This is a genomic window from uncultured Thiothrix sp., assembly GCF_937873765.1.
GTDB lineage: Bacteria > Pseudomonadota > Gammaproteobacteria > Thiotrichales > Thiotrichaceae > Thiolinea.
Window position 1 is genome coordinate 1 of record NZ_CALMZC010000062.1, and the last position, 57671, is coordinate 57671.

The following is a 57671-nucleotide window of genomic DNA, read 5'->3' on the forward strand; positions in this document are numbered from 1 at the left end:
TCAGGTGGCGAGGTTCTGGAATAGTCCGATTCGTGCTTTTGGGCAAAAACACCCATTATGCTGAACAACACCCAGAAGCCAGCCTGATTTTCAGTGCCATCGACTAAAAACGTACCCAAGGGGAGTAAAGCAGGACGAACGTCACAAAATACCAGCAGGACGGCAAAATGTCAGGATTCAGGAAAATGCGGACGATGTGCTATAGTCATAAGTGCGGTACAGGCTGAGGAGCCGATGACCGCCCAGGGTGATGCGGAAGCGTCCCACATGCAAGGGTGTCTTCGGACACCCTATATTATTCCGGCAACCCGGAATTTGTAGCAATTAGGCTGCTTCACTCTCGTCCAAATCTTCCACCACCGGCAACAAGGGTAATTCTTCCTGTTGCGATGCCTTTGTGAAACGGAAATCAATCGCTACCACCGAACGTTGTTCCCTGATTGCTACCCAGGATACCCGCAAGTCGGTATGCGAGTTAATCTGCTCAACGGATGGAACCAGAATACGTGCCTTGAAGTTGGCAAAACGCATATAAGAATCTGACAACTCAAGCATTTCCTTGAAATCTACCAGCGTCACACGGATAGAAGACCGCAGTTTCACGTACTGCTTAAGATACTCATAAACCCGGATAGCATACGTACTGGTCAGATGTGATATGTAGCGCAGGTCATAACTGGTAAAACGCTCATTCAACAGCGTCAAAAATGGCAGTATCTCCGGGGAAAAATTCACCGTAACCCGACCATTACCCCTGTCATACGTCGCCTTACTAACCCAACGAACCTTCTCAACCCTACCATCTTCAAACCGGGTCTTTACTTCCCGGTTCCACAGCCGTTCTGTTGCATCCTCTAAGGCTTCATAAGCATGGCGAGTCTCAAGCGTATAGGCAGCCGCAAAAGCAGCCGCAGTCACCGCCTTGATGCGCGAAAAAGGCTTCCTTGAGTCAATTTGGGCAATACAAAACAAGATCAGACGTTGCTCATTCAAACTCAACGTATAACCCGCTTTCACCAGTTCATTGGATTTGGTAACTTTCCAGTTGGTAATATCATCCACGTGCTGCAATCCTTCACTAGCTGCTACAACTACAAACATTTGTAGCAGTAGCAGAAGGATAGCACAAAAATCCGTGGATAACTCTGTTGGTATCTTGTTGATAAAATGTGGATTGTCAGAATCTGTAGCACGAACAGCCGGAATCTGTAGCACGAACTCGGAATCTGTAGCATTGAACCCGGAATCTGTAGCACGAACAGCCGGAATCTGTAGCAGATAACCATTGTAACCTAATGATAACAAAAAAGAAATCCAATCCTAAAATCTTAAAAAAAGAAAACAAGATAAATATTTAAAAACAAGTCATAGTAGACACACAAAAATCTGTGGATAACCAAGCACTTCAAGGTAAAAAGACCCAACCCTTCGCACCTAAAGGTGCTACGCCCTGTCCTACGGACAGCCTACAAGGAATTCCCTTTGGTCATACGCTCTTTGTCTTGGGGCGTTGCCCCAAACCCCAAGGTATTTATACCAGGATGATGATGTATTTCTTCTCCTGACTGACGATTTGGGGAAATTAAAGGGCGATATGGACATTATTTCGCAGTAGTGATAGCGGGATGGTTTTACATTGGTTGGATTTTTAGCCAGTAAAGGTGTTCTAGTCAGGAATTGGGTGACTGGTTCCGGTTTCGTGCTACAAATTCCGGGTTGGGATTCGAGTTTTTCATGTAAAACTTCCCCGCTTAACCCTTTGAAGGTTGTTTTTTCGGTTATTAGGTCTAAGATACTGCTAAAGCCAATGGTATGCACCTCTATAGGTTGTTATATAGGTTGTATTTACGGCTCTAAATGAAAACCTGACTACACGAGGACATCCATGGGAAAAATCCTGACGGTGGCGATCCACAAAGGGGGGACAGGAAAAACCACCCTTGTATCACACCTTGCCCTGTATGCACGAAGCAAGAAGCTATCTGTCCTGATCATCGACATGGATGCCCAAGGTAATATCAGTGCTTTCTTCAATGTTGAGTCACCTACAGCCGGAGCATCAGCCCTGTTCTTAGAAGGGCAGGAAGCACCCATGCATAGCATTGATGGTGAAGACTTCAAACTGATACCCGCTGACAACGGATTATTGGGGATTGAACGCCTGCCTTTTGAGAGTGTGCAGCTATATCGGCAACGCTTGCGCAGCTTCGCTGCCACTTTTGATCTGGTGATCCTGGACACCCCTCCATCCATGGGATTCTCCATGCTGGCCCCGTTAATTGCGTCTGATTTTGCTGTAGCTCCTGTTATCCCTGATGCGTACAGCATCCGTGGGGTCAAGTCCCTGTACGCCAAAATCAAGGCAGTGCGCAGCAAACACAACCCGTCCCTGAAATTTCTCGGACTGGTGCTGAACCGCTGGAACAGCCGGAATTCACAACAGGTGGAAATGGTGAAGAAATTCCAGGAACTGCTGCCGGGACAGTTGATTGCCAAACCACTTGCAGACCGTTCTGCCATTGCCAATGCGGCCTATGATAGTAAAGCCGTATGGGATAAACCCAATGGTGGTGCTGCACGGGTAGCCGCAGTCGAGATGCTGGAAGTCATGGCGGAAATTATGGAAAAAATGGGCATGAGGAACAAAGGATGAGAGATGATGATTTCGGGTTAGGTTCCCTAGCCGCAGAACTGGAAGCAGATACTACTGTCATTGCCGAGTTGCTATTGCACCAGATTTCCCCCGACCCAGAACAACCCCGCAAGTCGATTGATCCCGAAAAGTTGCAGCAACTGGCGGATTCCATCAAGGCACAAGGTGTCATTCAACCGATTGTGGTACGTAATGGGAATGCGTTTGACAGCTACATTATTGTAGCCGGTGAACGTCGCTGGCGGGCGGCACAGATTGCTGGTCTGAATACCATTCCTGCTGTAGTACGCGAATTTGAACAAACTGCCCTAGCAGCAGCCCAGATCATTGAGAACATTGACCGGGAAGGCTTCACTCTGTTGGATGAAGTACGGGCAGTCATGAAAATGTGTGAGCTTTGTGGATCAGCCAAATCTGCCGGGGAGGCACTGGGAAAACCCAAGGCGTGGATCTCGCAGCGGGTCAAAATTGGCACTGTTGGTGGGATCATCGAAACCTTCATTGAAGAGGGTGACAGCACCGATGTAATGGGTACTTACCAGCTCGCCCGTTTCACGGAAAAGCACCTGGAAGAGGGCAAACAATTCATTGAAAACTGGATCCAGCACCCGGAATCACGGGGCAGTTTGCGGGAGAAAGTAGCCGAGTTGTTTTTCCAGATGGACAGACCAAAGCCAGCCAGTGCTAACCAGGACGAAACCCCCGTATCTGCTACAAATTCCGGGTCAATGGAGGCCGTTACACCTGTTCAGACCGAACCAAAACCTGCTGTTTCTTCTGTTGTAGATCCGGTTGAACATAAACCTGTCCCTGCAAGTGTGCAACAGGACGGAAGCAAACCCAAAGCTGCCCCAAAGGCAGAACATAAGCCGGAAAATGTAGTCAATTTCCGGGTGGGAGACGAAGAGATTTTCCTGCAAACACCAATCCGCACGATTGTCCTAAACAAAGCGATGTTAAAGGTCATCCATGATCAACTGTAGGTTGTCAGAGGAGGATTTCAGGCGGGCAGTTGCCACCCTGAAACGTTTTAGGGAACGTCCCCAACAAGCAGCATGGCGGGTACTGGTTGCAGGGGAAACGCTGGAGACAGCAGCCTCTGTACTGGATATTTCCAAAGAGGCCGTCAGGAAATCCGTTGGTAGGGTTGCCACTGCATGGCAGCACCTAAACCTCTCGGAACTGGATGCCGCCCGTGAAGCCGCTATTGGTCTGATGCGGGAAATCATGCCGGGACAAGGTATCCCGGAGGGTTGGGAACCTGTGGTTGTTTACCTGCCACGCAGCATGGCAAAAAGTATCCGTGAACTGGAAGTCCAGCAACTGGCTGCGGTACAAAAGAATAATAACAGCAATCCTGCAAACACCCAGACAGCACACCATTAATGCCGGACGCATATCCAAATCTGCTGCTGACAGGCAAACATGGGCTGTATTCACTGCGTCTGGTGGCAGGTCGTCCCGCACAGGTTGTGGCAGGAAAGCAGCACAAAGGTCTGCTGTTTGAAGCAGGACAGACCTTCTGTTATGTGCTGGCAGGCGGTGGGCAAGCCAGTGCCTGGGTGGTACGCAACCGGGCAGGTCAGCATTCATTACCGGGGCTGGAAAAGCCGGTGGTACTGTTGCTGGAGGCTGCCGGGAAACTGCGGGTACAACGCTTGTTGAAGACCTTCAAATTGCTCAAGGATAACCACACCAACCTCACCACCATCCCTCTGGAAACCTTCATCCTGTGGGATGCCCTATTGGCAGGCAAACGCTATCAACCGGACTGGATATTGGCAAAGCTACCCGCTGCTGATGGGGGCTGATTGGGCTTCGTGCTACAGATTCCGGCTATCGCTGGCGGGTTGATGGCAGCCCCAATGCCTGCAAGACAACACCCACCAGATCATCCCGGTCATGCACGATCCTGTCACAGGCCATCTCAATCATGGCATTGACAATGGCGGTGGCGGATTCACCGGCTTTACGGAAATCGGTGCGGATACCGATGATGGTTTGCCCTGCTGATTTGCGGCTGAAGAAGTAACCTATCTCCCAAGCTGTGCCATCGTCCACCTGCGTCCCATCCAGCAAGGCCACCACGATATGGGCATTGTCCAGACCGTCCTTGCAGCGCCGGAATATCTCCTGCCGGGCAGCACTGCCCAACGTGGCTATCTCTTCGCTCGTGATTAGTTCATAAGGCCAGATGACATCCAAAGCCATGTCCCGTTGTGCCGCTGACTGCAACAGCAATGCCTTGGTCTGGGTGTGCCAGATGCGTTCTGCTTCTGTGAACAATGGCCCGGCGAGGTAAATGCAGGTCATGCAGGTGTACATCCTTGGTGATTTGGAGAGCGGCCTACTATAGCAGCTCGGATGGGTTTCCGTTCACGGTGAGTGACCATTGGTAGCAGCAAAAGAACAGGGTAGTCTGGCGATTGTGGCGCAACCAGACCAGGCATTTTAGGGTACATATCCCCCGTTGCGTGACGGGGAATGGATGGCAGATAAGGGGTTGGCTTGTATCGGCCAACAGGACATGGGTTGGGATTTATTCGGGAAGGAGGGTGATATGCACTGGCGTGGACGCATCGTGCTGTTGTTGGTGGTGATGGGGTGTGTGCTGGCAACCATCGTGGTAGCAAAGATGAAAACCCCGCTGCTGATCTGGAACACCACCAGCAGTTTGCCGAAAGGTTTTTACAAGGTTGAACCCGGTTATACCTACGGTGACATTGTGGCATTCGACATCCCGGCACATTTCCGTCCGCTGGTGCAGGAACGCGGCTGGATCCCGTTGTATGACCGATTATTGAAACGGATTGTGGGCAGGGCAGGGGATACCATTTGCATCCACCAGACAGACATTACCCTAAACGGTGAATGGTTTGATAAAACCAGTCTAAGCGACTCGAAAGGCAGACCCATGCCGCAACTGGATGGTTGCCATACTGTGCAAACTGGACACCTTTGGGTGATGCTGAAAGACAACCCGTTGTCGCTGGATTCGCGCTATTTTGGGGAGGTGGATGAGGCGACAGTTTACGGCAAGGCAAGCCTTGTCTGGGGCTATCAACACTGAGAATGGTGCAGCGTTTGTTGCACCCCATTTTGCAAGTATCCTGCATTGCTGCTGCAAAACCTTTTGCAATCCTGCTGCAACCGTTCTGCGGTTTCTGCCCTGAACGGATACACAAGCATCCCTTCCCACGTTGCTTTACCTGCCTGCCCGCTAAACCCATCCTGTATCAGGGCTACCCAGCACAGCAAGAGCCTGTCCACCCAGACGGCTTGCGGTTGCCTTGGGTATTCCTTGTCCCATCATCCTGGTGGTAAATACCTTGGGGTCTGGGGTGACACCCCAGCTAAATCATGTAGTAGTAGAAAAGATACCGCTCGTCAGCGGTTAGCTTGTGGGGAAATGTGTAGTGCAAGATAAAGGTGTTGTAGCAGGTACTTTTCAAGTCCCTGAAAACCCACACTAAATGATTCTACAACGGTGTGTAGGTTTGTAGCTTGCTGATAACAACTTATTGTATTTAAAGCAATAACCATTCTACAGGATGTCATGATGGGTAAAAAGGACACTTACGACGACCTCCCACTTCGGGTTGACCTGCGGGCGAAAAAGAAGGGAGAACCTGCCGTTTCCTTGCGCCGTGGTAGTGCGAAGCCTAAACGTCTTTCCAACCTGAAACCCTCGCGCATTGGACCCATTCGTGGTGTCTCAGCCCCTGCAACCCGTACCCCTGAACGCCTGGGATCCCGCCGGGTGGTGGTCAAAGCAAGAGTCATCAAAATGACCGCTTACGGGGTTGGTGCTGCCAAACTTCACCTGCGTTACCTTGACCGTGAAGGGACAGGTCAGGGTACAGAACGTGAGGGCTTTTTTGACCGCGAAGGGGAGGGGATCCAGCGTCAGGAAGTGGATGCTATTCGTGAAGGTGAGCCGCACCAGTTCCGTTTGATTGTTTCACCGGAAGATGCGGAACGTCTGGATCTGAAAGATTACACCCGCAAGCTGATGGGACAGGTGGAGTCAGACCTTGGACGCAAGCTGGACTGGAAGGCCATTAACCACTACAACACCGATAACCCCCACACCCATATTGTGATCCACGGTCTTGACCAAGAAGGTGGGGAAGTTTTCATTGACCGTGAGTACATCTCTAACGGTATCCGCCATCGTGCCGCCGAGCTGGCAACCCAGGAACTTGGCCACCGGCTGGAACACGAAATCCGTGACTCCATCCAGAAAGAAATCAAGGCGAAGTCATTCACCCGCGCCGACCGTGAACTGATCCAGCAATCCCAGGATAACCGCATTACCTTTGATATTGCCGGGGATACCCCGGCTGCCCGGTTGCAACGCTCGCGGTTATTGGGACGTTTGCAGGAACTGGAGCGTTTTGGCTATGCAGAAAAGGTTGCCGGGCAACAATGGCGTTTGGCAGACAACCTGCCGGACAAACTGAAACAACTGGGACAATACGATGAGGCGATGACCCGGCTAAAACGTGCAGAACAGCAGTTAGGGCATCCCGCCAGTGGCTACCGCCTGCATGACCCGGCTACCGTCACGCCGCTGGAAGGGGTAGTTCTTGACCGTGGCCTTAGTGATGAAATGTCCGAGCGAGGCTACCTTATTTTGGGAAGCCGTGATGGGATCTTGCATCAAGTTCCTGTCAGTAACCTCTCACAAGAGGAAACCAAGGTCGGTCAGGTCATCCGGGTGCAGGTACTGGAGGAAAAGTCCGTCAAGGCTGCTGACTGGAATATTGCCGGTTACGCGGCGGCACATGACGGGATTTACCATGCAGAATCCCATGCGACCTGGGCGATAGAGGCCGGGAAGATTACCCCCACACAGCAAGAGAGTTACCTCCACGCTCACCAGCTTCGTTTGAACACGCTCTCCAATCTGGGTGTGGTGAAGTCCATTGAGGGTAATCGCTGGCAAATCCCGGAAGACCTGCCTGACCAGGTGCAAGCATTGGCACAGAAAGACAGCCGTACTACCCGCGCTGCGTTCGTTGCCCAGCACCAACTCCCTATAGATACCCAAGTCACTTACCGTGGTCGTACTTGGCTAGATGAGCATTATCACGAGCTGATAGAAGACGGTAGGCCGCAAGGTGTCGCCATCAAGTTGCGCAATACCGCTGCGTTACGAGCGCAATGGTTAGCGGGGCAGGGGCTGGAAGCCGGGACACAGGCTTCCCGTTCGGCACTGGACGAGATGGAACGCCAGACACTGGTGGCACAGATCAAGCAAAAGACAGGGCTACCTTTCCGCCCGTTGGCAGCCGGTGAATCCATGCAAGGTAAGGTGTTGGGGGTGGTCGATGTCCCATCCAACCGCCGCTATGCAGTGGTAGCCAACAGTAAGGAATTTTCCATGGTTCCGTGGAAACAGGAACCCCTGCCACCCAAAGGCATGAACATGGCTATTGGCATCAACCCGCAGGGTAGGGCGTGGAGTAAACAGATTCAGAAGGGGATCGCACGATGAGTCAAATGCGTGGCACAACCATCTTGTGGGGACAGTTCATCGTGGCCTTCATCGGAGCCATGATTGCCTTGCAAACCGCGACCCAGTTTGTGGCACATAAACTGGGGTATCAGGAGGCATTGGGGGAGCCTGTCTACCATGTGTTCGGGACACCGTGTTACTGGCCATGGAAATATTGGGCATGGCTGTACCAGTACGACTATTACGCCAAGACCGTTTTCTTTCAGGGTTCCCTGATCATTTATGGCGGGGTGTTTGCCATTTTCATGGTGATTGTGTTCATGTCAGTGAACCGGGCCAAACGTAACCAACACCCGGATGCTTACGGTACAGCCCGTTGGGCAACACTGAAAGACATGAAGAAGGCCGGTGTGCTGGTGGACGAGGGGATCGTGCTGGCGCAAACACATGACCGTGAGCGCACCTTGTTGCGGCACAATGGCCCGGAACACTGTTTTGTGTTTGCACCTACCCGCAGCGGTAAAGGGGTGGGGATTGTTATCCCGACCTTGCTAAGCTGGCGGGCATCGGTGCTGGTCTATGACATGAAGCGTGAGAACTGGGACATTACCGCAGGTTGGCGCAAACAGTTTTCCCATGTTCTGCGGTTTGAACCAACCGCTTCTTTTTCGGTGCGTTTCAATCCGTTGTTGGAAGTACGCAAAGGGGAAAATGAAGTCCGTGATGTGCAAAACATTGCCGACATCCTGGTGGATCCCGATGGCAGTAAGGATCGCATGGATCATTGGGAAAAGACCGGGCATTCCCTGCTAGTCGGGGCTATCTTGCACGTCCTTTATGCGGAACCAGACAAAACCCTGACGGGGGTAGCCAAGTTCCTGAGTGACCCTGACCGGACATTCTTCAAGACCCTGAACCACATGCTCCAATGCAAGCATCTGGGCGACCGGGTACATCCCGTGGTGGCTTCTGCCGCCCGTGAGTTGCTGAACAAGAGTGAGAATGAGCTGTCCGGTGTCCTGTCCACGGCGATGAGTTTCCTGGGGCTATACCGTGACCCGATCATTTCCCGCAACACTGCCGTCAGCGACTTTACGATTGTTGACCTGATGAACGCCAAAAACCCGGTCAGCCTGTATATCGTTGTCCCGCCCAGTGATGCTGACCGTACCCGTCCGCTGATACGCCTGATGCTCAACCAGATAGGCCGCCGCCTGACGGAAAGCATGGGGCAGGATGGCAAGCCACACCGTCATGACTTGCTGATGTTGTTGGATGAGTTCCCGACCTTGGGACGCTTGACGTTTTTTGAAAGTGAGCTGGCCTACATGGCAGGTTACGGTATCCGCGCCTTGCTGATTGCGCAGTCCCTCAACCAGATTGAAAAAGCCTACGGGCCGAACAACTCCATTCTCGACAACAGTCATATCCGGGTTACTTACGGCACACTGGATGACCGCACCGCCAAACGTATTTCGGAAATGCTGGGGACGGCGACCGAAAATCGGCGGCAAACCAACTATGCAGGCCACCGGCTTGCGCCCTGGTTGGGACACGTCATGGTCAGTGAGCAGGAATCCCCGCGTGCCTTGCTGACACCGGGCGAAGTGCTACAGTTTCCGGCTACTGAAGCCTTGGTGATGGTGGGCGGAAACCCACCTTACCGGGGATTGAAGGTCAGGTACTACGAAGACAGGCGCTTCATGGGCAGGGCAAGGTTGCCACGCCCTGATGCCGCCGAATGGCAGGGAAAAGAACTCAAGGGGCTGGGGCTTCCCAGCGCTTGGTTACAACTGCCAGCCCCGACAGTGGAGCCAGAGCAGCCGTCAGGTGCTAATAGCAATGCTGCATCAGCGGGGATCGCGGGTGGTGTACTGCTGGAGGGTGAAATCCAGCATAACCCGGAATGGGGAATTTCTGTTGATGACAGGCAACCGCCAGAAAAATCAACACCCAAGCTGGAAATGGATGATGGGCATCAGGATGCGGAAAAACGCAAAATGCGTGAACTGGAGCAGCAACGCACGGAGCGTAACCGGCAACTGGGGAGGCAGCGGGCTATCGAACAGTCACGCCAGCCGAGTGGGGGAGGGATGCCGTTATGAGTAAGTCAGTCCCTTATGCGGCTTTGAATATCAGGATACAGAACGATACCAAGAAACGGCTGGAAGCCTATGCTGCTGCCAAGGGGCAGTCACAGGGCAGTATTGTGGAGGCTGCCTTGCGTGAATACCTAGATGATTCCAGTCAGGCAACCCTGATCTTGCGGGAGCTGGGCAGGTTACGGCGTGGGGTAGGGCGGATGGAGCGCAACCTGGATGTGATGGATGCGGGGTTAGCGGGTTTTGTACAGATGTGGCTAGCTTACAACCCACCTTTACCCCAAGCTCAGAAAGAAGCGGCGCAGGCCATGGCAGCAGAGCGGTTTGACCAGTTCATTACCTTTATCCAGCACCAGATCAGGCAACACAAGACTTTCATTGCCCAAGTTGCTGAAGACGATCTGCTAAAGAATGAGGACATCCGTGCTTTGTTGGATATGGAAGGGGAGGGCAAAGTATGAGTGACTCTGCCAAACGCCGTCTGGATATGCTCAAGTTTGCTTTGGAGCCGATTGCTCCTTGGCTAGAGAAAGACACCATTACTGAGGTCATGCTCAACCCAGACGGTAAGGTGTGGGTGAATGAGCAGGGTTTGGGTATGTACAAGACCGGGATTGTCCTCAATAGCGAAGCGGCCAACCGGATTATCCGCCTGATTGCTACCGAGGCCGGAATGGAAATCACCCCGGACAAGCCAAGCCTTGCCGCTAAACTTCCGCATTGGGGGGCAAGGGTGCAGGCATCCATCCCGCCTTACAGTGTGGATGGGCCGACGTTTAATTTTCGTTTGCCTGCACGACGCATCTACACGCTGGACGAGTATGTGGGGCAGGGGATCATGACCCAAGAACAGGCAGAGACCCTGAAACAGGCCATTCGGGATAAGCAGAACATTCTGGTGGCTGGTGGTACGGGTTCCGGCAAGACCACGCTGGTGAATGCCTTGCTGCATGAGATTGCCGGTTCCAATGACCGAGTGGTGCTGATTGAAGATAACCTTGAATTGCAGTGTCCGGTGGAGAATCTAGTCAGGAAGCTGGTCAATCCGCCGGAACTGACGCTTTCCAAAGCGATTTTTGATTCATTGCGGGAGTATCCGAGCCGGATTATTGTGGGGGAGGTGCGGGATCGGAGTGCCTATGATTTGATTTCGATTTGGAATACTGGTCATCCGGGTAATATCTGTACCATTCATGCATCCAGTGCCGAGGATGCGCTGCACCGGCTCAACCGGTTAGCACAGCAGGCGCAACCGCAGTTCGACTTTATGCCAGAGATACAGCGGATGGTGGGGGTGGTGGTACATTTGGCTGAAGACGTAAGGTCTTCTTCAGGAAGGCGAGTGACAAGGATTGCCTAACCACTTTTGATATTAGGAACCTCTAAAAACCTGTGAATAACCATTTCAAGCCGTTAATTTTTCATTGCTCAATTTGACGATAATGTGGGTTTTTAGAGGCTCCCCAATATCGGTCTGTTACCGTTTATGGATTGGAATGCATACTGCAAGTCTTGGCTAGTCATTTGGACGAACTGGGAGCAAAATTCTCCCATCGTCGAAACTTTCTGGCGCATTATTTCATGTTGTTGTGATTGATGACGCTCAGATATGTTGGCCAGTTCCCGGAGCCTACCATCTGTGCAATATTGTATATTCGCAACATTTCTCTTTCTTGCAGATCTGGAGAAGCGTTAAAATTGAAATTGGCAGAGTTTCTACCCGGCATTTGAATTTTCCAGTAGCCCATGCCCTGATCAAGCAAGATCGTACTTTCTTTACCAGATGCAAACGTCACTTTTAAAAATCTACCATGCTGTAAATCATGGGGATTTTGCTTCATGACAATTCTTGGAGTAACTCCGAAAGCACCAGCAAAAAATGACTTTATCACCTTGCTTAAGTCTTCTCCTCGATACCAGTCATGAAATACTTGATAACTTGAACGATCAGAGCTTGGTTCCAAGGTATGGATTTCTATATGTTGGGTGTTTTGATCACAAAAAATCTCAATAAAACTGCTAAGTAGTAAAGCTGACCATGGCGATTTCATGTAGCGGTCAGAGTATACAATACTCTCAACTTGGTCAGTTTTTAATAGCGAATGAAAGACAGAAGCCTCCTTCGCAAATAAGTAGTCCAGACGACTGGCAAGTTCGCGGACAGAACCATTCAGTTCACTAGTAATTTCAATAATCGTAGCATCTGGTTCCACCTTATTCCATGCACTACAGTCAATCTCTTTAACCGACAATGGAGAACTTTGTCGAGTGGAAGCCCAAACCCCTAAAGAGGAGGATTCAAGCCAATGCTCTCCGGGAACCAATACCCTGTCATCAGAACAGAACAAGCTTTGCGTTTCATTGTTTGTTTCAAGTTGGATGACCAGATGCGCATCAGTCTGTAGGTCTGATCTATTAAAAGAAACAATATTTATACCCAGTTCTGATAATCTGCCTAAATCGCATTTGACTGAATCGGTGAGGCTGATCGATGAATTGATACAAATCTGTAGCAGTGTTTTGTCAATAAGTAGCCATTTAAAAATAACATCCCGGAAGTTAGAGTAACCGAGATCCCATTCACTGCAATCATCCGATAACAACAATCGAAGCACAAGGGAGGATGAGGTTCGTCTTAAAAAGTTAATGGTTTTACTGATGAAAGGGATAGCACCTCGGGAACAATAAGCAGCTCCGGGAATATCATTCAGCGATAGCGGCAAACTCAGGAAAGAATAAAAGTCAGCTTCATCCAGCCAGTGTCTTGCTGCTTTGCGATCCAGTTCCTCTTGCTCTACTCGGCTATCTTGGGCAGCAAGACATGATGAGCAGACATTTTCACATTCAGCAATACAATCGAGTTTACCCCGAACCGCTTTCAGTAAACCGATCACATCATCCATCGCAGCCAATACAAAACCAGCACCACCACTGGCCTGATCAAAGATTTGAACCACAGAACGTCCGGCTCCAATTTCCATGTCTTTATCGAGCCGGAAGCTGAAGCCCATCTCGGAGCTGGCAATGCCCAACCGGTCAGCTACTACATCACGTAAGGCGACAGCGATTGTGGATGCAATAATTTTATCTTCGTGGCTGTCACTCAACCATTGCCCTGTTTTAGGGTTCTTCAGGTACAACTCAAAAACATCCGTAGTGATCTGATATCCAAGGTAGATATTTCTTTGCACAGCCTCCCCGGAACAGTTTTTCTCCTTGTTGCTTCCTACCCGCCCACCGCTAACGGGACGATGTTCTTTGTCAGGCATTAACTCGCCGGGAATGTTGTTCTGTGCAGTCATTGATTCAGCACGTCCACAGCTCATGCATACGGCATAACCGTATTCGAACTCCCCGGAGGAATGATAAAAAACGCTTCCTTTATGCCCATAACGCACAAAGCCACAACGGGCATCAGGCAAGGCTACAGTCTCACCATCCAGTTGTATTCGCGGACGTTCAACCCGGATGAATTTTTGTGTTGTGACATCGTTGCTGGCTGCTTCATAAAAGTCTGTGACAAAACCACCAGGTCGTAGCACTTGTTTTCTGTGTGACAACGGGATTTCAGTATTACAATGTGAACACTTGAGATCATTACTGTTACTATAAGCTTTTTCTGTAACCCCAACAGTTCCACATTCCTTGCAGCGCCATGCGGTATCAAACTTTTGGACCTCGTTGATGTGCCCTCCAGCGTGCCATTGCAGGCTTACCCCGACTGATCGATGTACTCGCCCATCAATTACTACTTGAGCACCGGGTGCATATTCTCTGATGGCGATATCAAGCCCTCTTGATGGCAACTCCTTCCATTTTGCAGGGTTATCATCCCTGCTGCCTGATTCCTGTTTTTCTTTGCTTTGTTTGAAATCTTCCCAATTGTAAGTATTAAGCGTAACAACATCCGTTGGAAAACCATAAACAGGCAAATAAGCTCTCACAGACAAGTCACGTAATAAATATTCATCCTCATGGCGTTTAAGCTCAAGACCCAGTGCTTTTTTGTATGCTTCCTCTTTCGCTTCTTTTAACAGGCGGTTTAATTTTTCAAATTCGCCAATCCATCGTTGTTGAATATCCTTCAATACTATTGTAGATTCTGTGTAAACATTGGTCAGTCTGCGTCCAGCGATGCCCGTGCCGTTAACAATATTTTTTACGGACTGAGCGGTGATATCCTCAGTGGCAGGGGTTTCGAGCCACTCAATAAATTGGCTACATGGTGAGTCTGAACCATTAAAAAACCATTTAACTGTCAGTTTTGTATATTCTTCAGTGAGGGGTATTTCTGTCCGCAGAAAGTAAGACAGCAGGAATGAATTGACATGCCTATGGACGATTTTATCTGAACTCAGTGTAATGCCGGGTGCTGGTATTCTGGTAACAAATGGCCACTCTGGCTTTTTAAAAGCGCGTTTATTATGTGGATTTGCTTTACACAGAGTATATGCTATCGCTCTTGATTCACTACGTCGGCCTGCACGGCCCGCCCGCTGCAAATAGTTTGCTGGATGTGGTGGCACATTGTTCATTACCACAGCAGAAATACCACCAATATCAACCCCCATCTCCATGGTCGTTGAACAGTTCAGTACATTGATTTTTCCACGTTTGAACATGTCCTCATATTGTTCTAGGCGATGAGACGTTTGTTGGGCTGAATGTTCCGCAGTCCGATAGTAAAAACCACCTTCGACAGTTCTATCGCTTATATCCGTCCACAGGTTTTCACTTCTGAGTTCGGCAATTTCCTGATCTTGTCTAACCAGTTCACGAATCTGAGTCACTTTCGGCGTAGCGCTACTGTCGGGTCTTATCGCTGATAGTTTAGGCAAGTGTATCTTTTCACAACGGTAATCCACGCCTTTCAGAACTTTCAAGGGAAGGTAGGGTGTTAAGCCCCTGAATGTCGTATCTAGGAGGCGATGCGTTTCGCGACAAACCCAAGCTTCGGTAGGAAGAGAAAAGGTGAGTGTCTCCAAACGTAACTGATAGCCCTGATCGCCTAATTCCAGGATTCCTACCTGGCTACTGGTTAAAGTCTCCCAAGCAGCTTTAAGCCATAAATTGATTTTTTCCTTATCCAGTGGGGTCGTCCGATCGAGGTTACAGCCAACTTCCAGTAATTTGATCGGTCTGCTGGCATTGCCTAGTTTAATTTGAGGCCATTTTTTGATACGGCTGCTTTCCACAATATCCGCATCAGGCGCACGTAATGATTTTGGTGAGAACCTTGCGCCCATCCAGAATTGGACGGTATTGTCGAGCTTGATATAAGTATTCTCCCGCACGTAGAAATCAAGCAGAACTTTTAGGTAGTTACGCCAGTCATCCAATGTCAGATTCTTCCCCTGAGCAATATCGCCGACAAGATCAGAAGCTGCTCTGGTTTCAGTCCAAAATCGGGGTGTCTGGGAGATATTTTCCAGTCCCTTATAACCGATCTTTACAATACCTAAAGTTTCGGTACTGTTTTGATTTTTAGGACGACGGGTAAACTCTCTGGCAAGCAATAGACGGGCAATGGAAATACCTGCTTCATGCCCTGTAAACAAAATTGGGTTGGTATCCCGGTTGTAATCAAGGATAGATTGTGAGATGTCTTTGTAAGCAGCGAGATCAGTCATCAATTCTTGCCAACTGACCACGATTCTCTGTGGTTTTCCAGCAATACCTGATTTCAACTTTTCAGCTGAGGTACGCATGGTTGCAGCGATTTCGTGCATCCCTTTACGTTTCCAAGTCTCAGCTTCGCTGATTAATTTTTCGTACTGTATATCTTCATCTGGATTATCAACCGGTAAGAAATCCGCCTTGGCCTGCTGTTGAGCCAGAATCTCAAATATGATCCCCCGAAGTCTGGAACGCTCAGCCTCTTGCTGCATCCGAACAGCCATCCGGGCTGTACCTTGTCGGCTATCGGTGAAAGTAATCAGTTTTCGGCCACGTCCGGGTAATTCTTCAGGCGATTTTCCATCACAATCTTCCTTATCTGGGTCAGGACAAAACTCAAGAACGGTTGGCACTACATTTGCCGTATAAAATGGTGAGCCAAGATAAGCTTTTCGCAACCAGTCCCGACCGTAGGAAGAAGTCAAGTCGCAACAGCTACATGAAGCCTCATGCTCATACGCCATGGACACTTTAATTCCGTTGTTAACCATACCAATTTTCAAGTCGGTACCAAGACGCTGAATCATGTATGGTTCTTTGTCAATTTGGCCTCCAGCCAAAACTCTTCGCCCAGTGACGTTTCTGGATTCTTTGCCCAAACCATCGTCTTCCTCATCACCCGACTCATAACTCAGGGAAAATTCATCTTCAACGTAAGGGCTAAGCTGGTGTAATTCACCACCCTTATCCTCAGCCAGCAAGTGTGGCGTCTTGCAATCATTACAAAAAGCCAGCTCGTAAACAGGCGCATGACAATGGCATCGGGAGCGTTGATTGACGTAAACATTACCAAATGGCCATTTCCCCAAAGTATCCGGTTTCGCTGGGCAGGTCGGATCAACACAAGCCCATAAGCCGTGCAGCATTTGCTGAAAAAGATGAATACGCAGTTTAAGGAATGGGTCTTCTTTGGTGGTAGGGCGAGTGCCGGTCATTAAATCCAGCCAGCCGATTATTTCCTGCTGCCGATCCTCATTACTGGTTGAGTGAAGCTGTTGCTCCATTTTCTGGATCAACTCGTTGATGTTGTAGGGTCTCTCCCCCTTGATAATCAGAGTGCGTAAATCATGAGCGAAACGGCAGTTAGCCAATGCATCAAAACGTACAGGGGAAACCTCTGTATCCGGGTCAATAGCCTGTATTGCCTGGAAATTTAAACCTCGCTGTTCAGGAAGGGGAATTTCATTCCACACACGTTTACCGCCAATCACTTCAACCTGATCGACTGACACACCCGCAAGATCTGCAAGATAACGGGTAAGCTGTTCTTTGGCATCATCCCCGGCAATGGTTGCCGACGTAGCGACAAAACGAATGTCTTTGGCATTTTTGCCAAACGCTTCAACGACCCGTCTCAATAACAAAGAAATCTCGGCTGCCTGAGAGCCGACATAGGTATGCGCCTCATCAAGCACAATCCAGCGTAATGATCCCTGCTGGCGTGAAATCTCCAGGATAGGGGAATCAACCTGACGCACCAGCATATATTCCAGCATGGTGGCATTTGTCATCAAAATAGGTGCGGGTTCTCTGCGTAATAATTCCCTTGATAGAATCTGGTTGGGTTTCTCTTTTTGTTCCTTTCGTACTGTATTAGCCTTTTCCTCTGTCTTGCCGTTGTAGAGACAGAATCTGAGATTTTGACCATAAGTTTTGGTCCAGGCATCCAGACGTTCTTGCTGCGAATTGATCAGTGCGTTTAACGGGTATAAAAATAACGCTCTGACACCAATCAACGCAACATCTTGACTTTCTTGTTCACGAATCAAATCTTCGAGAATGGGAATCATGAAACATTCTGTTTTTCCTGAACCAGTGCCAGTGGTGACAATAACTGATTTGGGTTGTTTGTTTAATAGTACGTTCCATGCATGAAGCTGATGCTTATACGGTTTAAGAGTTCGTGGAAAATCATATGCAGGAGCCGACTCTAGGGTATCCAGCAGACTCTTTGATAATAACTTGCCTTCAATGGCAGCTAATGTGGTTGTAGCAGGTTCCCAGCCAAAAGTATGCTCAAATACAGGTGGTGCAAGAAAACACCCTTCGGTTCCCAGTTCGTTAACCATCTGATTGGAGAGATGCTCGCGTAAACCGATATTATGGATACCTAAAATACTGAGAGTGGATTCACGTATTCGGCTTAAACTTTGATTGATGAGCTTCTGGAAAAATGCCATTGAAATTTAATCCTTATGATTCGCAAGAAGGTAAGAAGCAAGTAAAGCGTGTGTAGGGGCATACCAGGCGGTTTTATCAAAGTCCGATAACTTGCGAATAAAAAATTTTAACGCAGGTAACGGGAGTTCGGGAGAAATATCATTCACTGAAACCTTGCCCGCAGTCACGAAGGCCATGAATATTGGCAGATAGATAACCGCATCATATTTTTCCCCAGTTGGTAATGCCTTGACTAACGGTGGTAATTCTTGTCGCTCTATCCAGTTTGCTAACTTTGACTTCAGTTCATTCGGCCATATTGTATTTTCATGAGTGTCTATCAGTTGATCACGCCATCCAGGCAAAACAAGTTCGGGAGGAATGCAAGGAAGTTTCTCTGTATCGCCTGTTTCAAAATAACCAGCCATTTCTTCAAACCCTGAAACGACCTTCCTCAAAACGCATTTTCGGTTTTGCAGCATGATTTTCCTGTAGTGATCTGGCAATCCAGTTTCAATCAGCCATGCTTCAAAAGCTTTATAGGCATCACTCCAAATCTGTAACGGAATGCACTCCCAAATAATCGCCAGTTCATCCCGCATACGGTCACTGAAGGGTTCATCTACCTCCAGACGGAACAGTGATACCGCCAAAGCAGGGTAACAATTGGATAGGGAAAGCCAGCTTTCGAACGTAGATAGAGGTAAGTGTGAGTAGTTCTTCCTCAGGTCGTCTAGGTATTGCCAGCCACTATGGTCAAGGTCTGTCGCCATTCCGGTGATTTGCTGGTCAATCACATGTGGGTTAGCTTTGGGGTGAAACAATCTTGCGGCTTCATGGAGCGAGTGCGGCTCGCTGATAGAAACTTCAATTTTGGCAGGTAGATCAAGAATAAAGAGTTTGGGTCTGAAATGAATGCTGGATTCGGTATGCGGGTACAGCAACCACGGGCTGGCCTTCTGCATTTCAACACAGACCTGAAAACGACCAGTGCCTATTCCTTGGGTTTTCCTTTCTGTAAGTTCAAGCGGTTTGCGTTTCGGATCGGATAGTAGCATAGCCACTACTTTGGCTTCAGATGCAATTTTTCCTGAATCCAGTTCATAGGTAATAAAGCTATTATCATCGTTCTGTTTAATCTCACCGTTGTAACGTTTTACATATAACGTCAATAAGCGTTGTTGCGGTGTTTCTATAGTCAGTTCCATATAGGCATCCTGACTTTTAACAGCAGCCATCATTTGTCTGATGTCATTCTGGTAGGCAAACAAACTGATTGAAAGTGGCTTATCTCCCGGTTTAACTAGCGAGTAGTCATGTTTAATATTTATGTTCTCTGGGGCAATCAGTTTCAAACGCAGATAAAAAACCTGATCCTGCCTAGCTGCAAATAGAGCAACGCGCTTGCCAAAGAGCTGGTCAAGTACTAGGTGACGGTAATCAATAACCTTGTTCTTATCATCCAGAAGACGCGCTCCCATGTAAGGAAATGGAATACACAGCCGGACTGGTTCAACATTGTCAGTACTCTTTACTTCGAGAAAAAAAACCGAAGGTGTTTCAGGCCAATCATTATGAAGCTGATAGCTTTTACCATTGTTTGAGAACTCCTCAACTACCTTCGTGTGAGCCGCATAGACATGGACTGTACAAGTCCCATAGCCGGTCACATGCAAACGTGCTGGTTTCTTATCATCAGATGCGAATAAAGTGAAATCAAACCCAGTCGGCAACACGCCAAAACGTCGTCGCAACAGAGTTTCTCCCGACTGGCCTTTGATCACATAATGAAATACACCAGCACGTTCAGGGTAAGGGGCACTGTTGCATAAACGCTTGCCATTGGCATACTCCTGCAAAGGGGAACTACTACGTTTACCATCGGCACTTAGAACTTTTGGCCAGCCCTTAAAAACTGTTTTCGGGATTGAATCGTATGTCAATAAATTACCATCCAACCTGATGAAACCATATTTCTGATTGGAATTTGGCCGTATTGTGAATAAGTCATCAGCAGCAATAATATCCAGATGGTCGCTGACCAACAGCCATAATGCACCACTTTTCTCCATGTGCTGAATAACAACAGATGACTTAGGAGTATAACGTGCCTCTGGAGGCACTCTAACCAGAACCTCGGAGTTCTCAGTATTACAAGTGGCTGTGCAGAGGAGTCGTTTTTCATCACCCTCACGTTCAAAAATCAATGGTGAATCACTCAAGTCAAGTGCACTATTATCAAATAACTGTTGAGCAATAAGGGAGCCGTTATCCAATAGAGCCAAACTGATTGGCTCTTCTACATTAGACCGTTGCAACCGGACTCGCTGTTTAGGGAAACGGACTTCAAAAGAATTTCCATTAACTTGTCCATAAACAACGCCACTACGGGCAATCAGCTTTTCGCCTTCATAAAAGACCACTTCAAACCGTGTACTCGTGAGCTGATCATTGGGAATGCCAAAAGAAAACCTTTCTGGAAGCAGGAGTTCTGTTTGTATCTGCCAGTACTCACGAATATCCCCCAAAAGTAGGTGTTCACACAAAAAGTTCTTTTGTTCCACATCCGCTGTTTTCTTTTCTGCCTGTCGATGACTGGCATCACGTAACCAGTCATTGATAATAGATGGGGCATTTGCTTCGTTTAAAGGCAACGGAAAGTCACGCCGCCAGTTCGGCTCAACTCTATCGAGATAGCTAATCGGGTTGCTTTCCTGCTTAAGGTTAGGGTGTTTATCCGCAATGAACATGAGTTGCTCAATGACCCCCGCGAGTAACAAGCGTGTATCGAGATTCTGAAAGGTATGCGGTAAATAGCGTTCGGAGTGCGCTACCAAATCGCTGGTATTTCCTAGCACTGCCTGATGATCATGAAAATGTTTTAACCCATAACGGATCACACGCCCAAAACCGTGTGTTTCACTCTTGACCAAAGGCCATGGTAGCCCGCCTTCCAAAAAGAGCGAGCCTAGTAAATTTCGACCAGTGGTACTTTTTCGAATAGGTCGTTGCCAGTAATCAAGGCCAAATTCAACAAGTCGCGTGTGTTGTTGATGGTTGAATTGACAACCCAACATGCTATCTGCCCACTCCCATGACCATTCCCCGCTATTCTCGCCATAATCGCGGCGGAAACGTTCAGCAATGTACAAACAGTAGATGGCAGCCCAATGCATCCCTTTTACAGGGTGGAAAGCGGCAGACTGGTTAGTCATTAATATGCTTTTCAGTTTCTGGTATTCTCCGAATTCAACCAGATAGCTGTACAGCGGTTTCCCAGTTACCCCGCTAAAATATTGGCGAACGAATAAAAATTCGCTTAACCATGCCTTCATCAGACAAACCGTCATAAGCCCTACCCCCAAACAATATTTAAGTAGTATCTGACCAAAAAATCAGTTTTATCAACTAATAAATATGATTATGCTATTTTTCAGGCAACGAAGATTTTGCACTGATCTATAGTTTGTCAATGACCGACGTTTGTAACCTCATGAATAATAAGTGAGTTTCTGTTGGTCGGTCAGCAGACTGTTTCTTTGTGAATATCTTCGTTACAAACTTTGCCCATAACAGTATGTATCTGAAGGGAAATATGCTTTTCAGGTCATACACTTAAGGAACCATGAATCACCATTTTGTGCCCGACAGTCCATGCCTTCTTTTCATCCGTGGTAGTTGACCCTAATACACCTTCTGCTGAGAAGTTTGCCACATCATCCGCTCTTAAGCCACTACCTGTTTGATTAAACACGACTCATGCCTGTTTTTCGACTCTGTTGCAACAGGGCTAGGAGTGCCCTTGTGAGGGGGCTTTCTGGGACGCTCGTTCAAACTATTAATCTGATCATGGGTAAGGCGGGGATCTGCCAAGAAACAGGTTTTGATCCTTATTAGAGGTGAGGTTATAAAATTTCGCTTCAATATTCTGTGGGGAGTTACTCACGAAACTATCGGAACCTCCATTCGTTCGAAATGATTGCTATCCAACAGATTTTGTTGCTCCCCGTATACGTATAAAACCGCGATGGGTGATTTCCCCATGAACGACTGACCTTCAGGGTAGTTATCGCCTTTTTTGATTGTGATAATTTAGGAAAATGGCTATTGTTAATAGCATATGATAATGCCTTTTATCATATGTAAAGTTGACCCCTAAAACCCCATCCTGGGGCGGATACAAATCAGGTGGCAGACAGTGCCTGTTCCAGCTCCTCATGCTCGAAAGCAGGCTCGAACTTGTCCCTTTCCGTTCCAGACATGCCTACCTTGGCAGCTAGGTTGCACCAGTTCTTCACTGGGGTCGTAACTTCCTTCAGGATGCGGGTCGTGTCTGTTTTGTCCAAGCCAAAGTAACGCGCCACCGCCAGGCAATCCCGGATGCTGCCACTGGGGCCGCTGTCCTCACTGATCCAAGTTTTGAGTTCCCGCTGTTTGTCCGGGAATGGATTCAAATCGAAAGCTGGGGACAATACCCACTGTCCATGGCCCCGATGCAGGAAACCGTGATTGTTGAGGTGGTCATCCACATTGGTGATAAGGATGTTGAACACCATCCTGCGCCATAATTCCGCCATGTCCTGTTGGGCATGGGGGCTAATCTTACGGATCACGTCCACCATTTCCGTGTAACTGTGCTCCTCATCCGGTTTCGCACTGAGCATGGTTCTGGCGGACACATACAGGATGCGGCCTCCTGCTTCACGGTCAAACCGGCGGATGAGGGCTACAGGTGTGTCTTCCACCATTTCCACCCGGCCTTTGGCGGCATTGATGCCAGCGGCATTAGCCAATGCCAGTGCGAGGATTTCGCCTTTGGTCACAGCCCTGTCATCGCCGATACTGGGAAACTTTCCCAAACAGAGGGAGCCGTCGTGATCTATGACGGTGCATTTGGGGCGCATCCCTCCGAGTGAAGTGCCTTTGCCCCGCAGGTAAGCCAAATCGGCAGCCGTTTCTTTTTCCTGCTCCACAGCGAGGCTGGCACGGTAAATCTTGCCGAGATCAATCAACGGGGGTGTACCCCGTTCCGCATCATGGTGGCTGCGTTGGGGAATACCTGATTCATCCAGAAACCGTAATGCCCCTACCCTGCTGATGTCGTCAACTGCCAACAGGTAGTCCAAGGCGTTCAGTGGTTGGGTATTGGGAGCCAAGCCTTGTTGCAGGGATTGTTTACGGCGTTTGGTGTGATCCCGCAGGATAACGCGCTTGCCCCACCCATCGGGTTCCGTGTCGGCAATGCAATCAAAGAATGTAGACCCATCTCTGGTTCTGGGGTGAAACATCATACCGGCCTGCAATGGCAGGTCTGGTGACAGGGTAAAGCGTTTCGGGGATACCAGCCATTCAGGATGGTAAGCGAAACTACAACTTTCCCGATTGCCGCTGGTTTCATACAACAGTGTACCCACGGGTTCTTTGGCTTCACCGATGCAGACTTGAATACGGCGGTTCATAATGCCCCCGATGGCTGTTTTGGGGGATGTACCCGTTTGGGTAATCTGGCTTCATCCAGCAGCAGACCTGTTTCATCCCGTGAAATGTCCAACAGGTCATTGATCCTGTCGGCTTCGCCCAGCGCGAACAGCACCATGCAATAGATGCCGAAAGAAACGTTAGGGTCGCCTTTTTCTACCCGCAGGTAAGTGGGTTTGGAGATGCCAGCACGTTGCGTCATCATGGCTACCGTCAGTTTCCGCCGCCGCCTTGCTGTATTGATGTCATGCCCCAGTTTCCTGATGGCGCGTTTCAGGTTAGCGGGCATGATTTCTTCAATCTTTGACATTTTAAGGTAAACCATAGCTATCTTTGTAATTATCATGGTATCTTGTAGATTACCTTAAAGCAATGAAAGGCATTATGTTACTGATCAGCACACCCCAGAATTCTGCCATCGTCACCCTCGGCAATGCCGAGTTGCCGGTCGTGGTCAGTGCTGCCGGTGAACGTGCCACTTACCGTTTCGTCGAGTTCTTCACGGCCCAGATCCGCAACCCCAATACCCGGCGTGCGTACCACACGGACATCAGCCAGTTTTTCCTTTGGTGTCATTCCCAGAACCTGCAACTCCATCAGATACACTCCATTCATGTGGCTACCTATGTTGAGCAGTTGCAGCAACACGTTTCTGCACCGACGGTAAAACAGCACATGGCGGCAATCCGCAAGTTGTTTGACTGGCTGGTGGTGGGGCATGTAATGGAAACCAACCCATCACAGGCGGTGCGTGGCCCCAAGTATGTGGTCAAGCGTGGCAAGACGCCGATCCTGACCCCTGAAGATACCCGTGCCCTGTTTGACAGTATCCCGACGGATACCCTGATTGGCCTGCGTGACCGAGCCTTGCTGGCAGTGATGGTCTACAGCTTTGCCCGCGTGGATGCGGCTGCCAAAATGCGGGTCAAGGATTACTACCCGAATGGGAAACGCTGGTGGATTCGCTTGCATGAGAAAGGTGGAAAACACCATGAAATGCCTGCCCACCATACCCTAGAACAGTATCTGGATGAGTATATTGAGGCCGCTGGGATCAAGGATGACCCGAAAGGTTTCCTGTTCCGCACGTTTAAGGGCAAGACCGGAACCATGACTGAAAACCGGATGTTACAAACTTATGCTTGGCAGATGGTGCAGCGCAGGGTCGCAGCGGCAGGGCTTTCCCTGTCAGGTATCTGTAACCATTCTTTCCGGGGAACCGGGATCACGACTTATTTGAAGAATGGCGGGACGCTGGAAAAAGCCCAGCAAATGGCCAACCACGAATCGCCCCGCACCACCAAGCTCTACGACCGCACTTATGATGAAATTTCACTGGATGAAGTGGAAAAGATCATTATCTGAAGGGCTTTCTTGAACGGAAAGTAGGTGTCAACATCACTGTAAGGCCGCTAATTCTTCAGCGAGTTCGCGCAAGCTGATGATCTCTACCCCATTCCCCAGTGGGTAACGGTCTTGTCCTGCATACACAATAAATGTCCGTGAGGGTTGCAGATCTTCCCGCGCATGATGGAATCCCTTTGTGGGTACTGGTGCGAGGCTACGCTTGATTTCTACAGCCCATAATCCATGTTGCCCACCCAATTCCAGTACCAGATCCATCTCTGCCCCAGCCGCAGTGCGGTAAAAGCTGGCTTGCGTGCGTTGGGGGGCAGCAGCCAACAGGTTCTCAATCACGAAACCTTCCCAACTCAGGCCAACCACAGGATGCCCTGCCAAGGTGTTGAGGTCGCCTATCCCCAACAAGGCATGAACCAGACCGCTGTCGCGGATATAGGTGCGGGGGGACTTGACCAAACGTTTGCCAATGTTGGTGTGATAGGGTTGTAGGCGTCGCACCAGCAACAAATCCACCAATAAGCTGATGTAGTGGTTAACAGAAGGGGAACTCACCCCCAACCCCGCAGCAAGTTGTGAGACATTGAGTAATGCACCTTGTTGGTGGGCAAGCATTGTCCACAATCGCCCGACGATTTCGGCGGCAATTCGGAAACCAAATTGTGGAACATCCCGTTCGAGATAGGTGCGGATGAAGCTCTGTCGCAGGCTCAGGCTGTCGGCATCATCACCAGCGAGGAAGCTGTCAGGGAAGCCACCGCGTAGCCACAGCCGATTCAGGATGCTATCACCTTCGCCTACCTCAAGAATATCCAGTGGCCCCATATCCACGTACTCGATACGCCCTGCGAGGGTTTCGCTGGCTTGGCGCAACAAGTCAATGGAGGCCGAACCAAGAATCAGGAATCGCCCGGTACGTTTACCATTACGCCGCCCCTTGTCGATCAGCCCGCGTAGGCTCTGGAACAATTCCGGCATCCGGTGGATTTCGTCCAGCACCACCAGCTTGTTTTCCTGTTGGCCAAGAAACAATTCAGGGTCATGCAGCTTGTTACGGTCAGTGGCTGATTCAAGGTCAAGGTAAACGGATGGGCAGGTATCTGCCAGCGCATAAGCCAACGTGGTTTTGCCAACTTGGCGGGGACCAATAATGGCAACAGCAGCTTGCCGGTTGAGGGCTTGCTGTACGGTAGAAGTGATGTGTCTAGTAATCATCCTTGTAATTTATAGGTCTGTCTTTAAATTTGCAAGGATGAGTGGCGGTGTCCTTGTCAGTACCCCTTCCGTTATAGCCAGCCATGCTGGAGTCAAAATTCACTAGGGGCTTCGCCCCACGCGCCCCGCAAGGGGTATCCCCAACCTTCCGCGTTCACTGTGTTCTCTTGTGCAGGCCGGGTGATCCCCCTCCCCTTGCGGCTTGCTACCCCCACGCTTCGCCAGCGAGGCAAGGGTTGCCGGGCTTTGAGCTGGCAACCTTTTAAATCAACTGGAGAAGAGCGATGAAAGCAAGGACAGGTTTCTGGATAAATGTTGGTTTCCGCGTGGAAGCCGAGACTATCAGCAAGGAAGAACTGGTCAGGCAGTTGACCGAGTGGGCAGAGGAACACCACTCATTGGATGGCTTCAGGCTGGAGAATGGTGAAGAACCAACGCTTGAGTCAGTGCATTTTGAATGTGATGACTGCTAGGGGGACGGGTATGGACAAGGAACAATATTACCCTACCCCTGTCAGTCTGGCAGTGAAAATGTGGGAAACCTTCCGTGATGGATCCTATCTGCACCGGGATAGGCATATCCTTGAACCAAGCGCTGGGACGGGTGATCTGGTGAAAGCCGTGCCAGAATCACGTTATGGCAGTAACCGGCCTATCGTGGATGTGTGTGAGATTGACCCGGAGCGGCTGGAGATACTGGGTAAGACCACTGGTGTGAATGTTGTGGGGCATGATTTTCTGGCGTTCGAGCCATCACGCCTGTACACCCATATCATTATGAACCCACCGTTCAGGCTGGGAGCCAAACACCTGATCCATGCTTGGCAGATTGTCAGGAATGCCGAGATTGTTTGCCTGTTGAATGCCGAGACACTCAGGAACCCCAATACCAAGGACAGGGAATACCTTCAGGAGCTGATTGGGGCATATGGTAGCGTTGCGTATGTTGATGGGGCATTCCTTGCACCGGATACCCAACGGACAACCGCCGTTGAATGTGCCTTGGTGTGGCTGAAAAAGGAAACGCCGGTTGCACACAGCTATTTGGATGGTCTGAAGCTGGACAATGAAACCTTTGAGTTTGGGGAAATCCGGGGGGATGTGACTGACCTTTGCTTGCCGGAGAACATTATTGAAACAGCCGTCAGGGTTTACCGGGCGGCGCGTGATGTGCTGTACCGGAAACTGGAGTCTGATGCTGTTCTGGCCTGCGAGTATGCCCGCTGGTCAAGCATTCTTGGTGGTTCTTTGTTGGAGTCGGATCAGGAACGCAACAAACGGGTCATGCAGCAACAGGCAGCCCGTGCCGTCGACAGCCGCAGCGTGCAAGACCAGTTCAACAAGGAACATGACAAGCTGAAAGAGAAAGCATGGAACTACATTCTGTCCGGGATCAGGTTCTATGAGCAGCTCAGTACAGCAGCACTGAAAGCCTTTCAGGCGGAATACAAAAAAGTTGCCCAACTGGAATTCACCGAAGCCAATATCCACGGTTTTCTGGCAGGTGTTGCCCTGCAACGTACCGCCATGACCGATGAAATGATGATCGATATTTTCGACCGCTTTACCGAGCGTTACCCGGATAACCGTGCCTATTACCGTGCGTGGCAATCCAATGCCAAACACCGGGCGGCAGCTTGGCGGATCAAAATGAGCCGGATCATTATCCCGGTCAATTGCAAGCGTTGGGGAAACTACCTTGATCGTGAGGCACGGGAGGCGTTGGGCGACATTGACAAGAGCTTTGCGGCACTGGATGGCAAGGATGTGGGTGGCATCTATGGGTTGGTAAAGGCAGCCCTCGGCAATCCTATCGAAAACTCAAGACGCCATGAGTCTGATTATTTCGAGTTCCGTTACTACCCCGGTGCGCAGACCGTACACCTGTACCCTAAGCGCAAAGACCTGATAGACCGGCTGAACCGGACAGTTGGGCGGCTACGCCAATGGCTACCCAGCGAGGAAGGTACTGTCACCGCCGCATTCTGGCAACAGTATGAACAGGCCGAGAAAGTCACCAACCAGATGTCCATCAATACCCAAGACTTGTCCCGCTACCAGTGCAGGCTGGATAACCCGGAGTATGTTGAGCGGCTCATCCAAGCACATACCGAAACCTGCGTCAGGCTGGACATACCGCTTGATGGTTTGCTGGCTAGTCCAGCAGCAGGACAGGGAGGCCAGCAACTGCTGCCTGTACTGCCATAGCACACAAGGTTGGGGCAGGTTGCCTGCCCCAGTCACCAAAATCTGCCAGTGCTGGTGACAGCACTGGCAGGTTATGAAGATGCTAGGGGCTTCGCCCCACGCGCCCCGCAAGGGGTATCCCCAACCTTCCGCGTCCACTGCGTTCCCTTGTGCAGGTCGGGTGAGTCCCCTCCCCTTGCGGCTTGCTACCCCCACGCTTCGCCAGCGGGTCAGAGGTTGCCGGGTTTTGAACTGGCAACCTTTTAAACCAACCTGAAGAAGGAGAACGCAATGAAACTGTTTACTCAAGCGCAATATGCCCAACTGCTGGCAAATGGACGGAAACAACAGGAGGCGATGGCAAAGAATGAAGACTTTGATCCGATGCCGGTTATTAAATTGTTCACCCCGGATGCCGCAGCCACTTGGTTACTGAGCGAGATTGACCCGGAAGACCCTGACATTGCTTTCGGGCTATGTGACCTTGGGTTGGGGTTTCCTGAGCTGGGGAGAGTCAGTTTGACTGAAATCCGTGCTGTCCGTGGTCGGTTCAAGTTGCCGGTAGAGCGTGACTTGGGGTTCAGTGCGGACAAAACACTGTCTGCCTATGCCGAAGAAGCGCGGGAACACCGCCAGATTATTGCCTGACCTACTTGGGCGGGCAGTGTTTGCTGCCCGCCATACTGACCACAAGGAGAAAAGCCATGCCGCAATATATTGTTTACGCGCAGCAAGTGCTGTATGTGGAGCGGGTGATTGATGCACCCGATGAGGAGGCCGCCGCCACTATCGCGGATCAATTGGTACAGACAGGGATGTTGCAGCCGGTCAATTCGGTTGAGTTTGAGAATGGGGTGTTGTGTGAGGTGGTGGAAGCGGATGTACCTACCAAGGAAGCACCACCCACTTCAACCCTGCTGGATGTGTTTGGGGAACCGCCTTCAGATGCCCCAGCCTTTGGAAAAAACAAACTGGATTTTCTGGCAAAAAGCCGTCTTAATACCATTCTGTTTGCCACCGAACCACGTAAAATTGGCAAAACATGGTGGGTTTATGCTGTCTATAACAGCGCATTTTTTCCGGGGGGCAATGCCACGGAGATGTACTTCTATGACCCGAATACGTCAGTGTGGCTGGATTCCCGGCAACATCCCCGCTATGACGATCATGATGGCGAGTATGCCGGGTTGCCCAAAGGGTTGCGCCGCCTGTATGAAGACCATGAACAGGCTGTTCGCGCTGCCTTGTGTCAAGACTGGCAGCCTGAACAGGCAGGATAATGGGTGATAGCAAAAGCAGACCCGCCATACTGGGCGGGTCTGCTTTTTTGGTGAGTTGGTGCAGCATAGCTGCCACAATGTCTGTATCCAACCAGCATTATGGAGCAGGCAGCCTGATGGTCAGCGCAATACAGATAGAAAACAGCCTCAAGGCATTGGGCAACGCCGATCATGCTGCCGATGCCCAACGCTTCTTCAAGACAGGTGTTGGGGAGTATGGCGAAGGCGACCAGTTTTTGGGAATTCGTGTCCCGGTATTGCGCCAGCATGTGAGGCAATACCGGGGCTTGCCGCTGGAGGAATCCTTGTTGCTGCTGCATTCCCCGCTCCATGAGGTGCGCCTGTTTGCCTTATTGTTACTGGTTGAGCAGTTTCAGCGGGGTACAGCGCAGCAACAAGCTGACATCCATGCGCTGTACCTTGCCAACACGCAGTACATCAATAACTGGGATCTGGTGGATACCTCAGCCCCATACATTATGGGGATCTACCTGCACGGGCGGGACAAGCAGGTGTTATATGCGCTGGCAGTATCCAGCAGCTTGTGGGAGCGGCGTATTGCCATGATTGCTACTTTTTTCTTTATCCGCCAGCACCAGTTTGGGGATGCGCTGGCTATTGCCAAATTGCTACTGGCTGATCGGGAAGACCTCATCCACAAGGCGGTTGGCTGGATGTTGCGGGAAATTGGCAAGCGTGACCGGGCAGTTGAAACCACCTTCCTGCAAGCCCATTCCCGGATTATGCCGCGCACGATGTTGCGCTATGCCATTGAGCATTTCAGCCCGGAAGAACGGCAGCGGTATTTGCAGAAATGAACCGGCAGTTGTGCCCGCCAGTATCAGGCGGGTGGCAGGGAAGCCAGTTTCAATGCGGCAGATTCCCGTTCTGTGTGGCTGACTTCCCCAGCAGGTGAACCGTCCAGGTGGTATCTAAGCGGCTGCTGCATCAGGTTATGCAGGTATTGCATAGCCGATGTGTGACGGTGCAGCAGTTGCTGCACGACCCGTTTGCTGGCACTGACGTGGTTTGTGCTGATGTAGCGGTAAATGGCTTTTTCGATACCCACTGCCAGCGGCAGGTGGTCACGCCATGCGCCAAAATGCGCCTGCAATTGCTGGTCAAGTTCCTGCGCACGGATAGTGCTGGGGGGGATGACTACCTTTTTGGGGGCAGCCGGTTTTTTACGGGGTGCTTTCCCTTTGGCAGGTTTGTTGCGCGGTGGGGATGGGGTGGTGGATGCCTCACGCCGTATGACCCGTTTGCCTGCAATGGTTTTGATGCCAGATGGGGCGGTTCCATCGGGTTTATCCGTTTTCCTGCCCAGTGACAGGGTTTTGCGTGGCTTGTCGGTCATGGTGTCAGGCTTGTTGTCCAAGGTTATCCAGCGTGTACACGGATGCAATATCTGTGTGCTTGTCCTGCCAATCTATCACGGGATTTCAAATTTACAAGACAGCGGGTTGCCCTGTGGGCCGGGCTGCTCCAGGTTCCGCTAGCGCTGCATCCCTGCGGGACTTCGCCTTGCACATCCCTAACCCCTCCAAAAGTGCCAGCTACGCACGCACTTTTTCCGCGCTACCGCTTGGCGTTGGGACACCAGACCTGCTTGCAGCAGGACTGGTGGCAGTGGTTTGTCCTGGTGGGGGTGCTTCCCCCGTCTGAGTCAATGACAGGCTACGTGCCAACCGGGGTTTCCCCAACCTTCCGCGCTCACTGCTGTTCCCTTGTGCAGGCCGGGTGATCCCCCTCCCCGCCTGGCATCATTGACGCCGCCTCCCCCGTTCTCGCCGAAGGGCGTAAGCCGCAGTGCGGCTGTGACATGGCATTTTTAAAGGAGGACAAGACGATGCAAGACATGGAAAAACTACACCACCTTGGCGGTGGGGAGTTCTGTTTCAAGTGGGATGGCAAAGGTGATGTGCGGGGCTACCGACCACCCGCAGGGTTTGAGGCAACGGCAGACCTGACCGACCGTCACCCGGTGACAGGTGAACAATTGGCGGTATCTGAATGGTGGATGTTCCTGAAACCCGAAGGAGGTGAACAATGAATGTACTGGAACTGATGGATGATGTGATCCATGCCCTGAACCAGCTACCCAATACGCGGCTGTCTGGCAGGTTCAAGAATACCTACGGGTTGGTGGCTGCACTGGAACAGGCACAGCGGCAAAACGGTATCCGGCTGGAAATCCGGGGAGGTGTGTTGCAAGCGCCAGTCATGGCTGATTTTGCCCAAGGTATCCGGGTGGAACTGTTTGACCATGATGATGGTGGGCAGTCAATCGTTGCGGTGGTGGATAAGGAGGAGGTTGGGCATGGCTAATCCAGACCAAGCTAAAATCTGTACACGGTATTCACACCGGGAAAACCTGAAACGGGCAAGGCAGGCAAGGGAATACTTCCAGCACCTACAGGCCATGACGGTCAGGACAGATGCACCGGACAGTTTGCAGGCATTGCGCCAGCACCGCCAGCAACTGCGCCAATGGCGGGGGTTGATGGTCTACTGGATGGATGCCGCCAGTGAAGGCAGGCGGCAGTACCAGCACCGCAAGGCGGTTGACGACCCGCAGTTACACCGTTTCCGCTTTGTGACCGGCTCATTTGTCGCTTACAACCCGACAGTTTCCCGTCAGTAGCAAGCCTTTTGGGTATCCCGGAGCGCGGCTACCCTGCCCAGGTTGGCAGGGTAGCCGGGTTAAGCCGCACCGGGTGCGTGTTTATTTTCCGCCGTGCCGTCGGGGGTCAGGGCTGCCAGCCTGCCTTTCAGTTCCGCTGCGGTTGCCTTGGCCTGTTCTTCAGCCTGCTGGCTTTGTTCCAGCCGTTGTTTCAGCTCCCCTTCCCTGCTGGCGGCATCCTCCAGCCGGGTTTGGAGGATAGCAAGCTGTTGCTGGACTTCCTGTTGCCCTGCCCTTGCCTGATCCCGTGCGGTTCTCAAGCTGTCTTGCTGTTGTTGGGCTGCGATGAGTTGCCCATTCAGTGCCTGTTGGGTGCTTTCGGCATTTTTCAGGTCGGCTTTCAGGGTGTTGTTTTCCAGCTCAAGCTGTTGATGCGCCTGGCTGGCGGCCTCCAGCTTGCCTTGTAGTGTGCTAATGGTGATTTGCTGTTCCCTCACCTGCCCTTCCAGTATCCGGGTTTGGGTTTCGTTGACGGTTAGCTGTTTTTCCAGTTCGCGGTTACGGGCTTTTTCATCTTTGGCTTCCAAGGTGGCCTTCTCGGCCTTGTCGGTCATGGTTGTTAGCCGTTCCTGCAAGCGGGAGTTGTCGGCACTGACCCGTTTGAGTTCTGCCTGAAGTTGTTCCGCTGCTTCCTGTAGGCGGGCATTTTCGCTGTCCAGTTGTTCAACGGTGTCCATCGCTTCCGCCACTTCCACCTCAGCGGTTTCCTTGGCCTTGCGGGCTGCGGCAATGGTTTCCCGTACACGGGACTCGGCAATTTCCTGTGCCCTGCCATACATGCGTTTGGCCAGCTCATCCAGGCTGCCTTTGGTGGCTTCCAATGCATCCGCAAATTCAGTCGGCAATTCCACCCAGTGGGATACTACCTGCCCTTCCAAAGCCGTTTTCTGGCTTTCTTCCCAGATGGTTTTGATTCGGGCTGGATTGCCACCTCCCAGAATGTTGCGGATGGCAAAAGGTGTGACCCGTTTCTTATCCGTCAGCAATTGCATCCCTGCTTCGATGATCTGCTCGTTGGTGTAAGTGGCTGGCTTCATGTGGGGCACTCCTGATTTGTCTGCCGATCATTATATATTAACTTTACTTACATAACAAACTAACTTAACATACTTACTTAACAAAACAGCTACAACCATGAAGCCATGTATACAAGCAGACTCTGGGTACATCCTGAAAAGCGGCGTTATTACCGGGCATCCGTGTATAAGGATTTGCTGGGGCATTGGGTAATGGTCAGGGATTGGGGGTCACTGGACACGAAACTGGGTGGTACAAAGACCGAATTGCTGGAGGGTTTCGGGCAAGGGAAGGCGCAACTGGAAGCGGTTGGCAAGCGGCGGGCAAACCACCGTTATCGGCTGGTGGAAGCTGATGGTATCGACCTTGGTGTTTGCTGATTGCTTAATATGTAAGCAATATGTGTTATATTACTGTTTTATTGGGGCGGTTCCCGGTTAAGCCGTCGTTTATACACGGCGTTATCCACAGCTTCTGTGGATAGGTTATGGGTAGCTTGGCTATTGGTCGTGCAAAGCTATGGTGTAATGGTGAGTATCAGGCTGTCAGTGATCCATGCGGTTGGCAGATGGTGCAGTGTTATGAATTTTTTCAACCAAGACAGAAGGATAGGTATTCCATGTCCAGTATTGATATATCCAATTTGAGTGTTGCCGAGCTTGCGGCATTAAAAGGCAGCATTGAAAGTATCATCGGTGGCCGCCGTGAAAGTGAATTGATCCGGTTGCGTGAGATGTTTGAGGACATGGCAGCAGAGTCAGGTTTTACTCTTGAAGAGGTTATGCAGGCTACCCCTTCCAAGAAGCGTGCTGCTGTTCAAGTTAAGTACCGCAACCCGGATAACCATGAACAGACCTGGACTGGGCGTGGTAGGAAACCACTTTGGGCTGTAGCATTGGTGGAATCAGGCGGTAGTTTGGAAGGTTGTCTTATCTGAGTGAAACCCAGATGGGTTAGGACAACTGACAGGAAGTCAGTTGTTTCAGGTATGGTTCAACCTTTTGGCTAATAAACATTAACAGTCTTGAATTAGGAGGTATCGTCACCACATACGGGGAGTCCCTCCACTATCAAAAAGGATCAAGCTATGGACATTCTCGATAAGGCAATAACTCACAGCGGTCGGGCGGGTAGTTCGATTGAACGAGTAGGTAAAATGCTTATGGCAGATGTTTGCCCAGAAGCAATTGCTGCACAAATGCGCCACAATAGCCCCAACGGTTACAAGTACACAAAGAAAGACATTGAAACTATCGAAAGGATTTTCGCAGACACAAAGACAGCAGTTCTGATCACAAAGAAACAAGCTAAGGGCTTGATCCAAGCTGCTGACAAAAAAGAAGAAAGCCCTAATGGGGCTATGCCTGCCTAATCCAATCTACGTGCCACCATCATAGGCTCATTTTAAGTAATGGGTGGGGCAGCTATAGCTGTACCCATCTGACCATTTACGGATGACTCCCATTGCATCCAATGTGACTTTCATAGAATGACTGCTTGGGCTAGTTACTCCCCTTCCCCAAAAAACACAGATGCCGTATAGGCGTTTGCCTCCACGTCCATTGGTGATGGTGGTTCTTTATATTGCTGGATTGCCCTGTTCTGTCTGGATGGTTGTGAAACAGGCACTGGTTCAGGCTGGTAGTACAGTGCCGCAGAGTACGGAGAGGCTGCTGGTTCACCTGTCATACCTGTGATCCCTGCCATACCGACATCCCCGGCTGTTCCTCCCAACCGGGCCATGATTTTACTGACGTAATCCTGCGTTTCCCGGTAAGGCGGTATTCCGGCATATTTGTCCACTGCCCCTTCCCCTGCATTGTAGCCTGCCAGCGCCAGAGGCCAGCTCTGGTAACGGTTGTACAGCCATGCCAGATATGTTGTCCCACCCCGGATGTTTTCTGCCGGGTCAAAAACATTGTATACCCCGAAACGGGCTGCCGTGCCGGGCATGAGCTGCATCAGCCCTTGCGCACCTTTGTGTGACACAGCGCCGGGGTTATGGGCAGATTCTTGCTGGATGACGGCACGGATGACGGATACGGGTACACCCGTCTGTTGGGCTGCTGCCTGTACGATACCGTCCAGATGCTGTTCGGCCTGCACGGGCAGGCAGCAGACCAGTACCAGCCATAACAGGCCAATTTGCCGGATTAACAGATGCACCCTCACACGCCGTGGTGTCCTGTTTGCCAGTGATGCCCTTCCTGACCATGTTCGTGCCTTGCTTCTGCCAGCATCACCGGCTGGTTTCCTGCCTCTGCGGGTGTTAGCTGGTTGCCATTGTCAGGTGTATCGGGGTGGCTATCGCCCTGCCCGTCCTGGGGCTGGTGTTTGCGGTGTTTCTTCAGCCAGCTACGGAAGTCCCGGTCTTTTTTCAGGGCATCATCCAGCAGTTGTTCCACCACCATGTCCAGTTGCAGCCAGGGATAGGTTTCCTTGGCGCAGGTCAGGTAAAGCTCCAGCTCCTGAAAAACATTTTCGTTGATGTCCACCCGCAGCTTTTTCTTTTCCGGGGTTGGGGTGAATTTCATGCTGACCATGCGTGTCTCCTTGTCATTGGGTAAGTTAGTAAATGGTATCCAGTGCCGGATCTGCTGTCTGGGTGTAGGGCTTCAGCACCATGTCCTTATGCACCAGGATATTGACGGGGAAGCCTTGACGGATTTCAAGGGTTGGCTGGATGTCGAGGTTCTTGCGGGTGATGCGTTGCCCAGTGCGGTTGATTTCGGAACCCACGTTGCTATAGAAACGCCCCTCAAAATCGCCATCGTCATACTGGGACTGGGCAGTGCCTGCGAGCAGTGATGACAGCAGTACGCCACCTGCCAGCTTGCCCCAATGGTTATCAACCTGGTCAGTGAAGCCGGATTGCCCGCCAGTATCCACACCGGGCATCCCTTCCAGGGCGATGGAGGAGCCATCCGGGAGAATCATCCGGTTCCATACCACCCGTACCCGTTCCTGCCCGTAATTGACGCTGTTTTCGTATTGGCCGAGGATCCTTGTCCCCTGCGGGATCAGTAAGTAACGTCCGCTGACCGTATCAAACACCTGTTCACTGACCTGGGCGATGATCATCCCCGGCAATTGTGAGTTAATGCCGGTGATCAGGACTGCCGGGATCAGTGTCCCCGCCTTGACTTCATACGGGCTGCGCGGGGCTTGTAGCCTACCTTGCAGGTAGGCTTTGTCTTGCCCGAATGCAGTCTGCTGTAGGGGTGTACCATCCCCTTGCATGGTGTAGGCTGTACCTGCTTGCCCATCCGCCACCCCAGCATCCGGTAAGCCATGATTGCCCGCAGCACCCCCGCTGGCGGGCAGTGCGGTACTTTGCCCGCCTGCTTGGCTGCCCTCAAAAAACAGGTTGGCCGTGAGTGCCTTGTTGTGTGCTTCCCTTGCCAGTTGTTCACGCCGTAGCCGTTCCAGTTCTTCCGGTGAAGGCTGTTTGGGTGCAGGTGCTGGGGTAAAAGCCGGTGTGACTGGCTTTTGCAGCATCAGCCCCCCAGCATCCCCCGGCAAAGGTTTTCCCAGCACGGGTATGTCGGGTTTGGGTGGTTCCGGGTAGTCCAGTTGCCCATAATCATTGGCAGCGCCGCGTAAGGCATCCGGCATGGAGCGTTTGACTGACTCGGGGTCAATGCGGGCTTGTTGGGTGTCTGCTGCGGTCATCGCCCTAGGTTTCAGTGCCAGATAGATGGTGGCAACCAGCAGCAAGCCAACACCTGCCACTAACAGGATAATGGGACCTTTCTTCAACTGGCGTGCGCGTGACCGTTCCAGCGACAGACGTGGGTCATCCGGGTTGAGCTTGCTGTCAGAGGCTTGCCTGCCTTGGTATTGCGATTCTGTCATTATTTACCCCTACCCCACTCTTGCAATCCTGACCACATCGGCAGCATCACTGCCTACCCGCAATTCGGCGGTAGAGAACAGCCGGTCGACGATGTAATGCCCATTCCTGACCCGGTAATTGACCATCTGACTCTGCCCATTCTGTGCCGTCACAAACAGTGCCGGGGCTTCACCTTGCTGGAATCCAGACGGGAAGCGGATAAAGACCCGTCGCCCATCATCAAACACCCGTGTGGGTGTCCAGTGCGGGTTGCCTTGGCGTGCTTCCACCCGGTAGGCAAAGTTGAGGTTGTCGAGGTCAACACTGGGAGGGGCTGGCTGGCGCAAGGCTTGCGCCCTGAGCCTGTCCAGGGATGCCCGCTGAACCCGTTGCGGGTACTGCCAACTGACCGCCGCCATGTAGGTTTCCTTGTGGCTGGTCAGTTCCAGCAGGTAAGTGCGGCGGTTGGTGTTGATGACCAAGGTGGTGGCAAGGCCAGATGCTACCGGCTTGATCAGCACATGCTGTTGGGGCAGGCCATCCTGCACTGATTTGTTGACCCCCAATACCCAGCGCACGGTGTCACCTGCTGCGGGTTTGCCAATGATTTCTTCCCCCGGTTCAAGCTGGATGTCGGTCAGGCGCAAGGGGGCAGTATGGATCTGGTACAAAGCTCCGCTGGTGTAGCCATAGTTCATGATGGCATTGGTATAGCTGGCCTCATCCGGGGACTGACGCGCACTCTGGTTGGCATACTCAATGGCTTGCAGGGGGCTGCTGCCGTGTTTGGCTTTGCGCTTTGCCTTGGGTTTGGTGACGGGTTCCAGTGGTGGTTCTGGTGTCCAGCCGGTGGTGGCAGGCTCGTGGGTATACGTGGTTTGCTCCGGTTCGGCTGCTGCTGCCATTGCCGCCTGCACTTCCGGCAAAGGTAGGCCGTTGCCATAGCGGAAACTCCCCGAACGGGAAAACTCCCTGTTGCTGGATGACGGCTGGGTATCCAGCATGGCACATCCGTGCATCAGGGCGGAGGCGGTAACGATCAGGGTCAGCTTTGTTGTATCCATAAAGTGTCTGCTTCCAAACCGGAAAATCAAAGGGGTAACTGGCGATGAGGCAACCTACTCCGCCTGTGTCCAGCTAAACGAATCAATGTACATACCGATGGGGTTCACCTTGAGTTGTGCATCGGTGGTGGGTTCCTGGAAGGTCAGGTTGAAAATGCCCTTCCATTTGTGTGTGCCGTTATTGCCGCCACGGGTGTTCCAGTAAGTCTCTTCCCATTCCGCACTCCAGGAGTTCTCGGAAATCGGGATCAGGGTCAGGTTGTTGAGGGTAATGCGCTCTTCCTTCATGCGGTCGGTCGGCACGTACTTGCGGGCGTAATCACTCAGCATATTGGCGGCAGCCGGTGTCACCAGTGCATAGGCATCTTCCCACTGGCGCTTGACCACGATGGGGTCAGCCGGGAGGGAGCGCACATCTTCGATGAAGCGGGTCAGGTGGTATTTGCGCGAGGCTTCATTGACCTTGTATTGCACCCCGGAGGTTCCAGCCTCCCCCTGGTAGGCTGCGTGTCCCAGCTTGTCCACCTCAATCACATGGATGGCCTTCTTGGGTAAGGTGCCCAGGTACACCATCCCCAGCATGGACAGCATCAGCAAACCCAGCAGGAAGAATGACAGGTAGCGCCAGTTCAGCGCCTGCATCCGCGCACTGCCATAGCGGTCATCCCATTCCATCCGGGCTTTCAGGTAACGGTCAAGCTCCTGCTGTTCCCGCCCAAGGTCGTGCTGTACGTTGTGTGTGGTCATGGTGTCCCTTGTCTGGTTATGTCCATCATCCTGGCTTAAATACCTTCTTTTCCTGCCAGCCCTACAGGCTGGCCTGCATCCCGCCGCTGGGGTGTGCCTCATGCGGGACACGGTGTCCGGCTGTCAGCAATTTACCCGCCCAGCCCGGACGGGTTGCCGGGGCATTACCCGCTGTCAGTGGTGCGCCCGTCATGGCGCTATAACTTTCCGCCTTGCCCTGTTGCCAAGCACCCCGTGTCCCTTGAGTCATGCGCTGGGTACTGCTCCTGACCAAGCTCTCCCCCGCGCCAGCCACACCCCCCAGCACTTTTTGTCCGGCATTGCCGTGGGTAAAAGCACTGCCCCGCTGGTAGCCTGCGGTGGCATTTCCGGCAAGGCGTGCCGTTGCTCCGGCAGCCGCACGGGTAGCGCCCAAGGCTGTGCCGACGGCAGCACTCCCGGCAGCCATGCCGACCATGCTGTTCTGGGTGGCCGTGCCTGCGGACAGTGACGGCGAGCCTGACACCAGCCCGGCAGCGACACCGGGGGCATTCCATGACAGCAGGGCGATTGCCCAGGCAATCACCATCACCGAGAAAATTTCATTCCACTCAACATTCCCGTCCACCACCGTGAAGGTCAGTGAACCCGTCAGGGTCGGTTCCGTCACGGAGAGGATGAAGGCCAGCACCATCAGGCGCACCCCGTAGTTCACCACCCCGCCCAGGGTTTTCTCGGCGATGAACTTGGTGTGCTTGTTGATGCCAAACGGCAGCAGGATCGCGGACAGCCCCATGAACAGGTAGAACTCCAACACGGTCAGGAACACCTGGATGGCGACGATGGCAAAAGCAATCAGGATGATGAAAGCTGAAATCCACAGGATGATGACCTGCCCGACCTGATCCCAGTCGTCCATGGTTTCAATCATGGTCATGATCGGGGTGATGGCATTGACACCGGCAGTGAATATCCGGCTGGGGTCAAGGATGATGGCATGGCCACCCGCCGCACCCCCTGCCCCACTGATCCCTGCATCCACCATTGAGTAGACGAAGACCGGGGCGAGGGCTGCAAAGTTTGTCACCAGCCACAACCAGAACATCATGAACAGCAGCTTCTTGATGACATCCATGGTTTGGGCATTGCCACCCAATGCCCACCACAAGGCCACCAGCACCAGTTCAATGCCTGCCAGCACCCACAGCAAGGCTTGCCCGCCGTTTGCCCAAATCATTCCATAGGCCGCATTGAATACGGTCAGGAACTGGTTCAGCGAGTTGGTGAGGATGGCGGTGTCCATGCAGTACCCCAGTTATGGCAGGTGGGATAACGGGGCAGTGTCATACTCTGCCTTACCGAGGTTTTGCATCATTTTGGTCTTGCGTGCGCGGGCTGCTTCACGGGATTTCTCCTGTTGTGCGGCTTGCGCAGCTTCCAGACGCCCATTGGCTGCCAGCAATTGCAGCGAGTCATTCATCTGTTGTGCCAGTATCCCCATGCTCTGGTTCAGGAGCTGGAGCTGGCGCACTTCCCCGTCAGCCGTCTGGCTTTGGGCTAACAAGGAATTGACGTTGGTGACATTGAGGGCAGCCCGTTGCACGATGCTCTGGGCGGTCATGGCCTCAATCGTGGCATTGTCGATTTCGGTGCTCCACTCATCCAGCTTGCCGCCAAAGTTGCTGAAGTCGTAGTTATCCCAACTGGCCTGATCTGGGAACAGGGTGTTGAATTCATTCTGGATATTGCCTACCGATTGGGAAACCTGTGTCAGTGTCCCTAGGGTATTTTGCATCTCCTGCAATTGCCCGTTGAGGCCGCCTGCCACATTGGCGTACTGGCTGCCACCGAGGGTTTGCAGGGTCTGTGCCATCTGGTTGATCTGCTGGATCTGGTTCTGGATTTGGGTGACGGCATGGGTCACTTGCAACAGGCTTTGGGTCAGGTTGCCGTAATCAACCACGGGCAAGGCTGCCCGGCTCTGGGTACTGGTCAATACCAGCAGCACTAACGCCAGCGCCAGTGCCTTGAGGTTGAACGTCCTGTTCATGCAGCTTTCCTCCGTGGTGGTTCGAGCAGTTCCACTGCCCAGTCCAGATGGTTGTATTTAAGGATGGCGGAAACCCAGCGGCTGGAGGGCAACTTCTTTTCGATGGTATCGAGGAATACTTGCTGTTTTGGGTTGGAGAATCCGGCAAATGCTAGGGCAACCGGCTCCATATCGAGGGTAAACAAGCGCCTGCCCTTGATGCTGCGGTAGTAGTAATCCCGTTTCTGTTGGGCGTTGGCAATAATGTGCAGTTCGGCATCTGTCAGGCCGAAGGTTTTGTAATACTTCGCCACCTCTGGCACAGTGGCTTCCGCGTCGGGGAGGAAAATCCGGGTCGGGCAGGCGCTGATAATGGTGGGGCTGATGCTGGATTCGGCTGCATCAGCCGGTTCCTGAGTGGCAAACACCACATACACATTGCGTTTGCGCAGGGTTTTCAACCAGCTTTGTAGGCGGCTGGCAAAAATGCCGTGGCGTAGGAACAGCCAGCACTCGTCCAGCACCAGCAGGGTTGGACGACCGTCAAAGCGTTTTTCGATACGGTGGAACAGGTAAGACAAGGTGGGGATGACGACCTGTTCTCCCATCTCCATCACATGGGTCATCTCAAACATCAGCCAGAAGCTACTTTTGAGTTCGTCCTGGTCAGCATCAAAGAGTTGCCCGTAAGCACCTGACAGCGTGTACAAGTGCAGGGCATCGCGGATGTCGGCATTCTGGCACAGTGCGTGCAAGCCGGTCAGGGTGCGCTGTTCGGGTGGTGCGTCTGCCAGTGAACGTAACGCGCCTTCCACTTCCTGGGTAATGGCAGGGGTCAGGGGCAGGTTCTGGAGTTCCAGCATGTCGCACACATAACGCAATGCCCAGTTGCGTTCCCCTTCGCGGTCAATCTGTGCCAGCGGCTGGAAGGCCACGGCAGCGTCCTCATTGCCCGGTTCATAATACCGTCCACCGGCTGCCATCGTGGCGGCGCGTGCCGAACGGTCTTTGTCGAAAATGATCACTTGGGCATTCGGATACTTCAGCCATTGCAGTTCCAGCATCGCCAGCAAGGTGGACTTACCGGAGCCGGTCGGGCCGATAATGATGGTATGCCCCACATCGCCAACATTGAGGTTCAAGCGGAACGGAGTCGAGCCAGTGGTGCTGCACACCATGTGCGGGTTGCCTTCACCGCAGGCGGCCAGCAGGTGTGGGTTGGACACATCCCCAGCCCAGATCGAGGACACCGGCATCATGTGGGCAAGGTTGATGGTATTGACCAGCGGGCGGCGCACATTGGCACGGATTTCACCCGGCAGGCTGCCTTTCCATGCCTCAAACGCATACATGCGTTCGTCCTTGACCACAAAGCCGCTGGCATTGAGGATTTTCTTGATCTCGTGCAGCTTGTTCATGGCCTGTTGCAGGTTCTTGTCCCACACCGTCACGGTGGTGGTGTACTGCCCGTAAGCCACCAGATCCATGCCCAGTTCCTGGGATGCGGCATCGGCATCATCGGCCTTGTTCTGGGCATCGGTGTTCAACAAACGGCTGGGTTCACCCGCAGCGGTTTCCTTGAGCATGATCCAGATGTTCTTCACCTTGCCCGTCCAGTAGCGGCGCTGGCGCAGGATGGTGGACATCGCCTCACCCTTGTCGAGGCAGATGAAGCGGTTGACCCAGCGGTATTCGATGTTCAGGTAATTGAGCTTGTCGAGGACACCGGGGGTAGTGGTGTGCGGGAAACCTGTCACTGACAGGGTGGGCATGTAGTAATCGCCAACCATTGCCACTTCCCCGGTCATGAACGGCTGGTCAGGGATATAGGCATCCAAGTACATCGGCAGGTCAGGGGCTGCTACCGGATGGGCTTGGGCTGACAGGGTGGAATGCAGGTAAGACAGCAGTTGCCCGTCATCCAGCACGCCAACACTGGGGAACACCGTGTCGAGGATGGTGGTGATTTCGGTGGTGGCACGGATGAAATAGTCCAGATCCCGCGCAAACCCGTCTTCCAGTTTGGCGTTCTTGGGGTTTTCGTAGAACAGGTCTACCAGCTTCTTTTCCAGCGGTTGGGGACGTTCCCACACGAAACTCAGGTAGTAGGATGACTCGAAATGTTCTGCCCTTTCTTCAAAGTTGCCCTGACGTTCGCGGTCAACCAGCCAAGCGACAGCCACCGGCCAGCGTGATTGTGGGTAAACGTCTTGCTGGAAACGTTGGGCTTCAATGAAGTATGTCCAACCCGTGCCGAGGCGCTTGAGGGCATTGTTGACCTTGGCTGTCACCACCATCATTTCCTCATCGGAGGAGGCTGCCAAATCCGGGCCACGGAAGGCGATTGTGCGCAACAGGGTGCGGTTTTTGTTGAGGATAATGCCGGGGGCTACCAGCGCACCCCATTGCAGGTGGTCGGCCAGTGCCTCACGCCGCCCCGGCTTGCTTTCACTCATGCCTTGGCGGGCGACAATGAAAAAGCCAAACCCCAACAGCAGGAAAAAGGTCAGCAGGATGGCAACCAGCAGGTAATCACTGTGCATAAAGGTCACGGCAACTTGTCCTTTGTGTGGCGTAGGCCAGCACGGACAACTGCCATGAAATGCGGGTCAAACCGGGTCAGGCGGGCAAGCCCCCAATGCCCCAGCATGGCTACTGGAAGGATCCATAACTGGTGCATCCCAATGGTCAGGGCGGCCACAATTGTCCAGTAAATGAACCCCACCGTGCGTGGCAGGCCAGCCACCAGCACCGGCTCCACCAGTGACAGGTGGACAGGTGCTTCATAGCCTTCGGGGTGGTTGGCCTGCCGTTGGCTCATACGCTTGCACCACCGCCAAAGCCGAGGAAGGTCAAGCCCCAGGTAGTTGCAGCAAAGGCAATGGACAGGCCGAATACGACCCAGAGGGCTTTACGCATGATGCCGCCACCTTCGGAGAAAGCCAGGCCAAGGCCAACGAACACGATGGCGATTGTGCCGAGTACCTGTGCTACAGGGCCGGTCAGGGAGGCCAGCAGGTTCTGGAGTGGGGTTTCCCACGGCAAACCGGCACCGCCGCCACCGGCTGCGGATGCATCAGCACCCGCCAGCATCAGCAAGGCAAATAACAGGGGGGATTTCAGGCGGGATAAATGACGGGCATAGTGCAGCACTGCTCAGGCTCCTTGTGCAGGTTAATCAGGGTTTGTGTGGTGTGGGCGATTCCTGTGTGGGATGGATGCCCTATGCCCGTCCGCCCCTTATCCGGGAAAACAGATGGACGGCAGGAGATTAACCTTATTTTTTGAATGGTGTGAGTGTAAACCCGATGAACTGATAACAGTTGTTTATGAACGGAATGTTACAGAAATTATGTCGTCACTGATGCGTTCAGGAAAGTATGGTTTTCAGGTTATTGCGTTGGGCTGTTTATAGGTTTTTGCGCTGCGTGGGTGGGTGTGCATCCCCTGATGGTCGGGCTGTTACGGGTTCCGCTGTCGCTGCATCCCTACGGGACTTTAGCCCTCCTCATCCCTGATGCCTCCAAAACCACCGTTCGTGCCTCACGCAGGTTTTTCCGCGCTCCGCTTGGGTCTGGGTAGCCAGACCCGTGCCGGGACTGGCTGGGTGTTGGTACTTTTTGGGGCGCTGCCCCCCGCTGCTTCCATGACAGGCTACGTGTCCAGTGAGGTATCCCCAACCTTCCGTGCTGCGCTTGTGCAGGCCGGGTGATCCCCCATCATGGATGCTGCTACCCCCGTTCTCGCCGAAGGGCATGGCCGTCAGGCGGCTGTAAGGCGAATGATGGGGACAGTAAGCAGGCAAACAGCAGGTTTCCTGTCCACGCCTTACCCGTTTGTAATGGCTTTTGACAGGAGAAAACCGATGGAAGACTTGATTGCGCAATTGATTGGGCTGCTGGAAGTACGTGTCACCCCGCAGCAGATGGAAGGGCCGTATCCGACCCGTGCCGATGCTGCCTTGCTTGAAATCTTGAGATTTGTAAGGGCAGCAGGGATGGATGCCCCACTGTTTGCAGACATTGTGGATGCTGATTATGTTGAAGCAGAAGCAAAATATATTTTGGGTGATGAAGATGCCCGTATAGACGTACAGGCCATCATTAACCGTCTGGCAATGGATGCTTACCGGCAGGGTGCACCCACTGACCCCTGTTTGCATGAGGCCATCCGGGTAGTTGTAAAGGGAGTTGCTGTTTATCAGGAGCTTTGTGACGCTTTGCATGGGGAGGATGGTGTATGAAACGCCGCTATTACCCTATTGGCAAGCTAAAACCCCTGAAAGGAACATGCGATGATTTCTATCAGGAGGTGCGCAAGTTGCAGTACCCTTATCTCCCGATTTCAGCAGCCAGCTACCGCCGTCTGCTAGATGAATCAGCGGATTATTACCGGATGCCGGGCAAAAAGGGGAAGGTTGTTACCTTTGGGAATACCGGTGGTGGGTTTGCGCTGATGCCGCTGAACCCAGAAGAGGCAGCCTGGATTCTGAAGGAGCAACCCCAACCGGGTAGTGCTGCACAGTAATGAATGAGGATGGTGGTCATGGTAACGGTAGACAGCAGGCTCAAATGGAATGATACAGGTACTGACCTGATACAGGGCAAGCAGTACCGTTACCGTGCCACCGGCTCATGGCAAGACTGGTACATCGTGTGTGATGCCAATGGTTACTCAAGATGGATGTTGTGGCTGTTTGGCTGGATGCGGCGTGTGCCTGTCGCACACTGGTTTCAGCTCATTGGTGTGGTGGACAAGGCTATGTCCCATCCCATCAGGATGGGGACTGAGGGGACATTTACCGCACCTGCCAGCGGGCGGTTGTGGGTGTTTGCCAATGATGCGGCATTTGCCTACGGGAACAACACTGGCACGATTGAGCTTCAGGTATGGTCGGCGGATTAGGCAGCTTTAGCGTTTGCACAGGCTTTCACAAGGAATTCCGTCCCCATCCTTATCCAGCCGGGACAAGCTACATTGGGTCAGGTAAAAAGTTGCTTCAGCACAGGAATCCATGTGGGTACAAAACCGCTTTTCACCGCAGGTAAAACTGCTGTTTGCCTGCAACTTGTCAGCGGCAGCAGGCTGTTGGTGAGCCTGTCTTGCTGGAGACTGTTTTTGCCCGTCACGCCAATCCCAAGGGGCAACCGGGTACGGTTGTGACCACAGGCCAATGACTGCCAGCCGTGCGTTGGTCTCGGCCTGGGCAAACACGGTTTGTTCATCCGCCGTCTGTTCCCCTGCATACTTCTTGTAATGCCAGGCAAAGCCTTCTTGAATCATCTGTAAATTGGCAGATTGGTTGTTGATTAGTATGTTCCCCACCAGCCGCCCGTATTTGTCTTTCTTGTGCCACGACACACAGACTGTCTGCCCTGCTACCTTCCCCGCCAGTGCTTTTTGGGCAGCATTGCCGAAATCCTGCTTTTTCTCCGGTGCATCAATGCCTGCCAGCCTGACCTTGTGCTGGGTTTTGCCGCTGTCCAACACGGTGATGGTGTCACCGTCGCTGACTTTCACTACCTGCCCTTCCAAGTTGCAGGTGTAGGTTTGGTTAATCGTGCTGTCGAGGGGGACAGTGATGGTGGTGTCTGCCAATAGCGGCAGGCTGGGTACTGACAATAAGAAAAATAGGCAGGTCTGAAAAAACGGTTTAAGCACTGGAAAGCCTTCTTGTATATGTTTTATCCGATTTTACACAATGGGAGGGGACTTAAGTACAGGCATCTGATGAGGTGTTGCAACCTGTCTTGTTCACCAAATAGTGTTGCCCTTGAGTTTGGTCATTTAGTCGCTGGTTTATGGCAGATCAAAACAAAGGTTTTATGATCTCTAAAAGAAAAGTATTATTAGACTGTTTTTCCATCATTCAGGGGTGTTCTACATGAGAATTCTGCGTTTCTTGGGCATATGCCTGCTTGGTGTTGCTCTGACCTCAAATGCTTATGCGGGGAAAGGAAACAAACCGTGTGCTGGTAAAAAAGGTGGAGTTCAGGCTTGCACAGCGGACGGTAAATTCTTGTGTAAGAATGGTTCTATCAGTAAGTCCAAAAAGAAATGCAAATGACAAGGAGGTAACAGGCTATGACAAGGGCTACCTACCATGTCGTCGTCGAGCATTCTGGCCTTGGCAAGTGGCGTGAGATCAAAGGGTCGGACAAGGGGATTGTTGAGTACAAAGCCAGGTTGCAACGGAAGCAATGGGAAGAACAGTGGCAGCAGCGACTCTTGAAAGCGCAGCAACAGCGGGAGAAAGTCCGTCAGGCTGATGACGAAAAATCCCGGAAACAAGTCCTGCTGGCCGAAAAAGAACGGGAAAAGGAGCGGTTGCGTCAGGAGTGGGAAGACTTGAAGCAATCTGCCGAAGACCAAACGCAGGAAGCCAGACAGAAAATTGAGGATGTGCGTCATCTTTTGCAATATACACTGGATGTGAATGATGCAATCGACTGGGAAACTATCAAGTCACATGCGCCTTTTGACAAACCCCGACCAAGCGCACCTTGCCTGAACACTCCCAAGATCGTGGCTCTTCCCCAAGAGCCAAACCTTAAATCGAAGCCCAGACAGGATGACTTCCAGCCCAAGCGCACACTTTTGGCAAGGTTGATGCCATCCATGCGTAAGAAACAGGATGATGCGGCAGAATCAGCCTATGCTGGCGCTGTTCAACAGCACCAGCATGAGTGTGAGGCCGTATTGGAGGAGTGGCAAAACCAGTGTGCTGCGGTAGCGGCTCGGAATGTAGCCATTCTGGCGGAGTTTGAGCAACGCAAGCAAATTGCAGAACGTGATCACGAAGCAAAGTGCCTTGAGTGGGTGCAGGAGAATCAGGCATATCTGACCCAGCAGGCCGAAGAAAATGCCCGGATTGATGCAAAGCGGGATGCCTACCAGCGTAAGGAGTCTGATGCCATTCTGGACTACTGCGAAATGGTGCTGGGAGGATCCCAATACCCTGATGGTTTTCCACAAAGTTTTGATATGGAGTACCAAGACGATAGTGGCGTATTAGTGGTGGACTATGCGTTGCCAGCCCGTGAGCATATGCCGTCCTTGGCGGAAGTGAAGTTTGTCCAGAGCAAACGCAGCATCAATGAAGTGTTCCTTTCTGATAGGGCATTGGACACGCTTTATGATGATGCCTTGTACCAGATTGTTTTGCGAACCCTGCACGAGTTGTTTGAGGCCGACACTATAGATGCCTTGTCGGCTGTGGTGCTAAATGGCTTGGTAACAGCTATAGACAAGACAACTGGCAACCATACGATAACCTGTATCCTTTCCATTTATGCAAAGAAAGAAGATTTCCTTAAAATCAACCTTGCACAGGTCGAGCCGAAAGCCTGCTTTAAGGCCCTTAAAGGGGTTGGGAGCAGCAAATTGCATGGTATGACTGCGGTGGCTCCTATCCTGAATATCAACAGGGAAGACCGGCGTTTTGTTAATAGCTACGATGTGGCAGACAGCCTTGATGCTTCTGTCAATCTGGCAACTATGGGATGGGAGGACTTTGAACACCTCATCCGCGAAGTATTTGCCAAGGAGTTCTCTGCTTCTGGTGGTGAAGTCAAAGTCACGCAAGCTAGCCGTGATGGTGGTGTTGATGCAGTGGCATTTGATCCTGACCCTATTCGGGGTGGGAAGATTGTCATTCAGGCTAAACGTTATACCAATACAGTTGGTGTTTCTGCGGTGCGGGATTTACATGGCACGGTAATGCATGAAGGTGCAACCAAAGGTATCTTAGTCACGACAGCAAATTATGGTCCAGATGCTTACGAGTTTGCAGCGAATAAGCCCTTAACCTTGTTGAATGGGGCAAATTTGTTACATCTGCTGGAAAAGCATGGGCATCAGGCACGTATTAACCTGCAAGAAGCCAAGCAAAAATAAGTAACGTTGGTTGGTACAGACGTTTCTTGTTTCTGTACCAGCTACTTTTCCCGATCTGTGTCCCATCCATCTTTCGGGTAAGTATTCAGTTTCCACGTACCGCTCTTCATCACTTCAGTGCGTCCCCTGCGGGACGGGCTGCTACGGGTTCCGCTGTCGCTGCATCCCTGCGGGACTTTAGCCCTCCTCATCCCTGACGCCTCCAAAACCACCGTTCGTTCCTCACGCAGGTTTTTCCGCGCTCCGCTTGGGCTTGGGTAGCCAGACCCGTGGCCGGGACTGGCTGGGTGTTGATGCTTTCGGGGCGCTGCCCCCCGCTGCTTCCATGACAGGCTACGTGGACGGTGGGGTATCCCCAATCTTCCGCGCTGCGCTTGTGCAGACCGGGTGATCCCCCTCCCCACCGTCCATCATGGATGCTGCTACCCCCGTTCTCGCCGAAGGGCATAGCCGCCAGGCGGCAGTGACCTAATTTTTTTTAAGAGGACGGAAAACATGAAAACACAGGAAAAGAAACCACAAATCCCGGTTTTTGATACACCGGCTTACAAATTACTGGGCAGGGGTTCACAAGCCTTGTCGGATGCTGAATTACTCAGCCTGTTCATGGGGGAGAACGTGGAGCTGGCACGCACCACGTTACTGTTTAACTTTCAGTCATTACGGGAATTGTTCCTTGCAGATGAGGAGGATTTTAAGGCATTAGGGGTCAGCCAGATGACCTATGTGCAATTACGGGCAGTGCTGGAACTGTGCCAACGGTGGCTAGGGGAAAAGTTGCAACGGGGTGAGCCGCTGAGTGACCCGGATGCCGTGCGGTTTTATCTTAGTTCGCGTTTGCGTGACCTGCCATCAGAGCGGTTTTGTGTGCTGTTCATGGATAACCGTCACCGGATGATTGCCTTTGAAGAGCTGTTCAATGGCACGATTGACGGGGCAAGCGTACACCCCCGCGAAGTGGTGAAACGCTGCCTGTACCATAACGCGGCTTCAGTGATTTTTGCCCATAACCATCCTTCGGGTGTGCCTGAACCCAGTCAGGCGGATGAGCGCATTACCCAGAAGCTCAAAGATGCACTGGCACTGATTGATGTGCGGGTGCTGGATCATTTTGTGGTCGGGGATTCGGTGGTGTCATTTGCTGAACGTGGCTTGTTGTAGGCCGCTACCCTGCCCTGCTTTGTCCCGCTGCTGGAGAGTGGCGGGATTTTGGGCGGGGAAGTCTAAGGTCTCACTACGTGAGGCCATATTGCGGCGGAGCTGGATGCTGCCCTGCCCGCTGGTTGGGCGGCACGGTGCTGCGCCGGGAACTCCAAAACAGATGTTCGTGCCTCACAACTGTTTTTCCGCGCTACGCTTGGCGGGAGGCCAGACCCTTGCAGGGACTGGCAAGTATCAGAAGAGGAAGGCTTGCGCCATCCACTCTTGTTCCAACAGGCTGATACCTGACGGAAAGTATTTGCTGGTTTGGGCTACTCAAACAGTTCTGCGTGAGTGCCTGCCCGAACGAAAACAATCATTTCCTGTTTGCCTTGCTGTTCCAGGCGGTAAATCAGCAGGAAGTCACCGCCCACATGACATTCACGGTGATCATCCCAGTTCCCGGTCAGGGCATGATCCTTCCACTCTGCTCCCAATGGTTCATCATTGGCAATTAGCAGCAACATGACCTCTTTCAACTGTTTCATCTTGTAACGCCCGGAACGGGTCAGGCGTTGCCAGTCTTTATGGAAGGTTTTGGTGTAGTCACTGGCACGGGGCATGGATGCCCGTTTGTCATTCGTGGTCAAGGGCATCTAACAGACCTTGCTGGTTATCGAAACGTGCTTTGGTAATGGCCCGCGCTTCTTCCATTGCCTTACGGGTTTCAGCATTGGGGACCTGCAAGGCAAAGGGGAACTTCTGGTCAGCAGCAACACGGGTCAGAAAAACACGTATGGCATCGGACAATGACAGCCCCATTGCCTCCAGTGCCGTAGAGGCATCCTTTTTCAGGCTATCGTCAAGCCGGACATGAATCATGGTTGTTGTTGCCATGGCAGAAACTCCTGATACTAATGCGATACATTGTAACTCAAATGTTTGTGGTAAGTCCAAGGCAACCCTTGTCCAGTCGGCGTATACGAGGATGGTGTTTTCCACTTCAAGCTGTTGGTGTACCAAGCTGCCAGCACATTCGGGTAGTCACTGATGGAAAACCAGCATCATCCTGTTCATTTTGCGCAGTGTGACGGGGCTGATACCCGTGCGTCAGGAAGGATCATGGTGCTTGCGGAATCCCCAGTATTTCTGATCCACACCCGCTATGCGATATTTTTCGGGTAATCCAGCTTTTAAGAAGGTCTCACTGCGTGAGGCTGTATTGCGGCGGAGCTGGATGCTGCCCTGCCTGCTGGTTGGGCAGCATGGTGCTGCGCCGGGGACTCCAAAACAGATGTTCGTGCCTCACAACTGTTTTTCCGCGCTACGCTTGGCGGGAAGCCAGACCCGTACCGGGACTGGCAGGTTTTGTCCAAGGTGTGAGCGTCGCATGGTGAATTTCTATATACAATAATATTGCCATTAGCTAAGATTATTAAAGATCAATAAAAAACAAATAAGGATGTTTATGTTAAATGGTGACCTGAAAGAATCTGCCCTAAAAGGATTGGAAAATGCACACAGTGCTTACCAAAAGTCGATGGCGGCACTACGCACAGGCAGTGAGGAACTTTACACACTTCGAAAGACTTCAAGTGAAGTGGTCATCGGTGCTGTTGAGGGATATATAAATACCCTGGCGAATACACCGAAGGAGTTTGACCGGACTTTCGCAGAGTTCCGGGCGGAATACCGAACTTTTACCCAGCTCGTCCAGCAAATCCAGAAAGAATCTGAAAAAGTCAACGTCAAGGCGGGAGGTTCAGTTGCTGCTGGTGTTGCGACCGGCGCAGGGGTTGCGGCATTTGCACCTACTGCTGCCATGGCCATTGCGACAACCTTCGGAACTGCTTCAACCGGCACGGCAATTTCTGCATTGGGAGGAGCCGCCGCAACCAATGCGGCACTTGCTTGGTTAGGTGGTGGGGCTCTGGCGGCTGGAGGTGGTGGCATGGCGGCAGGTAATGCTCTTCTTGCCATGGCAGGGCCTGTAGGATGGGCTATTGGAGGTGCTGCACTCGTCGGGGGAGCGTTCTTCGCACGCTCTAAAAACAAGGCAATTGCGGAAGAAGCAAATCAAAAACGTCGGGAGATTGAGGTGTATACCAGACAATTCGATACTGCCCGTAGTGAAGTTTCCCGTCTTCATTCATTGACTGTTACGCAAGTGGATGGAATGAAACGCCTGTTGGGAGTGCTCAAGTCCAGTGCTCCATCAGACTATAGGCAATTTACAGCAACCGACAAAGACCGATTGGGCGCACTCGTCAACCATGTGCATTCACTATCAGCTCTCCTGAACAAGAAGGTTAATGCATGAGTAAATCGTGTGTTCCGCGTGATCATTTGATTAGGGATCAGGTTAGTGCGGTGGTGGTTGATTCAATCAATAACCATCGTATACAGAGTGAACTGACTAGCCAACTGGCTCAGGATGCTGCTTTTACCAAGGCGTTGGAACAAGTCGATAAGGTTAGGGATTTTGTTGGTAGTCCCAACAAGATTTTGGGGAGTGAGCTGACCAAACATGGCGAGATTGCGGAACAGGTTGAGGTAGGTATCCGCAATGCCCGCTCCGCCCTCCACCAGGAAGGAATGGCTGCCACTTTTGATAGGGTTGGTCGCACAGCACCGGAAGACTACCTGATTGATGGCACAGCCGTACAGTCGAAGTTTATCAATGGCGCAAGCAAAAACCTGGATCATGTGATGGAACACATGGACAAGTACGCCAATTTTGGCCGGGATGGATCTTACTACCACATTCCTAAAGATCATCATGAAACCATTATGAAGGTAGTGAATGGTGAGCCTGTGGAGGGGTTGTCCCAGAAAAGTATCAACGCGATACGCGAGAAAGTTCAAGAGATTGAAAGCAAAAGCGGTCATGCTTTTAATGAAGTCGTGAAACCTGGTGTGTCAGACTACTCCGAGGTACAACAGGGCAAAATACATGAAACCCTTGATAACCATGAGAAACAGTTAGACGCAGAAAACAGGGAAATAAAAGACCAGATTACTCAGGATCATCAGGCAAGTCTGACTGAAGCGGCGAAAGCCGCTGCTGTTGCCGGGGCAGTAGGCGGGGCTGTTTCTCTGGCAGCCGGATTGTATTCAAAATACAAGCAAGGTAAGAATCCTTTTAAGGGTGGTCTAACTGCTGAAGACTGGAAAGAGCTTGGCGTAAGCACATTGAAAGGCGCGGCTGGTGGTGCGGTTGCGGGTGGCTCCATTTACCTGTTGACCAACCATGCTGCTTTGTCAGCTCCATTTGCTGGCGCGGTAGTCAGTGCAGCAAAGGGAGTAGGCTCACTCTGGCGGGATTACCATGCCGGGAAAATTGATGCTGAAGCGTTCATGGATCTGGGGCTGGTGGTCTGTGCCGAGTCGGCTATTGTGGGTTTGGCCACGGCGGCAGGACAGACATTGATTCCCGTACCAGTGCTGGGGGCTGTGATTGGATCATTGGCTGGCAAGATGCTGGCGGAATTCATGACGGGTAAAGATGGTCAGTTGGTCGAACGGATGAAAGCAGAAATGGATGCCTTCCTTGCCAAACTGGATAAGGTACAACAAAAAGTAGTGGCTGCGATCAATGCGGAGTATGACCGTTTGGGTAAACTGACCGAAGCTGCTTTTGACTTTGGACGCAACGAAGCATTGTTGTTACAAGCAAGCATAGATTTGTCTAAGGCTTATGAGGTGGATGAGAAGCTCATCATTGCCAGCCATTCGCAACTGGATGATTTCATGCTGGCTTGAGTCTAATTCAGCACTCAAGTTTGCCGATGTTGTCCAAAATACTTATGATGGGGTAAATATTTGCCATATTAACAAGGGAATAAATGTCAGACCGGGAAGGTGAACTGCCAAAAGCATCCGGCTTTATTACCCGCTGCCTGTCCCTGGATCTGGAAGTGGGGCGGCGTGATGCCCGTATCCACCAGTTTGCCGCCGTGCGTGGTGATTCCGGGCTGGCTTTGACCCACGGGAAAGGTGAGGTGCTTGCCGCCCTGCCCCGCCTTGATGGCTTTGCTTCCGGGTTGTCGTTGCTACTGGGGCATAATCTGATTGCTTTCGATATTCCCCATCTGCAAGCAGCCAAGTCTGACCTGAAACTGCTCCAGCTCCCTGCCATTGATACCCTTTGCCTGAACCCGTTGGCATTTCCCCGTAACCCTTACCACCATCTGGTCAAACATTATCAGGATGGGCAACTGAAACGTTGCCAGATCAATGACCCTGAACTGGATGCGCGGTTGACGCTGGAGGTTTTTCAGGATCAGGGGCGGGCTTTCATGGCATTACGGGAAACGGCTCCAGACCGCCTGTTGGCTTGGCACTGGCTGACAACCGCCGGTGCTCAGTCGGCTGGGTTTGATGCTTTCTTCACGGCTATCCGCCGCCAACCCCGTCCTGCTGATGATGAAGCCCGTGGGGTTATTGGTCGGTTGTTGCAAGGCCAAGCCTGCCAGACACATAGCCGTACCCTTCTGGAAACTGCCGATACGCAGGGATGGGCATTGGCGTATGCAATGGCATGGCTGTCCGTAGCGGGGGGCAACTCGGTGATGCCACCGTGGGTTCTGCACCAGTTTCCGCAGGCCGCCACAATGGTTAAGCAATTACGAGATACTGCCTGCACAGACCCTGATTGCCAATGGTGCAGGGAACGGCACGATGCAAAGCGTGAGCTGAACCGCTGGTTCAAGCATATCCCGGATTTCCGCCCCGAACCTGCCGACCAGCATGGCAAGCCGTTACAACGCTCCATTGTCGAGGCAGCGATGGGAGGCAAGCATGTATTGGGTATCCTGCCGACAGGAACAGGCAAGTCTGTCTGTTACCAGCTCCCTGCCCTGTCGCGCTTTGACAAAACAGGGGCATTGACTCTGGTGATTTCCCCACTGGTTGCACTCATGGCTGACCAGGTGGCAGGGTTGGAGGCACGGGGTATTACGAGCTGTGCCGCTATCAATGGCCTGTTGTCCATGCCGGAGCGGGCAGATGTGCTTGACCGGGTGCGGTTGGGGGATGTGGGTATTCTGCTGATTGCCCCGGAGCAGCTACGCAGCAAGACCTTACGCAAGGTACTGGAGCAGCGCGAAATCGGTATGTGGGTACTGGACGAGGCGCACTGTATTTCCAAGTGGGGGCATGATTTCCGGCCTGACTACCGTTACGTGGGCAGGTTTATCCGTACCAAGGCAGGCGAAGGGGTTGTGCCACCTGTTCTGTGCCTGACCGCCACCGCCAAACCGGAAGTGGTGGAAGACATCATCGGTTATTTCCAGGAAAAAGTCGGGATTGAACTGCAACTGTTTGACGGAGGAGCCGAGCGTACCAACCTGACCTTTGATGTGATGCCCACTTCCCCTGATGCGAAGTTTGCCCATGTGTATCAGGTTATGGCGGAATGTCTGCCACCCGACCAACCAGGTGGAGCCATTGTGTATTGTGCGACCCGCCGCCGCACGGAAGAAATTGCCGAGTTCCTGCGTAGCAAGGGTATGGCTGCTGACCACTTCCATTCCAACCTCTCCCCTGAATACAAAAAGACGGTACAGGAAAGCTTTATCCGGGGGGAACTGCGGGTCATTGCTGCCACTAATGCCTTTGGTATGGGGATCGACAAACCGGATGTGCGGCTTGTCATCCATGCTGACATCCCCGGTTCACTGGAAAACTACCTGCAAGAGGCCGGACGTGCCGGGCGTGACCGGCAGGCTGCCCGTTGCGTTTTGTTGTATACGCTGGAAGATGTGGAGCGTCAGTTTGGTATGTCGGCCCGTTCGCGCCTGACCCGCAACGAAATTCAGGCGATCCTGAAATCCCTGCGCAACATTGACCGCAAGAAACAGCTTGGCGGGGAGGTGGTAGCCACCACCGGGGAAATATTGGCGGCAGAAGAAGAAGGGCAATTTGAGCGTGATTCCACCAGCGATGATACCCGTGTGCGTACTGCCATCTCTTGGCTGGAAGAAGCTACCCTGCTGACCCGTGAAGAAAATCAGGTGCAGGTATTCCCATCCTCTTTGCGGGTAGCATCCCTTGAACAGGCGCGGGAACGCTTGGCAAAAACTGCCCTGACGGAAGACTATCGCCGCCAGTTACTGGCTTTGGTATCGGCCATTATCAGTGCGGATGCCGACGATGGCATTTCCACGGATGAACTCATGGGATTGTCTGGACTGACGACGGGGACTGTCCGCAAAGCCCTGCACGACCTGGAACACTTTGGTCTTGCCAGCAATGACACCGCCTTGACCTCTTTTGTCCATACAGGGGTGGAACGCTCATCCCGTAAGCGGTTTGCGGAAGCGGTGGAGTTGGAAACAGCATTGCTGGAGACGTTGCGTGAGTTTGCCCCGGATTTGGGTAAAGGGGAATTTTCTGTCCTGCACTTACGCACGGCGGCCCAAAAGCTTAAGGATGCAGGACACCCTAATGCCTTGCCGGAAAGGTTGGGGCGCATTATCCGTAGCCTTGCCAATGACGGGCGTGGTGATGATGGGGGTAATGGCAGTGTACGGGTCAGACGCATAGATGCAGACACACTGGAAGTCCATCTTTTGCGGAAATGGCCTGACCTGACCAAGACGGCTGAATTGCGGCGGGTGGCCGCGAATCATCTGCTGCAACACCTGTTGTCATGCCTGCCTACTGGGACACGGGGAACTGACCTGCTGGCAGAAACTACCCTTGGCAAGTTACTGGCGGCCATCAAGGCTGACATCATGCTTTGCGCCGAAGTCAGGGAGCCATCCCGCCTTATGGATCGCGCCCTGTTGTGGCTGCATGAGCAAGAAGTCATCCGTCTCAACAAGGGGCTGGCAGTTTTTCGCCCTGCCATGACCATCCACTTGGGGAAAGAGCGGCGTAATTTCAGCAAAGCCGACTTCACCCCACTCCAGTTGCATTACGATGAGCAGGTCTTGCAGATACACATCATGGCGGAATATGTGCAGCGTGGCCTTGAAACCGCTGATGCCTTGCGCCTGTCGATGGATTATTTCAGTTTGGGGCGAGATGCCTTTCTCAACCGCTGGCTACCCGACCAGGAAAAAGAACTTGCCCGTCAGACTACCCCGGAATCATGGCGCAAGATTGTGGAAGACCTGAACAACCCAATCCAGCAGCGTATTGTGACGGACGACCGGGAGCAAGCCAATGTGCTGGTATTAGCGGGGCCGGGTTCGGGCAAAACGCGGGTGCTGGTACACCGCATTGCTTGGTTGGTGCGGGTCAGGCGGGAGAATCCACGGGGTATTCTGGCACTGGCTTATAACCGGCACGCAGCGGTGGAAATCCGCAAACGTCTGAACGAGTTGATTGGTGCTGATGCCAAGGGTGTGACTGTGCTGACCTGCCATGCCCTAGCAATGCGCTTGGTGGGGGCAAGTTTTTCCGAACGCCTGCACAAACATGAGCAAGTGGGTGGGGATGTGTTTCGGGAAATCCTCCAGCAGGCTGTTTCCCTGTTGAACGGAACAGGATTGCCGCCGGAAGAGGCAGATGAACAGCGTGAACGCTTGCTGGCAGGATTCCGCTGGATACTAGTGGACGAATATCAGGATGTTGGCCCTGAACAGTACGAGCTGGTTGCAGCCCTTGCCGGACGCACGGTACAGGATGAAGAGGGGAAACTCAGCCTGTTTGCGGTGGGGGATGATGACCAAAACATCTATGCCTTTGACGGTGCATCGGTTG

Annotated in this window: 53 protein-coding genes (1 of these 53 running past the window's edge); 30 read left to right on the top strand and 23 right to left on the bottom strand. The window is 52.1% G+C overall.

All coding sequences use genetic code 11. From position 1 onward, the window contains the following. Positions 1–324 precede the first annotated feature (324 nt). Complete coding sequence (locus tag Q0307_RS17955) at positions 325–1305, bottom strand: replication initiation protein (RefSeq protein WP_298662565.1); 981 nt, start codon at positions 1303–1305, stop codon at positions 325–327. A 580-nt stretch (positions 1306–1885) separates the two neighbouring features. On the opposite strand from Q0307_RS17955, the gene Q0307_RS17960 reads away from it, so the two are divergent. Genes Q0307_RS17960 through Q0307_RS17975 form a run of 4 tightly spaced genes read left to right on the top strand, consistent with a single transcriptional unit; the run spans position 1886 to position 4464 of the window. Further along, positions 1886–2653 carry a ParA family protein gene (locus tag Q0307_RS17960; RefSeq protein WP_298662567.1) on the top strand — a complete coding sequence of 256 codons (768 nt, stop codon included), beginning with the start codon at positions 1886–1888 and terminating at the stop codon, positions 2651–2653. Then, positions 2650–3636 carry a ParB/RepB/Spo0J family partition protein gene (locus Q0307_RS17965; RefSeq protein ID WP_298662569.1) on the top strand — a complete coding sequence of 329 codons (987 nt, stop codon included), beginning with the start codon at positions 2650–2652 and terminating at the stop codon, positions 3634–3636. The genes Q0307_RS17960 and Q0307_RS17965 overlap by 4 nt, the downstream gene beginning before the upstream one ends. After that, positions 3623–4039, top strand: a complete 417-nt coding sequence (locus Q0307_RS17970; RefSeq protein ID WP_298662575.1) for a TrfB-related DNA-binding protein — start codon at positions 3623–3625, stop codon at positions 4037–4039. Before Q0307_RS17965 ends, Q0307_RS17970 begins: the two co-directional genes overlap by 14 nt. Next, complete coding sequence (locus tag Q0307_RS17975) at positions 4039–4464, top strand: hypothetical protein (protein ID WP_298662577.1); 426 nt, start codon at positions 4039–4041, stop codon at positions 4462–4464. Before Q0307_RS17970 ends, Q0307_RS17975 begins: the two co-directional genes overlap by 1 nt. 25 nt (positions 4465–4489) lie before the next feature. On the opposite strand, the gene Q0307_RS17980 is transcribed toward Q0307_RS17975, so the two are convergent. Beyond that, complete coding sequence (locus Q0307_RS17980; RefSeq protein WP_298662579.1) at positions 4490–4966, bottom strand: nucleoside 2-deoxyribosyltransferase; 477 nt, start codon at positions 4964–4966, stop codon at positions 4490–4492. Between the two features lie 247 nt (positions 4967–5213). On the opposite strand from Q0307_RS17980, the gene lepB reads away from it, so the two are divergent. The 5 genes from lepB (at position 5214) to Q0307_RS18005 (ending at position 11576) form a co-directional block, all read left to right on the top strand. Continuing rightward, on the top strand, positions 5214–5723 hold the full coding sequence (gene lepB, locus Q0307_RS17985; protein WP_298662581.1) for a signal peptidase I: 510 nt from the start codon (positions 5214–5216) through the stop codon (positions 5721–5723). A 486-nt stretch (positions 5724–6209) separates the two neighbouring features. Then, positions 6210–8153, top strand: coding sequence for a DUF3363 domain-containing protein (locus Q0307_RS17990; protein ID WP_298662583.1), 1944 nt, complete (start codon positions 6210–6212; stop codon positions 8151–8153). A gap of 5 nt (positions 8154–8158) precedes the next feature. Continuing rightward, on the top strand, positions 8159–10219 hold the full coding sequence (traG, locus tag Q0307_RS17995; protein ID WP_298662651.1) for an IncP-type conjugal transfer protein TraG: 2061 nt from the start codon (positions 8159–8161) through the stop codon (positions 10217–10219). Next, positions 10216–10677 (top strand): ribbon-helix-helix protein, CopG family, encoded by a 462-nt coding sequence (locus Q0307_RS18000; RefSeq protein ID WP_298662585.1) that lies wholly within the window; start codon positions 10216–10218, stop codon positions 10675–10677. The genes traG and Q0307_RS18000 overlap by 4 nt, the downstream gene beginning before the upstream one ends. Beyond that, positions 10674–11576 carry an ATPase, T2SS/T4P/T4SS family gene (locus Q0307_RS18005; RefSeq protein ID WP_298662586.1) on the top strand — a complete coding sequence of 301 codons (903 nt, stop codon included), beginning with the start codon at positions 10674–10676 and terminating at the stop codon, positions 11574–11576. Before Q0307_RS18000 ends, Q0307_RS18005 begins: the two co-directional genes overlap by 4 nt. A gap of 214 nt (positions 11577–11790) precedes the next feature. Here Q0307_RS18005 and Q0307_RS18010 read toward each other — a convergent pair whose 3' ends face one another. The 5 genes from Q0307_RS18010 to Q0307_RS18030 form a co-directional block, all read right to left on the bottom strand. Next, the gene (locus Q0307_RS18010; protein ID WP_298662588.1) at positions 11791–18072 is read right to left on the bottom strand and encodes a DEAD/DEAH box helicase; all 6282 of its coding nucleotides are present in this window, start codon (positions 18070–18072) and stop codon (positions 11791–11793) included. A gap of 6 nt (positions 18073–18078) precedes the next feature. Next, complete coding sequence (locus Q0307_RS18015; protein WP_298662589.1) at positions 18079–21387, bottom strand: STY4851/ECs_5259 family protein; 3309 nt, start codon at positions 21385–21387, stop codon at positions 18079–18081. Positions 21388–21659: 272 nt separating this feature from the next. Further along, entirely contained in the window at positions 21660–21806 is a 147-nt protein-coding gene (locus Q0307_RS18020; protein ID WP_298662590.1) for a hypothetical protein, read from the bottom strand. A 430-nt stretch (positions 21807–22236) separates the two neighbouring features. Continuing rightward, complete coding sequence (locus tag Q0307_RS18025; RefSeq protein WP_298662592.1) at positions 22237–23511, bottom strand: type II toxin-antitoxin system HipA family toxin; 1275 nt, start codon at positions 23509–23511, stop codon at positions 22237–22239. Next, positions 23508–23840 (bottom strand): helix-turn-helix transcriptional regulator, encoded by a 333-nt coding sequence (locus tag Q0307_RS18030; protein WP_298662595.1) that lies wholly within the window; start codon positions 23838–23840, stop codon positions 23508–23510. Before Q0307_RS18030 ends, Q0307_RS18025 begins: the two co-directional genes overlap by 4 nt. Positions 23841–23914: 74 nt before the next feature. Here Q0307_RS18030 and Q0307_RS18035 point away from each other — a divergent pair, with 74 nt between their 5' ends. Beyond that, complete coding sequence (locus Q0307_RS18035; protein ID WP_298662597.1) at positions 23915–24895, top strand: tyrosine-type recombinase/integrase; 981 nt, start codon at positions 23915–23917, stop codon at positions 24893–24895. Between the two features lie 33 nt (positions 24896–24928). Here Q0307_RS18035 and Q0307_RS18040 read toward each other — a convergent pair whose 3' ends face one another. Beyond that, complete coding sequence (locus Q0307_RS18040) at positions 24929–26104, bottom strand: ATP-binding protein (RefSeq protein ID WP_298662599.1); 1176 nt, start codon at positions 26102–26104, stop codon at positions 24929–24931. 284 nt (positions 26105–26388) lie between these two features. On the opposite strand from Q0307_RS18040, the gene Q0307_RS18045 reads away from it, so the two are divergent. The 5 genes from Q0307_RS18045 to Q0307_RS18065 all read left to right on the top strand — a co-directional run bounded on the left by Q0307_RS18045 (position 26389) and on the right by Q0307_RS18065 (position 30389). Beyond that, a complete protein-coding gene (locus Q0307_RS18045; RefSeq protein ID WP_028489479.1) occupies positions 26389–26577 on the top strand; it encodes a hypothetical protein in 189 nt (62 codons plus the stop codon). A gap of 10 nt (positions 26578–26587) precedes the next feature. After that, positions 26588–28312 (top strand): DUF4942 domain-containing protein, encoded by a 1725-nt coding sequence (locus Q0307_RS18050; RefSeq protein ID WP_298662601.1) that lies wholly within the window; start codon positions 26588–26590, stop codon positions 28310–28312. A 270-nt stretch (positions 28313–28582) separates the two neighbouring features. Next, positions 28583–28939: a DUF2958 domain-containing protein gene (locus Q0307_RS18055; RefSeq protein ID WP_298662602.1), complete on the top strand. Its 357-nt coding sequence runs from the start codon at positions 28583–28585 to the stop codon at positions 28937–28939. Positions 28940–28995: 56 nt separating this feature from the next. Further along, on the top strand, positions 28996–29571 hold the full coding sequence (locus Q0307_RS18060; protein WP_298662603.1) for a hypothetical protein: 576 nt from the start codon (positions 28996–28998) through the stop codon (positions 29569–29571). Next, positions 29571–30389: a DNA alkylation repair protein gene (locus Q0307_RS18065; protein ID WP_298662605.1), complete on the top strand. Its 819-nt coding sequence runs from the start codon at positions 29571–29573 to the stop codon at positions 30387–30389. The genes Q0307_RS18060 and Q0307_RS18065 overlap by 1 nt, the downstream gene beginning before the upstream one ends. A gap of 23 nt (positions 30390–30412) precedes the next feature. Here the strand turns inward: Q0307_RS18065 and Q0307_RS19115 are convergent, their stop codons facing one another. Continuing rightward, on the bottom strand, positions 30413–30844 hold the full coding sequence (locus Q0307_RS19115) for a ProQ/FINO family protein (protein ID WP_366936799.1): 432 nt from the start codon (positions 30842–30844) through the stop codon (positions 30413–30415). Between Q0307_RS19115 and Q0307_RS18075 the strand changes: the two genes are divergently transcribed. The 4 genes from Q0307_RS18075 to Q0307_RS18090 all read left to right on the top strand — a co-directional run bounded on the left by Q0307_RS18075 (position 30726) and on the right by Q0307_RS18090 (position 32215). Further along, a complete protein-coding gene (locus Q0307_RS18075; RefSeq protein WP_298662608.1) occupies positions 30726–31070 on the top strand; it encodes a hypothetical protein in 345 nt (114 codons plus the stop codon). The genes Q0307_RS19115 and Q0307_RS18075 overlap by 119 nt on opposite strands. A 350-nt stretch (positions 31071–31420) precedes the next feature. Next, positions 31421–31624, top strand: a complete 204-nt coding sequence (locus tag Q0307_RS18080) for a hypothetical protein (RefSeq protein ID WP_038141389.1) — start codon at positions 31421–31423, stop codon at positions 31622–31624. Further along, on the top strand, positions 31621–31899 hold the full coding sequence (locus Q0307_RS18085) for a hypothetical protein (RefSeq protein WP_298662610.1): 279 nt from the start codon (positions 31621–31623) through the stop codon (positions 31897–31899). Before Q0307_RS18080 ends, Q0307_RS18085 begins: the two co-directional genes overlap by 4 nt. Further along, a complete protein-coding gene (locus tag Q0307_RS18090) occupies positions 31892–32215 on the top strand; it encodes a hypothetical protein (RefSeq protein ID WP_298662612.1) in 324 nt (107 codons plus the stop codon). Before Q0307_RS18085 ends, Q0307_RS18090 begins: the two co-directional genes overlap by 8 nt. 59 nt (positions 32216–32274) lie before the next feature. Here Q0307_RS18090 and Q0307_RS18095 read toward each other — a convergent pair whose 3' ends face one another. After that, positions 32275–33291: a DNA-binding protein gene (locus Q0307_RS18095; protein WP_298662613.1), complete on the bottom strand. Its 1017-nt coding sequence runs from the start codon at positions 33289–33291 to the stop codon at positions 32275–32277. 105 nt (positions 33292–33396) lie between these two features. Between Q0307_RS18095 and Q0307_RS18100 the strand changes: the two genes are divergently transcribed. From Q0307_RS18100 to Q0307_RS18110, 3 genes are all read left to right on the top strand, one after another. Then, positions 33397–33651, top strand: coding sequence for a hypothetical protein (locus Q0307_RS18100; RefSeq protein WP_298662614.1), 255 nt, complete (start codon positions 33397–33399; stop codon positions 33649–33651). Between the two features lie 239 nt (positions 33652–33890). After that, the gene (locus Q0307_RS18105; RefSeq protein WP_298662615.1) at positions 33891–34208 is read left to right on the top strand and encodes an H-NS histone family protein; all 318 of its coding nucleotides are present in this window, start codon (positions 33891–33893) and stop codon (positions 34206–34208) included. A 150-nt stretch (positions 34209–34358) separates the two neighbouring features. After that, entirely contained in the window at positions 34359–34643 is a 285-nt protein-coding gene (locus Q0307_RS18110; protein ID WP_298662616.1) for a hypothetical protein, read from the top strand. Positions 34644–34777: 134 nt separating this feature from the next. Here Q0307_RS18110 and Q0307_RS18115 read toward each other — a convergent pair whose 3' ends face one another. The 10 genes from Q0307_RS18115 to Q0307_RS18160 all read right to left on the bottom strand — a co-directional run bounded on the left by Q0307_RS18115 (position 34778) and on the right by Q0307_RS18160 (position 44078). Continuing rightward, complete coding sequence (locus Q0307_RS18115) at positions 34778–35437, bottom strand: lytic transglycosylase domain-containing protein (protein ID WP_298662617.1); 660 nt, start codon at positions 35435–35437, stop codon at positions 34778–34780. 2 nt (positions 35438–35439) lie between these two features. After that, the gene (locus Q0307_RS18120; RefSeq protein ID WP_298662618.1) at positions 35440–35814 is read right to left on the bottom strand and encodes a hypothetical protein; all 375 of its coding nucleotides are present in this window, start codon (positions 35812–35814) and stop codon (positions 35440–35442) included. A 25-nt stretch (positions 35815–35839) separates the two neighbouring features. Further along, the gene (locus Q0307_RS18125; protein WP_298662620.1) at positions 35840–37126 is read right to left on the bottom strand and encodes a TrbI/VirB10 family protein; all 1287 of its coding nucleotides are present in this window, start codon (positions 37124–37126) and stop codon (positions 35840–35842) included. A 9-nt stretch (positions 37127–37135) separates the two neighbouring features. Beyond that, positions 37136–38170: a P-type conjugative transfer protein TrbG gene (gene trbG / locus Q0307_RS18130; protein ID WP_298662621.1), complete on the bottom strand. Its 1035-nt coding sequence runs from the start codon at positions 38168–38170 to the stop codon at positions 37136–37138. A gap of 54 nt (positions 38171–38224) precedes the next feature. Then, the gene (trbF, locus tag Q0307_RS18135; RefSeq protein ID WP_298662622.1) at positions 38225–38917 is read right to left on the bottom strand and encodes a conjugal transfer protein TrbF; all 693 of its coding nucleotides are present in this window, start codon (positions 38915–38917) and stop codon (positions 38225–38227) included. A gap of 61 nt (positions 38918–38978) precedes the next feature. Next, positions 38979–40199, bottom strand: coding sequence for a P-type conjugative transfer protein TrbL (trbL, locus tag Q0307_RS18140; RefSeq protein ID WP_298662623.1), 1221 nt, complete (start codon positions 40197–40199; stop codon positions 38979–38981). A 12-nt stretch (positions 40200–40211) separates the two neighbouring features. Then, positions 40212–40946 (bottom strand): hypothetical protein, encoded by a 735-nt coding sequence (locus tag Q0307_RS18145; protein ID WP_298662625.1) that lies wholly within the window; start codon positions 40944–40946, stop codon positions 40212–40214. Then, complete coding sequence (trbE, locus tag Q0307_RS18150) at positions 40943–43468, bottom strand: conjugal transfer protein TrbE (RefSeq protein ID WP_298662653.1); 2526 nt, start codon at positions 43466–43468, stop codon at positions 40943–40945. The genes Q0307_RS18145 and trbE overlap by 4 nt, the downstream gene beginning before the upstream one ends. Before the next feature lie 5 nt (positions 43469–43473). After that, positions 43474–43746 carry a VirB3 family type IV secretion system protein gene (locus Q0307_RS18155; protein WP_207249193.1) on the bottom strand — a complete coding sequence of 91 codons (273 nt, stop codon included), beginning with the start codon at positions 43744–43746 and terminating at the stop codon, positions 43474–43476. After that, positions 43743–44078, bottom strand: coding sequence for a TrbC/VirB2 family protein (locus Q0307_RS18160; RefSeq protein WP_028489922.1), 336 nt, complete (start codon positions 44076–44078; stop codon positions 43743–43745). Before Q0307_RS18160 ends, Q0307_RS18155 begins: the two co-directional genes overlap by 4 nt. A gap of 628 nt (positions 44079–44706) precedes the next feature. On the opposite strand from Q0307_RS18160, the gene Q0307_RS18165 reads away from it, so the two are divergent. The 3 genes from Q0307_RS18165 to Q0307_RS18175 are packed head-to-tail and all read left to right on the top strand — an operon-like array spanning position 44707 to position 45830. Next, the gene (locus Q0307_RS18165) at positions 44707–45168 is read left to right on the top strand and encodes a hypothetical protein (RefSeq protein WP_298662626.1); all 462 of its coding nucleotides are present in this window, start codon (positions 44707–44709) and stop codon (positions 45166–45168) included. Next, the gene (locus Q0307_RS18170) at positions 45165–45452 is read left to right on the top strand and encodes a hypothetical protein (protein WP_298662627.1); all 288 of its coding nucleotides are present in this window, start codon (positions 45165–45167) and stop codon (positions 45450–45452) included. The genes Q0307_RS18165 and Q0307_RS18170 overlap by 4 nt, the downstream gene beginning before the upstream one ends. 18 nt (positions 45453–45470) lie before the next feature. Next, on the top strand, positions 45471–45830 hold the full coding sequence (locus Q0307_RS18175) for a hypothetical protein (protein WP_298662629.1): 360 nt from the start codon (positions 45471–45473) through the stop codon (positions 45828–45830). Between the two features lie 6 nt (positions 45831–45836). Here Q0307_RS18175 and Q0307_RS18180 read toward each other — a convergent pair whose 3' ends face one another. Then, positions 45837–46586 carry a thermonuclease family protein gene (locus tag Q0307_RS18180; RefSeq protein ID WP_298662631.1) on the bottom strand — a complete coding sequence of 250 codons (750 nt, stop codon included), beginning with the start codon at positions 46584–46586 and terminating at the stop codon, positions 45837–45839. 423 nt (positions 46587–47009) lie between these two features. Between Q0307_RS18180 and Q0307_RS18185 the strand changes: the two genes are divergently transcribed. Both Q0307_RS18185 and radC read left to right on the top strand, forming a co-directional pair. Beyond that, complete coding sequence (locus Q0307_RS18185) at positions 47010–48821, top strand: restriction endonuclease (RefSeq protein ID WP_298662633.1); 1812 nt, start codon at positions 47010–47012, stop codon at positions 48819–48821. Positions 48822–49316: 495 nt separating this feature from the next. Continuing rightward, the gene (gene radC, locus Q0307_RS18190; protein WP_298662635.1) at positions 49317–49982 is read left to right on the top strand and encodes a DNA repair protein RadC; all 666 of its coding nucleotides are present in this window, start codon (positions 49317–49319) and stop codon (positions 49980–49982) included. Positions 49983–50293: 311 nt separating this feature from the next. Here the strand turns inward: radC and Q0307_RS18195 are convergent, their stop codons facing one another. Further along, complete coding sequence (locus tag Q0307_RS18195) at positions 50294–50617, bottom strand: type II toxin-antitoxin system YafQ family toxin (RefSeq protein WP_298662636.1); 324 nt, start codon at positions 50615–50617, stop codon at positions 50294–50296. Beyond that, positions 50598–50858: a type II toxin-antitoxin system RelB/DinJ family antitoxin gene (locus Q0307_RS18200; protein WP_298662637.1), complete on the bottom strand. Its 261-nt coding sequence runs from the start codon at positions 50856–50858 to the stop codon at positions 50598–50600. Before Q0307_RS18200 ends, Q0307_RS18195 begins: the two co-directional genes overlap by 20 nt. 565 nt (positions 50859–51423) lie before the next feature. On the opposite strand from Q0307_RS18200, the gene Q0307_RS18205 reads away from it, so the two are divergent. The 3 genes from Q0307_RS18205 to Q0307_RS18215 form a co-directional block, all read left to right on the top strand. After that, positions 51424–52281, top strand: a complete 858-nt coding sequence (locus tag Q0307_RS18205) for a hypothetical protein (protein ID WP_298662638.1) — start codon at positions 51424–51426, stop codon at positions 52279–52281. Continuing rightward, positions 52278–53723, top strand: a complete 1446-nt coding sequence (locus Q0307_RS18210; protein WP_298662640.1) for a hypothetical protein — start codon at positions 52278–52280, stop codon at positions 53721–53723. The genes Q0307_RS18205 and Q0307_RS18210 overlap by 4 nt, the downstream gene beginning before the upstream one ends. A gap of 83 nt (positions 53724–53806) precedes the next feature. Beyond that, positions 53807–57671 carry the 5' portion of a RecQ family ATP-dependent DNA helicase gene (locus Q0307_RS18215; RefSeq protein WP_298662642.1) on the top strand. The gene runs 1289 nt beyond the window's last position, so the window shows 3865 of its 5154 coding nt (coding positions 1–3865); the start codon lies at positions 53807–53809; its stop codon lies off the right edge, out of view.

Excerpts from the sequence above, each read along its gene's own strand:
- Q0307_RS17960 (WP_298662567.1), top strand. The coding sequence starts at position 1,886 with ATGGGAAAAATCCTGACGGTGGCGATCCACAAAGGGGGGACAGGAAAA.
- Q0307_RS17965 (WP_298662569.1), top strand. The coding sequence starts at position 2,650 with ATGAGAGATGATGATTTCGGGTTAGGTTCCCTAGCCGCAGAACTGGAA.
- Q0307_RS17970 (WP_298662575.1), top strand. The coding sequence starts at position 3,623 with ATGATCAACTGTAGGTTGTCAGAGGAGGATTTCAGGCGGGCAGTTGCC.
- Q0307_RS17975 (WP_298662577.1), top strand. The coding sequence starts at position 4,039 with ATGCCGGACGCATATCCAAATCTGCTGCTGACAGGCAAACATGGGCTG.
- Q0307_RS17980 (WP_298662579.1), bottom strand. The coding sequence starts at position 4,966 with ATGACCTGCATTTACCTCGCCGGGCCATTGTTCACAGAAGCAGAACGC.
- lepB (WP_298662581.1), top strand. The coding sequence starts at position 5,214 with ATGCACTGGCGTGGACGCATCGTGCTGTTGTTGGTGGTGATGGGGTGT.
- Q0307_RS17990 (WP_298662583.1), top strand. The coding sequence starts at position 6,210 with ATGATGGGTAAAAAGGACACTTACGACGACCTCCCACTTCGGGTTGAC.
- traG (WP_298662651.1), top strand. The coding sequence starts at position 8,159 with ATGCGTGGCACAACCATCTTGTGGGGACAGTTCATCGTGGCCTTCATC.
- Q0307_RS18000 (WP_298662585.1), top strand. The coding sequence starts at position 10,216 with ATGAGTAAGTCAGTCCCTTATGCGGCTTTGAATATCAGGATACAGAAC.
- Q0307_RS18005 (WP_298662586.1), top strand. The coding sequence starts at position 10,674 with ATGAGTGACTCTGCCAAACGCCGTCTGGATATGCTCAAGTTTGCTTTG.
- Q0307_RS18010 (WP_298662588.1), bottom strand. The coding sequence starts at position 18,072 with ATGGCATTTTTCCAGAAGCTCATCAATCAAAGTTTAAGCCGAATACGT.
- Q0307_RS18015 (WP_298662589.1), bottom strand. The coding sequence starts at position 21,387 with ATGAAGGCATGGTTAAGCGAATTTTTATTCGTTCGCCAATATTTTAGC.
- Q0307_RS18025 (WP_298662592.1), bottom strand. The coding sequence starts at position 23,511 with ATGAACCGCCGTATTCAAGTCTGCATCGGTGAAGCCAAAGAACCCGTG.
- Q0307_RS18030 (WP_298662595.1), bottom strand. The coding sequence starts at position 23,840 with ATGTCAAAGATTGAAGAAATCATGCCCGCTAACCTGAAACGCGCCATC.
- Q0307_RS18035 (WP_298662597.1), top strand. The coding sequence starts at position 23,915 with ATGTTACTGATCAGCACACCCCAGAATTCTGCCATCGTCACCCTCGGC.
- Q0307_RS18040 (WP_298662599.1), bottom strand. The coding sequence starts at position 26,104 with ATGATTACTAGACACATCACTTCTACCGTACAGCAAGCCCTCAACCGG.
- Q0307_RS18045 (WP_028489479.1), top strand. The coding sequence starts at position 26,389 with ATGAAAGCAAGGACAGGTTTCTGGATAAATGTTGGTTTCCGCGTGGAA.
- Q0307_RS18050 (WP_298662601.1), top strand. The coding sequence starts at position 26,588 with ATGGACAAGGAACAATATTACCCTACCCCTGTCAGTCTGGCAGTGAAA.
- Q0307_RS18055 (WP_298662602.1), top strand. The coding sequence starts at position 28,583 with ATGAAACTGTTTACTCAAGCGCAATATGCCCAACTGCTGGCAAATGGA.
- Q0307_RS18060 (WP_298662603.1), top strand. The coding sequence starts at position 28,996 with ATGCCGCAATATATTGTTTACGCGCAGCAAGTGCTGTATGTGGAGCGG.
- Q0307_RS18065 (WP_298662605.1), top strand. The coding sequence starts at position 29,571 with ATGGGTGATAGCAAAAGCAGACCCGCCATACTGGGCGGGTCTGCTTTT.
- Q0307_RS18075 (WP_298662608.1), top strand. The coding sequence starts at position 30,726 with ATGACTACCTTTTTGGGGGCAGCCGGTTTTTTACGGGGTGCTTTCCCT.
- Q0307_RS18080 (WP_038141389.1), top strand. The coding sequence starts at position 31,421 with ATGCAAGACATGGAAAAACTACACCACCTTGGCGGTGGGGAGTTCTGT.
- Q0307_RS18085 (WP_298662610.1), top strand. The coding sequence starts at position 31,621 with ATGAATGTACTGGAACTGATGGATGATGTGATCCATGCCCTGAACCAG.
- Q0307_RS18090 (WP_298662612.1), top strand. The coding sequence starts at position 31,892 with ATGGCTAATCCAGACCAAGCTAAAATCTGTACACGGTATTCACACCGG.
- Q0307_RS18095 (WP_298662613.1), bottom strand. The coding sequence starts at position 33,291 with ATGAAGCCAGCCACTTACACCAACGAGCAGATCATCGAAGCAGGGATG.
- Q0307_RS18100 (WP_298662614.1), top strand. The coding sequence starts at position 33,397 with ATGTATACAAGCAGACTCTGGGTACATCCTGAAAAGCGGCGTTATTAC.
- Q0307_RS18105 (WP_298662615.1), top strand. The coding sequence starts at position 33,891 with ATGTCCAGTATTGATATATCCAATTTGAGTGTTGCCGAGCTTGCGGCA.
- Q0307_RS18110 (WP_298662616.1), top strand. The coding sequence starts at position 34,359 with ATGGACATTCTCGATAAGGCAATAACTCACAGCGGTCGGGCGGGTAGT.
- Q0307_RS18120 (WP_298662618.1), bottom strand. The coding sequence starts at position 35,814 with ATGGTCAGCATGAAATTCACCCCAACCCCGGAAAAGAAAAAGCTGCGG.
- Q0307_RS18125 (WP_298662620.1), bottom strand. The coding sequence starts at position 37,126 with ATGACAGAATCGCAATACCAAGGCAGGCAAGCCTCTGACAGCAAGCTC.
- trbG (WP_298662621.1), bottom strand. The coding sequence starts at position 38,170 with ATGGATACAACAAAGCTGACCCTGATCGTTACCGCCTCCGCCCTGATG.
- trbF (WP_298662622.1), bottom strand. The coding sequence starts at position 38,917 with ATGACCACACACAACGTACAGCACGACCTTGGGCGGGAACAGCAGGAG.
- trbL (WP_298662623.1), bottom strand. The coding sequence starts at position 40,199 with ATGGACACCGCCATCCTCACCAACTCGCTGAACCAGTTCCTGACCGTA.
- Q0307_RS18145 (WP_298662625.1), bottom strand. The coding sequence starts at position 40,946 with ATGAACAGGACGTTCAACCTCAAGGCACTGGCGCTGGCGTTAGTGCTG.
- trbE (WP_298662653.1), bottom strand. The coding sequence starts at position 43,468 with ATGCACAGTGATTACCTGCTGGTTGCCATCCTGCTGACCTTTTTCCTG.
- Q0307_RS18155 (WP_207249193.1), bottom strand. The coding sequence starts at position 43,746 with ATGAGCCAACGGCAGGCCAACCACCCCGAAGGCTATGAAGCACCTGTC.
- Q0307_RS18165 (WP_298662626.1), top strand. The coding sequence starts at position 44,707 with ATGATGGGGACAGTAAGCAGGCAAACAGCAGGTTTCCTGTCCACGCCT.
- Q0307_RS18170 (WP_298662627.1), top strand. The coding sequence starts at position 45,165 with ATGAAACGCCGCTATTACCCTATTGGCAAGCTAAAACCCCTGAAAGGA.
- Q0307_RS18175 (WP_298662629.1), top strand. The coding sequence starts at position 45,471 with ATGGTAACGGTAGACAGCAGGCTCAAATGGAATGATACAGGTACTGAC.
- Q0307_RS18185 (WP_298662633.1), top strand. The coding sequence starts at position 47,010 with ATGACAAGGGCTACCTACCATGTCGTCGTCGAGCATTCTGGCCTTGGC.
- radC (WP_298662635.1), top strand. The coding sequence starts at position 49,317 with ATGAAAACACAGGAAAAGAAACCACAAATCCCGGTTTTTGATACACCG.
- Q0307_RS18195 (WP_298662636.1), bottom strand. The coding sequence starts at position 50,617 with ATGCCCTTGACCACGAATGACAAACGGGCATCCATGCCCCGTGCCAGT.
- Q0307_RS18200 (WP_298662637.1), bottom strand. The coding sequence starts at position 50,858 with ATGGCAACAACAACCATGATTCATGTCCGGCTTGACGATAGCCTGAAA.
- Q0307_RS18205 (WP_298662638.1), top strand. The coding sequence starts at position 51,424 with ATGTTTATGTTAAATGGTGACCTGAAAGAATCTGCCCTAAAAGGATTG.
- Q0307_RS18210 (WP_298662640.1), top strand. The coding sequence starts at position 52,278 with ATGAGTAAATCGTGTGTTCCGCGTGATCATTTGATTAGGGATCAGGTT.